This is a genomic window from Flavobacterium flevense (assembly GCF_900142775.1).
Classification (GTDB): domain Bacteria; phylum Bacteroidota; class Bacteroidia; order Flavobacteriales; family Flavobacteriaceae; genus Flavobacterium; species Flavobacterium flevense.
Window position 1 is genome coordinate 403,700 of the sequence record NZ_FRCC01000002.1, and the last position, 57,671, is coordinate 461,370.

At 34.4% G+C, this 57,671-nt stretch carries 53 protein-coding genes (2 of these 53 running past the window's edge); 28 read left to right on the forward strand and 25 right to left on the reverse strand.

The window, feature by feature from the left end:
* A protein-coding gene (locus BUB89_RS04960) for an SPFH domain-containing protein (protein ID WP_073242555.1) crosses the window boundary here: on the reverse strand, positions 1–327 show its 5' end (the start). Its footprint begins 663 nt before the window's first position; only the first 327 of its 990 coding nucleotides appear in the window; the start codon lies at positions 325–327; its stop codon lies off the left edge, out of view.
* A gap of 76 nt (positions 328–403) precedes the next feature.
* On the opposite strand from BUB89_RS04960, the gene BUB89_RS04965 reads away from it, so the two are divergent.
* A complete protein-coding gene (locus BUB89_RS04965) occupies positions 404–1,045 on the forward strand; it encodes an outer membrane beta-barrel protein (protein ID WP_073242557.1) in 642 nt (213 codons plus the stop codon).
* Between the two features lie 87 nt (positions 1,046–1,132).
* On the opposite strand, the gene gltX is transcribed toward BUB89_RS04965, so the two are convergent.
* On the reverse strand, positions 1,133–2,638 hold the full coding sequence (gene gltX, locus BUB89_RS04970; RefSeq protein WP_073242559.1) for a glutamate--tRNA ligase: 1,506 nt from the start codon (positions 2,636–2,638) through the stop codon (positions 1,133–1,135).
* 165 nt (positions 2,639–2,803) lie between these two features.
* Here gltX and BUB89_RS04975 point away from each other — a divergent pair, with 165 nt between their 5' ends.
* From BUB89_RS04975 to BUB89_RS05040, 14 genes are all read left to right on the forward strand, one after another.
* Positions 2,804–6,097: a DUF4175 family protein gene (locus BUB89_RS04975; protein WP_073242561.1), complete on the forward strand. Its 3,294-nt coding sequence runs from the start codon at positions 2,804–2,806 to the stop codon at positions 6,095–6,097.
* Positions 6,094–6,513 (forward strand): rRNA maturation RNase YbeY, encoded by a 420-nt coding sequence (ybeY, locus tag BUB89_RS04980; protein WP_073242563.1) that lies wholly within the window; start codon positions 6,094–6,096, stop codon positions 6,511–6,513. Before BUB89_RS04975 ends, ybeY begins: the two co-directional genes overlap by 4 nt.
* Before the next feature lie 177 nt (positions 6,514–6,690).
* Positions 6,691–8,562, forward strand: a complete 1,872-nt coding sequence (gene mnmG, locus BUB89_RS04985) for a tRNA uridine-5-carboxymethylaminomethyl(34) synthesis enzyme MnmG (protein ID WP_073242565.1) — start codon at positions 6,691–6,693, stop codon at positions 8,560–8,562.
* Positions 8,563–8,800: 238 nt separating this feature from the next.
* Positions 8,801–9,649, forward strand: a complete 849-nt coding sequence (locus BUB89_RS04990) for a class I SAM-dependent methyltransferase (RefSeq protein WP_073243017.1) — start codon at positions 8,801–8,803, stop codon at positions 9,647–9,649.
* A 260-nt stretch (positions 9,650–9,909) separates the two neighbouring features.
* Positions 9,910–10,527 carry an OmpH/Skp family outer membrane protein gene (locus tag BUB89_RS04995; protein ID WP_073243019.1) on the forward strand — a complete coding sequence of 206 codons (618 nt, stop codon included), beginning with the start codon at positions 9,910–9,912 and terminating at the stop codon, positions 10,525–10,527.
* A gap of 111 nt (positions 10,528–10,638) precedes the next feature.
* On the forward strand, positions 10,639–12,909 hold the full coding sequence (locus BUB89_RS05000; protein WP_073242567.1) for a helix-turn-helix domain-containing protein: 2,271 nt from the start codon (positions 10,639–10,641) through the stop codon (positions 12,907–12,909).
* A gap of 155 nt (positions 12,910–13,064) precedes the next feature.
* Positions 13,065–14,423, forward strand: a complete 1,359-nt coding sequence (gene trhO, locus BUB89_RS05005) for an oxygen-dependent tRNA uridine(34) hydroxylase TrhO (RefSeq protein ID WP_073242569.1) — start codon at positions 13,065–13,067, stop codon at positions 14,421–14,423.
* Positions 14,424–14,527: 104 nt separating this feature from the next.
* Positions 14,528–15,514, forward strand: a complete 987-nt coding sequence (locus tag BUB89_RS05010) for a virulence RhuM family protein (RefSeq protein WP_073242571.1) — start codon at positions 14,528–14,530, stop codon at positions 15,512–15,514.
* A gap of 140 nt (positions 15,515–15,654) precedes the next feature.
* The gene (locus BUB89_RS05015; RefSeq protein WP_073242573.1) at positions 15,655–16,956 is read left to right on the forward strand and encodes a PSP1 domain-containing protein; all 1,302 of its coding nucleotides are present in this window, start codon (positions 15,655–15,657) and stop codon (positions 16,954–16,956) included.
* Positions 16,940–17,419, forward strand: coding sequence for a gliding motility lipoprotein GldH (locus tag BUB89_RS05020; RefSeq protein WP_073242575.1), 480 nt, complete (start codon positions 16,940–16,942; stop codon positions 17,417–17,419). The genes BUB89_RS05015 and BUB89_RS05020 overlap by 17 nt, the downstream gene beginning before the upstream one ends.
* Positions 17,420–17,426: 7 nt before the next feature.
* Positions 17,427–19,730, forward strand: a complete 2,304-nt coding sequence (locus tag BUB89_RS05025) for a penicillin-binding protein 1A (RefSeq protein ID WP_073243021.1) — start codon at positions 17,427–17,429, stop codon at positions 19,728–19,730.
* 118 nt (positions 19,731–19,848) lie between these two features.
* Positions 19,849–20,550 (forward strand): CoA transferase subunit A, encoded by a 702-nt coding sequence (locus tag BUB89_RS05030; RefSeq protein ID WP_073242577.1) that lies wholly within the window; start codon positions 19,849–19,851, stop codon positions 20,548–20,550.
* Between the two features lie 62 nt (positions 20,551–20,612).
* The gene (locus tag BUB89_RS05035; RefSeq protein ID WP_073242579.1) at positions 20,613–21,071 is read left to right on the forward strand and encodes a DUF4265 domain-containing protein; all 459 of its coding nucleotides are present in this window, start codon (positions 20,613–20,615) and stop codon (positions 21,069–21,071) included.
* A 68-nt stretch (positions 21,072–21,139) separates the two neighbouring features.
* A complete protein-coding gene (locus tag BUB89_RS05040) occupies positions 21,140–21,799 on the forward strand; it encodes a CoA transferase subunit B (RefSeq protein ID WP_073242581.1) in 660 nt (219 codons plus the stop codon).
* 120 nt (positions 21,800–21,919) lie between these two features.
* Here the strand turns inward: BUB89_RS05040 and BUB89_RS05045 are convergent, their stop codons facing one another.
* The 9 genes from BUB89_RS05045 to BUB89_RS05085 form a co-directional block, all read right to left on the reverse strand.
* Positions 21,920–23,521 (reverse strand): fumarate hydratase, encoded by a 1,602-nt coding sequence (locus tag BUB89_RS05045; protein ID WP_073242583.1) that lies wholly within the window; start codon positions 23,519–23,521, stop codon positions 21,920–21,922.
* Positions 23,522–23,777: 256 nt separating this feature from the next.
* Entirely contained in the window at positions 23,778–24,248 is a 471-nt protein-coding gene (locus BUB89_RS05050) for an FKBP-type peptidyl-prolyl cis-trans isomerase (RefSeq protein WP_073242585.1), read from the reverse strand.
* 838 nt (positions 24,249–25,086) lie between these two features.
* Positions 25,087–25,548, reverse strand: coding sequence for an IS200/IS605 family transposase (gene tnpA, locus BUB89_RS05055; protein WP_073242587.1), 462 nt, complete (start codon positions 25,546–25,548; stop codon positions 25,087–25,089).
* Positions 25,549–25,749: 201 nt separating this feature from the next.
* Positions 25,750–27,189 carry a nucleoside recognition domain-containing protein gene (locus BUB89_RS05060; protein ID WP_073242588.1) on the reverse strand — a complete coding sequence of 480 codons (1,440 nt, stop codon included), beginning with the start codon at positions 27,187–27,189 and terminating at the stop codon, positions 25,750–25,752.
* A gap of 104 nt (positions 27,190–27,293) precedes the next feature.
* Positions 27,294–28,007, reverse strand: a complete 714-nt coding sequence (locus BUB89_RS05065; protein WP_073242589.1) for a 3'-5' exonuclease — start codon at positions 28,005–28,007, stop codon at positions 27,294–27,296.
* A gap of 3 nt (positions 28,008–28,010) precedes the next feature.
* A complete protein-coding gene (locus BUB89_RS05070) occupies positions 28,011–29,171 on the reverse strand; it encodes a serine hydrolase domain-containing protein (RefSeq protein ID WP_073242590.1) in 1,161 nt (386 codons plus the stop codon).
* A gap of 70 nt (positions 29,172–29,241) precedes the next feature.
* Entirely contained in the window at positions 29,242–29,712 is a 471-nt protein-coding gene (locus BUB89_RS05075; RefSeq protein ID WP_073242591.1) for a methylated-DNA--[protein]-cysteine S-methyltransferase, read from the reverse strand.
* A gap of 61 nt (positions 29,713–29,773) precedes the next feature.
* Complete coding sequence (locus BUB89_RS05080) at positions 29,774–30,496, reverse strand: DUF4184 family protein (protein WP_073242592.1); 723 nt, start codon at positions 30,494–30,496, stop codon at positions 29,774–29,776.
* 4 nt (positions 30,497–30,500) lie between these two features.
* On the reverse strand, positions 30,501–31,388 hold the full coding sequence (locus BUB89_RS05085; RefSeq protein ID WP_073242593.1) for a LysR family transcriptional regulator: 888 nt from the start codon (positions 31,386–31,388) through the stop codon (positions 30,501–30,503).
* Between the two features lie 278 nt (positions 31,389–31,666).
* Here BUB89_RS05085 and BUB89_RS05090 point away from each other — a divergent pair, with 278 nt between their 5' ends.
* Positions 31,667–32,374 (forward strand): class I SAM-dependent methyltransferase, encoded by a 708-nt coding sequence (locus BUB89_RS05090; RefSeq protein ID WP_073243024.1) that lies wholly within the window; start codon positions 31,667–31,669, stop codon positions 32,372–32,374.
* 108 nt (positions 32,375–32,482) lie between these two features.
* Here BUB89_RS05090 and BUB89_RS05095 read toward each other — a convergent pair whose 3' ends face one another.
* Positions 32,483–32,878, reverse strand: a complete 396-nt coding sequence (locus BUB89_RS05095; RefSeq protein WP_073242595.1) for a c-type cytochrome — start codon at positions 32,876–32,878, stop codon at positions 32,483–32,485.
* A 61-nt stretch (positions 32,879–32,939) separates the two neighbouring features.
* Positions 32,940–33,935 (reverse strand): porphobilinogen synthase, encoded by a 996-nt coding sequence (gene hemB, locus BUB89_RS05100; protein WP_073242597.1) that lies wholly within the window; start codon positions 33,933–33,935, stop codon positions 32,940–32,942.
* Between the two features lie 174 nt (positions 33,936–34,109).
* Here hemB and BUB89_RS05105 point away from each other — a divergent pair, with 174 nt between their 5' ends.
* Complete coding sequence (locus BUB89_RS05105) at positions 34,110–34,739, forward strand: hypothetical protein (protein WP_073242599.1); 630 nt, start codon at positions 34,110–34,112, stop codon at positions 34,737–34,739.
* Between the two features lie 4 nt (positions 34,740–34,743).
* Positions 34,744–36,525, forward strand: a complete 1,782-nt coding sequence (locus BUB89_RS05110) for a hypothetical protein (protein WP_073242601.1) — start codon at positions 34,744–34,746, stop codon at positions 36,523–36,525.
* A 55-nt stretch (positions 36,526–36,580) separates the two neighbouring features.
* On the opposite strand, the gene hemF is transcribed toward BUB89_RS05110, so the two are convergent.
* The 10 genes from hemF to BUB89_RS05160 all read right to left on the reverse strand — a co-directional run bounded on the left by hemF (position 36,581) and on the right by BUB89_RS05160 (position 44,988).
* Positions 36,581–37,483 carry an oxygen-dependent coproporphyrinogen oxidase gene (hemF, locus tag BUB89_RS05115; protein WP_073242603.1) on the reverse strand — a complete coding sequence of 301 codons (903 nt, stop codon included), beginning with the start codon at positions 37,481–37,483 and terminating at the stop codon, positions 36,581–36,583.
* A 56-nt stretch (positions 37,484–37,539) separates the two neighbouring features.
* Complete coding sequence (locus tag BUB89_RS05120; protein ID WP_073242605.1) at positions 37,540–37,914, reverse strand: hypothetical protein; 375 nt, start codon at positions 37,912–37,914, stop codon at positions 37,540–37,542.
* Between the two features lie 213 nt (positions 37,915–38,127).
* Positions 38,128–39,153, reverse strand: coding sequence for a uroporphyrinogen decarboxylase (hemE, locus tag BUB89_RS05125; protein ID WP_073242607.1), 1,026 nt, complete (start codon positions 39,151–39,153; stop codon positions 38,128–38,130).
* A gap of 44 nt (positions 39,154–39,197) precedes the next feature.
* Positions 39,198–39,869, reverse strand: coding sequence for a uroporphyrinogen-III synthase (locus tag BUB89_RS05130; RefSeq protein ID WP_073242609.1), 672 nt, complete (start codon positions 39,867–39,869; stop codon positions 39,198–39,200).
* Positions 39,869–40,795 (reverse strand): hydroxymethylbilane synthase, encoded by a 927-nt coding sequence (gene hemC / locus BUB89_RS05135; RefSeq protein ID WP_073242611.1) that lies wholly within the window; start codon positions 40,793–40,795, stop codon positions 39,869–39,871. Before hemC ends, BUB89_RS05130 begins: the two co-directional genes overlap by 1 nt.
* Positions 40,796–40,881: 86 nt before the next feature.
* Positions 40,882–42,138: a glutamyl-tRNA reductase gene (gene hemA / locus BUB89_RS05140; RefSeq protein WP_073242613.1), complete on the reverse strand. Its 1,257-nt coding sequence runs from the start codon at positions 42,136–42,138 to the stop codon at positions 40,882–40,884.
* Positions 42,139–42,547: 409 nt separating this feature from the next.
* Positions 42,548–43,138, reverse strand: coding sequence for a hypothetical protein (locus tag BUB89_RS05145; protein WP_073242615.1), 591 nt, complete (start codon positions 43,136–43,138; stop codon positions 42,548–42,550).
* An 18-nt stretch (positions 43,139–43,156) separates the two neighbouring features.
* Positions 43,157–43,585, reverse strand: a complete 429-nt coding sequence (locus BUB89_RS05150; RefSeq protein WP_073242617.1) for a hypothetical protein — start codon at positions 43,583–43,585, stop codon at positions 43,157–43,159.
* A gap of 138 nt (positions 43,586–43,723) precedes the next feature.
* Entirely contained in the window at positions 43,724–44,563 is an 840-nt protein-coding gene (locus BUB89_RS05155; protein WP_073242619.1) for a DUF5777 family beta-barrel protein, read from the reverse strand.
* Between the two features lie 35 nt (positions 44,564–44,598).
* Positions 44,599–44,988, reverse strand: a complete 390-nt coding sequence (locus BUB89_RS05160; protein ID WP_073242621.1) for a hypothetical protein — start codon at positions 44,986–44,988, stop codon at positions 44,599–44,601.
* 154 nt (positions 44,989–45,142) lie between these two features.
* Between BUB89_RS05160 and BUB89_RS05165 the strand changes: the two genes are divergently transcribed.
* From BUB89_RS05165 to BUB89_RS05210, 10 genes are all read left to right on the forward strand, one after another.
* Entirely contained in the window at positions 45,143–45,508 is a 366-nt protein-coding gene (locus tag BUB89_RS05165; RefSeq protein ID WP_073242623.1) for a hypothetical protein, read from the forward strand.
* 17 nt (positions 45,509–45,525) lie between these two features.
* Positions 45,526–46,065, forward strand: coding sequence for a YceI family protein (locus tag BUB89_RS05170; RefSeq protein ID WP_073242626.1), 540 nt, complete (start codon positions 45,526–45,528; stop codon positions 46,063–46,065).
* A gap of 136 nt (positions 46,066–46,201) precedes the next feature.
* Positions 46,202–47,056: a helix-turn-helix domain-containing protein gene (locus BUB89_RS05175; RefSeq protein WP_073242628.1), complete on the forward strand. Its 855-nt coding sequence runs from the start codon at positions 46,202–46,204 to the stop codon at positions 47,054–47,056.
* Positions 47,057–47,171: 115 nt separating this feature from the next.
* Positions 47,172–48,203, forward strand: a complete 1,032-nt coding sequence (hemH, locus tag BUB89_RS05180; protein ID WP_073242630.1) for a ferrochelatase — start codon at positions 47,172–47,174, stop codon at positions 48,201–48,203.
* The gene (locus BUB89_RS05185; protein WP_073242632.1) at positions 48,204–49,559 is read left to right on the forward strand and encodes an MATE family efflux transporter; all 1,356 of its coding nucleotides are present in this window, start codon (positions 48,204–48,206) and stop codon (positions 49,557–49,559) included.
* Positions 49,546–50,103, forward strand: a complete 558-nt coding sequence (locus tag BUB89_RS05190) for a CopD family protein (protein WP_073243026.1) — start codon at positions 49,546–49,548, stop codon at positions 50,101–50,103. Before BUB89_RS05185 ends, BUB89_RS05190 begins: the two co-directional genes overlap by 14 nt.
* A 57-nt stretch (positions 50,104–50,160) precedes the next feature.
* Complete coding sequence (locus tag BUB89_RS05195; RefSeq protein ID WP_073242634.1) at positions 50,161–51,633, forward strand: ATP-binding protein; 1,473 nt, start codon at positions 50,161–50,163, stop codon at positions 51,631–51,633.
* Positions 51,634–51,643: 10 nt separating this feature from the next.
* A complete protein-coding gene (locus tag BUB89_RS05200; protein WP_073242636.1) occupies positions 51,644–52,426 on the forward strand; it encodes an enoyl-CoA hydratase/isomerase family protein in 783 nt (260 codons plus the stop codon).
* Between the two features lie 180 nt (positions 52,427–52,606).
* Positions 52,607–53,725, forward strand: a complete 1,119-nt coding sequence (locus BUB89_RS05205) for an ATP-binding protein (RefSeq protein ID WP_073242638.1) — start codon at positions 52,607–52,609, stop codon at positions 53,723–53,725.
* Positions 53,726–53,777: 52 nt separating this feature from the next.
* Positions 53,778–54,176 carry a hypothetical protein gene (locus BUB89_RS05210; RefSeq protein WP_073242640.1) on the forward strand — a complete coding sequence of 133 codons (399 nt, stop codon included), beginning with the start codon at positions 53,778–53,780 and terminating at the stop codon, positions 54,174–54,176.
* 95 nt (positions 54,177–54,271) lie between these two features.
* Here BUB89_RS05210 and BUB89_RS05215 read toward each other — a convergent pair whose 3' ends face one another.
* Positions 54,272–55,732 carry a TolC family protein gene (locus BUB89_RS05215; protein WP_083552503.1) on the reverse strand — a complete coding sequence of 487 codons (1,461 nt, stop codon included), beginning with the start codon at positions 55,730–55,732 and terminating at the stop codon, positions 54,272–54,274.
* Positions 55,716–57,671, reverse strand: partial view of an efflux RND transporter permease subunit gene (locus tag BUB89_RS05220; RefSeq protein ID WP_073242642.1) — the 3' portion only. 1,293 nt of this gene lie beyond the right edge of the window; only the last 1,956 of its 3,249 coding nucleotides appear in the window; the start codon falls outside the window, past its right edge — the gene reads right to left on this strand; the stop codon is at positions 55,716–55,718. Before BUB89_RS05220 ends, BUB89_RS05215 begins: the two co-directional genes overlap by 17 nt.

Here is a 57,671-nt window from a genome sequence, read left to right on the forward strand (position 1 = left end):
AATTTGATCATGTGGATATTCTAATTTATAAAAAGCATCATAAACCGTTTCTTTAACTACCATAAACTGAACAGAAACTTTTAGTTTAACAAAAACATTGTCTTTAGTTTTCGTTTCAATAATAACATCCAGTTGTTGGATTTTAAGATTAACGCGTCCGGCAATTCTATCAATCAAAGGAATTTTAAGTTGAAGTCCCGATTGTCTAATACTTAAAAATTTTCCAAAACGTTCCACAATTACAGCCGTTTGTTGTTTGACTGTGAAGAAAGAGGAAAGGAAAATAAAGAGCGCAATAAATACCAAAAAAATAAGAGGAATGTTCATAGTTTATAAATTAGTTAAAAAATATCTGTTAAATTACAAAAAAACTTTAGGTTTGTGGCTGTTTAAAATCCTTATTATGAAAAAGCTAACATTAACTTTTTATTTCCTTTTAGTTTCAGCATTTAGTTTTGCTCAGTATGGTTATCGCGATTCTAACAGAATCGGGATTAGCGCGGGAGTAAATCAGTTTACATTAAATACCGATAATTTTGAAACTAAACCCCAAACAGGATGGAATGCAGGTTTGTCGGTAAGAGGAAATTTTTATGATAATTGGGATATGGTGTATGCCATTCAATTTTCAGAAAATAACTTTTCGGTTGCAACAGACCAATTGGTTTTTGGGAAAGAAGATGTGAATTATAAATTACCATCCGCACAAATTTCGTTACAATTGAGTTATATTTTGATCGAAAATCATTTATCGTTTGAGTTTGGTCCTTTAGTTCAGGTTAATGGAAAATTTAAAGTAGAATCTGGGAAAGAAAACAATGTGATTTCCGGAACTACTTTACTAGCCAAAGACATTGTGGATATTTCTAAATTTAATTTTTATCCCACCGTTGGAATTACAGCAGGAGTGAAGCATTTTAGATTGAATGTTTCGTATCAATACGGAATTTCGAATATGTTGGGTAGTTTGAATTCTAAAAATCCGGGTTATAATTTTAAAGGAAATCCCGGGATTCTTAATGGAAATGTTATTCTTTATTTATAAAAGCACATCATAGATCTATAATAAAGAAGGCACAAAGTTTACCATTAACAGTAAACTTTGTGCCTTCTTTGTGAACTTTGTGTTTATTTACAAAGTAGCTATTGCTTTTTGAATTCTTGAAATTGTTTCTTGTTTTCCAATGAGTTCCACAATGTCAAACAGGTGAGGACCTTTCAATGCACCAACCAGACTCAAACGGAAAGGCTGCATTATTTTACCCATTCCTATTTCGTTTTTAGTCATCCAGTCTTTTACAATACTTTCAATATTTACTGAAGTAAAATCGGTGATTTCTTCAAGAACAGAAATTAATTCCTGCATTAAAGCTGGTGTTTCCGGTTTCCAGTTTTTCTTTGCTTTTTCATCATAAGCTGTTGGAGCAACAAAAAAGAAATCACTTAAATCCCAAAATTCAGTCACAAAATGGGCTCTTTCTTTAATTAGTGAAACAATTTTTGTTATTGTTTCAATTGAAGTAGTAAATCCTTTTTCTTTAACAATAGGAGCAAAGGCTTCTGCTAATTCCGCATCGTTTTTATTAATTAAATATTGGTGATTGAACCATTTGTTTTTTTCCGGATCAAATTTGGCTCCAGCCTTGTGAACTCTGTTTAAATCAAAAGCTTCTACTAATTCTTCTAGCGAAAATAATTCTTTATCGGTTCCGTCATTCCAGCCTAATAAAGCTAAGAAGTTCACCACAGTTTCCGGAAAAAATCCATTTTCTCTGTATCCGGATGAAATTCCTTCTTCTGTTTTCCATTCTAATGGAAATACCGGAAATCCTAATTTATCTCCATCACGTTTTGATAATTTTCCGTTTCCCACAGGTTTTAAAATCAAAGGTAAATGTGCAAATTCAGGAGCTGGCCAGCCAAAAGCATGATATAATAAAACGTGTAATGGCATGGATGGTAACCATTCTTCACCACGAATGACATGTGTAGTTTCCATTAAATGATCATCTACAATATTAGCCAAATGATAAGTTGGCATTCCGTCACTTTTAAACAAAACTTTGTCATCTAAAAGACTGGTTTCAAATTTTACATGACCACGAATGATATCTTTTAAATGTAAAATTTCATCAACCGGAGTTTTAAATCGAATCACATAATGTTCTCCGTTAGCAATTCTCTGTGCTGTTTCATCTGCTGAAATAACTAAAGAAGTATCTAGTTTTTCTCTGTTAGTATGATTGTAAATAAATGTTTTCCCTTGTTCTTCTTCAGCTTTTCTGTAAGCATCTAATGAGTCCGGAGTATCAAATGCATAATATGCCCAACCGGAATTGATCAATTGATCTGCATATTGTTTGTATAATTCTTTTCTTTCGCTTTGACGGTAAGGACCAAATTTTTCATTTTTTCCAATAGTTTCATCAGGAGCGATTCCTAACCATTCCAGCGCTTCCATAATATATTGTTCGGCTCCGGGAACAAAACGGCTCTGGTCAGTATCTTCAATTCTTAAAAAGAAAGTTCCGCCATTTTTTTTGGCAAATAAATAATTAAACAGGGCAGTACGAACTCCGCCTATATGTAAAGGTCCCGTTGGACTAGGTGCAAAACGCACACGAATTGGGTTTGACATTTTTTATAAATTTTACCACAAAGATAAATAGAAGTTAGAAGTCAGAAGTTAGAAGTTAGAATTTTTTCAATAATAAGCTGTTGATTTTATTGATATAGTTATTCTCATTGAATTTGATAATGTTATAATTACTACTTTTATGGGTTATTAAAAAGTAAAAATATTTTGAATAGTTCCAATTTTATTTATCAAAAACTAGAAGCTTTTATTAGAAAGTATTATTTAAACGAACTGATACGTGGCGTAGTTTTCTTTATTGGTTTAGGATTATTGTATTTTCTTTTTACCCTTTTTATTGAATATTTTCTTTGGTTAAAACCCATAGGAAGAACTATTTTATTTTGGACATTCGTTGGAGTAGAAGTCATTTTGCTTTTTCGTTTTATTCTATTTCCTGTTTTTAAATTGTTGAAATTCAAAAAAGGAATTGATTACAACGAAGCATCTTCGATAATCGGGAATCATTTTTCTGATGTAAAGGATAAGTTGCTTAATTTTATTCAGCTTTCAAATCCTGAAAATAATTCGGATAGATCTGAATTATTATTGGCTTCTATTGAGCAAAAAGCAAATGCGTTGCAACCCATTCCTTTTACAAATGCAGTAAATTTTAATTCGAATAAAAAATATCTGCCATTAGCCATCATTCCGGTTTTCTTATTTGCTGCTTTTTATTTTTCAGGAAATAAAGGAATCATTACGCAAAGTTTAAATCGAATTGTTCATTTCAATGCTGTTTTTTTGCCTCCGGCACCTTTTGAATTTGTGCTTTTAAATGAAAATTTACAAACAGAACAAAACAAAGATTTCATTGTAAAAGTAAAAACCAATGGAAAAGTTGTTCCTGAAAATGCCATGATTTTTATAAATAATGAAAGTTATTTTATGGAAAATACTAATCCGGGTGAATTTCAATTTAAGATTGAAAAACTTAGTCAGGATGTTTCTTTTCATATAGAAGGAAATTCAGTTTCTTCCAATGAATATCAATTAAAAGTGATTGCTGTTCCGTCTATTTTAAATTTCGAAATGCAATTAAATTTTCCATCGCATTTAAACAGAAAACCTGAGATAGTCAAAGGAACCGGAAATGCAATTATTCCCGAAGGAACTAAAGTGACCTGGAAAATAAGTACGCAGGCTACCCAAAAAGTAGAATATGTTGATTCTAAAGCACAATTCTCGTTTGACAAATCAGAAAATAGCTTTTTATTAGCTAAAAACATCATGGAAAGTACAGATTATCAAATAATTACTTCTAATGAATCTGTTGCTAACTTTGAAAAACTCAATTATCAGCTCTCTATTGTTAAAGATCAGTTCCCAAACATTACAGTTAACCAGGCGCCAGACACTTTAAAGCTGGCTACTAACTATCTTTTAGGTAAAATAAGTGATGATTATGGCTTACGCCAATTGCAGGTTGTATACTATGAGGCGAATAAACCGGCTACTGCCAAACGTGGAACAATTGCGATTAAGCCTGGAATTTATGATCAGTTTGTTTTTTCTTTTCCCGCTAATCTTCCAGTGAAGGAAGGGGTGACGTATGATTATTATTTTGAAGTTTTTGATAATGACGTTTTGCATCATTTTAAAAGTTCAAAATCTGCTATTTTTTCTAATCGAATTGTAACAGCCGTCGAAAAACAGGATATGATTCTTCAGCAACAAACAGATAATATTCAGGGTTTGCAAAAATCTTTAAAAGAGCAGGACAAGCAGTTTTCTCAATTGGATAAACTTCAGAAATCAGGAAAAGAAAAAGAAAATTTTGAATTTAAGGATCAACAAAAAGTTTTAGATTTTATCCAGCAACAAAAAAAACAAGATGAAATGATGCGTAATTTCATGGATAAAATGAAAAATAATTTAGATGAATCTAAACCTAAAAGTGATGATGAATTTAAAAAAGAATTAGAAAAGCGCATTGATAACAGCAATGAAGAGATTGAAAAAAACAAAAAACTTTTAGAGGAATTAAAAACCCTTAATGATAAAATGAAGAACGAAGATTTACTTGATAAATTAGATCAGTTCAAACAAAAGAGTAAAAACCAAGTTAAAAATCTGCAACAGCTTGTTGAACTGACTAAGAAATATTATGTTCAGAAAAAGGCGGAACAACTGGCTGACAAATTAGAAAAATTAGCTGATAAGCAAGATAAACTTTCGGAGAATGAGAAAGAAAATCAGCTTTCAAATCAGCAGCAAATAAATAAGGATTTCGATAAGATCCAACAAGAATTAGATGATTTGAAAAAGGAAAATAAAGAATTAAAATCGCCTCTTGATATCCCTAATGAAGATGTTTCAGAAAAAAGTATTGATGAAGATTTAAAGAAAGCTTCGGATGAATTAAAAAACAATAATACTGCTAAAGCAAAACCAAATCAAAAGAATGCTTCTAAAAAAATGAAGGCTATGTCCAAAAAAATGGAACAGGGAATGGAAGGTGCTGAGATGGAACAAATGGAAGAAGATGTAAAAATGCTGCGTCAGATTTTAGATAATTTATTGGCTTATTCGCTTTCTCAGGAATCAGTAATGTTGCGTTTTAAATCTCTAAATCCTGCTTCTCCTGCTTTTAATAAGAACATTAAATTACAACAGGATTTACGAATTCAGTTCAAACATGTTGATGATAGTTTGTTTGCTATGTCTTTGCGTAATCCTAAAATGACAGAAGACATTACAAAAGAAGTAGGCAATGTACAATACAACATCGATAAAGCATTAGAAAACTTAACCGATTCTCAACTACGAAAGGGCACCTCTCATCAACAATATGCTGTTGCTTCAGCTAATAAATTGGGTGATTTTTTAAGTGAAATTTTAAATAATATGCAAATGTCTTTGTCGTCTATGGGTGAGGGAAATCCAAAACCCGGTCAGGGTGAGGGAATGCAATTGCCGGATATTATTTCTAAACAGCAATCCTTAGGTGATAAAATGAAACAAGGAATGAAGCCGGGAGACTCTAAGGATGGAAAAGAAGGTAAAGATGGCAAAGAAAACGGTCAACAAGGTGAGAACGGTCAAGATGGAGAAGGAGATGCTAAAGCTATTATGGAAATTTACAAACAGCAAAAGGAGTTGCGCGATGCTTTAGATAGCGAATTAAAAAAGCATGGTTTGGGTAATGCCGGACAAAGTGCTTTGGAACAAATTAAACAGTTAGAGAAGCAATTATTAAACAAAGGTTTTAAGAATGAAACGCTTCAAAAAGTGATGAATATAAAGCAGGAATTATTAAAATTGAACAATGCTATTAAGCAACAAGGAGAAGAAAATAAAAGACAATCTGAAACAAATAACAAGGAGTTTAATAATCAATCAAGAGCGCTTCCTCAAAGCTTATTAGAATATTTAAATAGCATAGAGATATTAAACAGACAATCATTACCTTTGCGCTCCAATTTTAACCGAAAGGTTCAAGAATATTTTAAAACAAAATGATAAATTTTAACTACGAAAGTGACTTTAATTTAGAGAATGAGGAAGCAATAGCTTCTTGGTTATCTGCTGTAATTGTTTCTGAAAAGAAGAAAGAAGGAGAGATTAATTATATATTTTGCGATGATGATTATTTGCATAAAATTAATCTTGAATACTTAAATCACGATACACTTACTGATATTATTAGTTTTGATTATACTATGGGGAATGAATTAAACGGAGATATTTTTATTTCTGTTGAACGTGTTCAGGATAATGCTGCTGATTTTAATGTTTCTTTCGAAGAGGAATTAAAACGTGTCTTAGTTCATGGTGTGCTTCACTATTGTGGATATAAAGATAAAGATGAAGAGAGCGAACGTTTAATGCGCTCTAAAGAAGATGAAAAAATCGCTATGTTCCACGTGGAACAGTAGTGGTTGTGAAAACATGATTTTGGATTAATTGTTTCACGTGGAACATTTTTTTGTTTTAAAAAAAACAATCTGAAATTATGCATTTTGAATTAAATGTTCCACGTGGAACAGATATATAAAAATAATGATTTTGAATTTGGCGTAAGCCAAAAGTTTAAATCTAAAATAAGAAATTAAATGTTTTTAGAAGAGTATGATGTAATTGTTGTGGGTGCTGGTCACGCAGGTTCTGAAGCTGCGGCAGCGGCTGCAAATTTGGGATCGAAAACATTATTGGTTACAATGAGCCTGCAAAACATTGCACAAATGTCCTGTAATCCTGCGATGGGCGGAATTGCAAAAGGACAGATTGTTCGTGAGATTGATGCGCTTGGTGGATATTCAGGAATTGTTTCTGACAGAACGGCAATCCAATTTAAAATGTTGAACAAGTCGAAAGGGCCTGCAATGTGGTCTCCGCGTGTTCAAAGCGACCGTATGCGTTTTGCTGAAGAGTGGAGAATGATGTTAGAAGGAACTCCAAATCTTGATTTTTATCAGGAGATGGTCAAAGGTTTGATAATTGAAAACGGAAAGATTAAAGGAATTACGACTTCGTTAGGGGTTGAAATTCGTTCAAAATCTGTTGTGTTGACTAATGGAACTTTCCTAAATGGATTGATTCATATTGGCGAAAAGCAATTTGGTGGTGGTAGAGCAGGAGAGAGTGCTGCTCACGGAATTACCGAAGATTTAATTAAAGTAGGTTTTGAAGCAGGAAGAATGAAAACGGGAACGCCTCCTCGTGTGGATGGTCGTTCGCTCGATTATTCAAAAATGAATGAGGAAAAAGGAGATGCAAAGCCATCTAAATTTTCCTATTCTGATTTGACTTCTCCGTTAACGCATCAGCGTTCTTGTCACATGACTTATACGTCTCTTGATGTTCATGATATTTTGCGAGAAGGTTTTGACCGTTCTCCAATGTTTAATGGAAGAATTAAAAGTCTCGGTCCAAGATATTGTCCTTCTATCGAAGATAAAATCAATCGTTTTGCTGATAAAGAGCGTCATCAATTATTTGTTGAACCGGAAGGATGGAATACCTGTGAGGTTTATGTAAATGGATTTTCAACTTCACTTCCTGAAGATATTCAGTTCAAAGCGTTGAGTTCGGTAGCAGGTTTTGAAAAGGTAAAATTCTTCAGACCAGGATATGCTATCGAATACGATTATTTTCCGCCTACACAATTGAAACATACTTTGGAAACAAAGTTGGTTGAAGGTTTGTATTTTGCCGGACAAATTAACGGAACTACAGGATATGAAGAAGCCGCGTCTCAGGGATTGATGGCAGGAATTAATGCGCATTTAAAAGTGCATGAAAAAGCTCCGTTGATTTTGAAAAGAGACGAAGCTTATATTGGTGTTTTAATCGATGACCTAATTACTAAAGGTACCGAAGAGCCTTACCGAATGTTTACTTCTCGTGCAGAATACAGAACGTTATTACGTCAGGATAATGCCGATTTTAGATTGACTCCAATGTCGTTCGAAATAGGTTTGGCTTCTGAAGCTCGTTTGCGCAGAATGGAACGCAAGCTAAATGAGTCGGAAAAGATGGTTGCTTTTTTTAGAGAAACTTCTGTTTCAGTTGCAGAAACAAATCCTATTTTAGAAGAAAAAGGAACGGCTGCGATTTCTCAAGGAGATAAAATGTTTAAAATATTTTCTCGTCCGCAAATTGATTTAGAGGATATGATTAAGTTTGAAAAAGTTCAAAATTATGTTGCCGAAAATGATTTGGATGAAGAAATTCTGGAACAAGCAGAAATTCAGGTTAAATATTCCGGTTATATCGAAAAGGAAAGAAATAATGCTGATAAGTTAACCCGATTAGAAGATGTAAAAATTCCTGCTGATTTTGATTATAATAAAATCAAATCGATGTCAATTGAAGCTAAACAAAAATTGAATAAAATTCGTCCGGTTACTATTTCACAGGCTTCAAGAATTAGCGGAGTTTCGCCCAGTGATATTTCGGTATTATTGATTTATATGGGAAGATAATTTGAAGTTAGAAGTGGGAAGTTAGAAGTTAGAGGTTTGTAGTTAACACTTCTAACCTCTAATTTCTAACCTCAAACTTTAATTGTTCCACGTGAAACTACTCTTGGAAGTATTGCTATTTCTGGAAAAAAGAGTTTTTAGAACTTTTTCAAAACTCAAAATTGAACCAAAAACTTTAAATATTTTTTTGTCAATTATTTTAACTGACAATTATAAACAGACCACTGACCACTATAAAATGGATATTTCAAATAAAAAGCATTTCCTTACGGTAAAAGATCATTCTGTTTCTAAGGAAATTTTCGAATTGTATCATGACGAAGAATTGGATATGTTAATAACGCATCCGCAACCTGATTTAGATGTTTTGGGTAAATATTACGAAAGCGAAGATTATATTTCCCACACCGATAATAAACGTTCTCTATTTGAAAAAGCCTATCATTTTGTAAAAGGTATTGCTTTAAAAAACAAATTAAATTTAATCAATTCAGAGCAAACTGCTAAAGGTCGCATTTTAGATATAGGAGCAGGTACCGGTGATTTTTTAACGGTGGCTAAAAATGACGGTTGGCAAACAGTAGGGATTGAACCCAGCGACAGAGCTAAAGGAATTGCAATTAACAAAGGAATTTCTTTTGTAGAAAACACAGCAGCTTTAGAAAACCATTCTTTTGATGTGATTACGATGTGGCATGTTTTAGAACATGTACCTGATTTGGATTTTCAAATAAAAGAATTAAAACGTTTATTGAAACCATCGGGAACTTTAATAGTTGCCGTTCCTAATTTTAAATCTTTTGATGCCAATTATTACAAAGAATTTTGGGCAGCTTATGATGTACCCATTCATTTTTGGCATTTTTCAAAAAAAGCCATTCAGACTCTTTTTCAAAAAGAAGTTATAAAATTAGAAAAAGTACTTCCGATGAAATTTGATTCTTTTTATGTGAGTTTGTTATCTGAAAAATATAAAAATGGAAAAATGAATTTCCTGAAAGCTTTTTTTGTTGGATTACAGTCAAATTGGAAAGCTAAGCGCAATTTCGAGTATTCCTCACATATCTATGTCTTAAAAAACAACTAAAACGCATTTTAAGCCATTTTAAAGCCTTTTTTACTAGTTTAGGGACATAGAACTTGAGTTTTTACAGTTTTTAACTTATTTGCAATTTATTTACTTCGTTTTTTATAAATTTAACTTATAGAATTATATTTAATCATAATAAAATTAAATAGTTTAAAATTTAGCCATTTTTTCAGTGTTTTTTAGGATGCTGTCTATTTTTTTATATTTTTGCTCATACACACATTTATTTAATTACAACTTAGTTCAAAATGAAACCAATGATTCACGAATACCAAAAAACAAATATTATTAAGACAAGTAAAAAAGTTCTATTAATAATCGCAATTTCTATTTCAGTTGTTGCTTGTAACAAAACTGCAGAAGTTAAAGAATTTAAAACCGCTTATGTAGATACTTCGGAATTGATGAAAGAGTACACAGAAGCAAAAGATCTTGAAGCGAAGTACAAAGCACAATCAGAAGAAAAAGGAAGACAATTAGAAGCTGAAATCAATCGCTTTAAACAAGATGCAGCTAATTTTCAATCCCAAGCACAGGCTAATGGTCAGGAATGGGCTCAAAAAAGAGGAGCTGAATTGCAAAAAAGAGAGCAACAATTAGGTTATGCTCAACAAGCACTAGCACAACAATTGCAACAAGAAAGCGGTGCAGAAATGGATACATTAATCAACGGTGTTAAAAAATTCATCAAAGATTACGGAAAAGAAAAAGGATATGCTTATATCTATGGAACTGGTGACGCAGCATCTATTTTATATGCTGAAGAAAAATATGATATTACTAAGGAAATTATCAAAGCTTTGAATGACAAATACAAGTCTTCGGCTAAAGCTGATGATGCTAAAGAAGAACCAAAAACAGAAGAAAAGAAATAATCTTCTCTATAAAAATAAAAAGCCTTCAATTCTAATTTGTATTGAAGGCTTTTTTATTTAATTTAGTTTTCTAAAACAAATTTAAAGAAAAATCTTATCCTAAATTAACTGATGCAGACCTTATCCGAAGCCGCTCAATATACCTTACAGTTCATCAATCAAACCCAACGGTCGGTTTTTTTGACGGGAAAAGCAGGTACAGGAAAGACTACTTTGCTTCGGGAAATTATTGAGACTACTCATAAAAATACTGTGGTGGTGGCGCCTACAGGAATTGCCGCTTTAAATGCCGGCGGAGTAACAATTCATTCTATGTTCCAATTGCCGTTTAGCGGTTTTATTCCTTCGCATACTGCCGAATCGCAATTTTCGGAAACGGTGAAGTTTGAAAATAAGGAAAGTTTACGCAGGCATTTTAAAATGAATGGCTTGAAAAAAGCAGTGATTCGAAATATGGAATTGCTGGTTATTGACGAAGTGAGTATGCTTCGTGCCGATTTGCTGGATGCGATGGATTATATGATGCAAACCGTGAGGAAAAAATCCGCTCCTTTTGGTGGTGTTCAAGTACTTTTTATTGGCGATTTATTGCAGTTGCCGCCCGTAATTCGGGATGAGGAATGGCGCACTTTGCGCAACTATTACAAAGGGAAATTCTTTTTTCATTCGCATGTTATTCAGCAAAGTCCACCTTTGTATATTGAATTATCTAAAATTTTCCGCCAGACGGATAGTAATTTTATTTCGGTTTTAAATAATTTGAGGAATAACCAAATTACTCCCGAAGATGTTCAGGTTTTGAATCAATATGTAAAACCTGATTTTGATTTGAAAGCCAATAAAGGTTACATCACTTTAACGACTCATAATGCCAAAGCTGATGCGATGAATGCACAAGCTCTGGAAGATTTAAAAGGAGAATTGATTACTTATAAACCAGAAATTACAGGCGATTTTCCAGAGAAAATTTATCCTGTGGAACATAATTTGCAATTGAAAGTGGGAGCCCAAATTATGTTTGTGAAAAACGATTTGGCTTTCGAAAAAAACTATTTCAATGGTAAAATGGGAATTATCAAATCACTATCGAGTCAGGAAATCCTGGTTCATTTTCCGGAAGAACACAAAACCATAGAAGTGGAACGCTACGAATGGCAAAACATTCGTTACAAAGTCGATCCTTTGACTAAGGAAGTAGAAGAGGAAGTTTTAGGAACTTTTGTGCATTATCCCATTAAACTAGCCTGGGCAATTACCGTGCATAAAAGCCAGGGATTGACTTTTGATAAAGCAGCAATTGATGTTTCGCAGGTTTTTATGCCGGGACAAGCTTATGTGGCTTTGTCGCGTTTGCGTTCGTTAGAAGGCTTGGTTTTGCTTTCTCCGTTGCGAATGAATGGAATTTCAAATGATCAGGATGTGATGGATTATGCACAAAATAAAGCTTCGGAAGAAGTTTTGAAGAATTCGCTGCATTTTGAAACCAAGAATTTTATCCATAATTATTTGATTAACAGCTTTGATTGGTATGATTTGGCTCAGGAATGGCGCAATCATAAATTCAGTTATTCGGATAAAACAGAAAATTCGGCCAAATCTAAAAATGCACTCTGGGCAGCAAAACAATTGGAAAATATCGAATCGCTTTTGGAGCCATCCAAAAAATTCATTCTGCAACTGAACAAAATATTTGCCAATGAAACAGTCGATTTAATACATGTTTCAGCACGAATTCAGGCTGCTTTTGATTATTTTTTCAAACCTATGGATGATTTGGTTTTTGAGATTTTGTGGAAAATAGAAGAAATCATACGTCAGAAGAAGGCCAAAGCGTATTTTGAAGAATTGTCGGAATTGGAAGAGTTGCAATCAAAAGCTGTTTTGCGATTGATGAAAGCCAAATTGTTAATAGAAACCGTTATTGCAAACGAGGCCATTTCGAAAGAAAAACTCACTTCAGACGAGATAAAAAAATACCTTTCGAGAAAAAAAGAAGCCATTCAAAATCAATTTAAAGAAGTCAATGTGACTTTGATTGAAGATGAAGCAGATGTGAATCGCTACAATTCGAAGAAAAAAGACCAAAAGGAACCGAAAAAATCTACTGTTGAAGAAACTTTTGACTTGTGGATAGCCAAAAATTCAATAGAGGATATTGCCGATATTCGAAAATTAACCGTAACAACCATTCAAAGCCATTTGGTTAAATTAATTCAGGCCAAAAGAATTTCGATTAGCGAAGTCTTACCGCAGGATAAAATGGATGAATTAGCAGAAGCTTTTAAACATTATAAAGAAGAATCGCTTACTCCAATGAAAGAACAATTGGGAGAAAAATACAGTTGGGAGGAATTGCGAATGTTTAAGGCGAGTTTGAATTGAAAAGTCATTGCGAGGAACGAAGCAATCTCACTAACCGTTATAGTGCTTGACTTTGCAAATGAGATTCCTTCGTTCCTCGGAATGACAATTTTGGCTTTTTTTGAGTTATTTTTTATACTTTTGCAAAAAATATTCTCACTTAAACCGTTTATAGCATGCAACTGTACAACACCTTAAGCGCAGAAGAAAGAGCTGAATTGATTGATCAAGCAGGTAAACAACGTCTTACGTTGTCTTTTTATGCGTATGCCAAAATTGAAGATCCTAAAAAATTTCGCGATGATTTATTTCTAGCCTGGAACGCACTGGATGCACTGGGTCGAATTTACGTTGCTCACGAAGGTATTAACGCTCAGATGAACGTTCCTGCCGAAAATTTTGAAGCTTTTAGAGAAACTCTGGAAGTCTATGATTTCATGAAAGGCATTCGTTTGAATGTTGCCGTAGAACAAGACGATCACGCTTTTTTAAAATTAACAATCAAAGTACGTCACAAGATTGTGGCTGACGGACTGAACGATGACACTTTTGATGTAACCAATAAAGGCGTACACTTAAAAGCTAAGGAATTCAATGAAATTCTGGATGATCCTAACACGATTGTAGTGGATTTTAGAAATCATTACGAAAGTGAAGTGGGGCATTTTAAAGGCGCTATTACTCCTGATGTAGAAACTTTTAGAGAAAGTTTACCCATAATTAACGAGCAACTTCAAGGTCACAAAGACGATAAAAATCTGGTAATGTATTGTACCGGAGGAATTCGTTGTGAGAAAGCCAGTGCTTATTTTAAACACCAGGGATTCAAAAATGTGTTCCAGTTAGAAGGCGGAATCATCAATTATGCCAAGCAAATCGAAGAAGAAGGTTTAGAAAGTAAATTCATTGGAAAAAACTTTGTTTTTGATAATCGTCTGGGCGAAAGAATCACCGATGATATTGTTTCGCAATGCCATCAGTGTGGAAAACCTTGTGATAATCATACTAATTGTGCGAATGATGGTTGTCATTTATTGTTTATCCAATGTGATGATTGCAAGGCTGCTATGGAAAATTGTTGTTCTACAGAATGTCAGGAAATCACACATTTGCCCTGGGAAGAACAATTGAAATTACGAAAAGGAAAACAAGTAGGTAACAAAGTTTTCAGAAAAGGAAAATCAGAAAGTTTGAAATTCAAACATTCGGGAGAACTCTCTGATACAGCTTTGGCAACAGCCGTAAAAACAAATGATATTCGTCAAAAAATAAAAGTAAAAAAGACCTTAGTTGGTAAAGCGGAGCATTATTATGTGAAAGCACAGGTAGGACTTTTTACTATTGAAAATCAAGAATTGAATTTGGGAGACAAAATCCTAATCTCAGGACCTACAACCGGAAATCAGGAATTGGTTTTAGACAAAATGTTTGTCAATGGTTATGAAGGAACTCAGGCAAAACCGGGTGATAAATTAACTTTTTCAGTTCCGTTCAGAGTTAGATTATCTGATAAATTATATAAGATTTTAGACTAATTAATTTCTAAAAAACAGTTTTAAAAAACCTATTTTGTGTGCAACAGAATAGGTTTTTTTAGTCTACAATAGTTACATTTGTTAGAACACATTACCAAAAGATTATGGAGGATGATTTAAAAAAGTTTATACTTTATACAGCACCAAGTGGCGAAATACGTGTTGATGTTTTGTTGCAAGATGAATCGGTGTGGCTAACTCAAAAAAGTATAGCAGAATTATTTGGGGTGCAAAGACCAGCTATAACCAAACATTTAGGTAATATTTTTCATTCTGGTGAACTACAAGAAAATTCAGTTAGTTCCATTTTGGAACATACTGCCGATGATGGTAAAATTTATCCAACCAAATTTTATAATCTCGACGCCATAATTTCTGTTGGATACAGAGTCAATTCTGCAAAGGCTACACAATTCAGGATTTGGGCCACTCAAACTTTAAGAGAATATATTATAAAAGGTTTTGTTTTAGATGACAATCGTTTAAAACAAGGTCAGGCTATTTTTGGTAAAGATTATTTTAAAGAATTACTGCAAAGAGTTCGTTCCATTCGAGCGAGCGAAAGAAGGATTTATCAGCAAGTAACGGATGTTTTTGCCGAATGTTGTATTGATTACGACAGCAATTCTGAAATCACTAAAAATTTTTACGCCACAGTTCAAAATAAATTCCATTTTGCTATAACAGCTAAAACGGCTGCTGAAATAATCTACGAAACTGCCGATGCTAAAAAAGAGAATATGGGATTAACCACCTGGAAAAATAGTCCCAATGGCAGAGTTTTAAAATCAGATGTTATTGTTGCCAAAAATTATTTAGAAGAAAAAGAAATTAAACAATTAGAGCGAACAGTAACGGGTTATTTTGATTACATAGAAGGATTAATAGAACGAGAACAAACTTTTACAATGAGTCAATTGGCTGAAAGTGTGAATAAATTTTTAAACTTTAATGATTATAAAATTCTGAATGGAAAAGGAAAAATTTCTAAAATACAAGCAGATAAAAAAGCAATAGCGGCTTATGAAATTTTTAATAAAACGCAAGTAATAATTTCTGATTTTGATAAAGAAATAAAAAAATTAAAGTGACCAAAACCATTTCTTTATTAAAATTTTATGATGTTTTAGCATTTTCAGTCCTTGTAACTTAAGATTAAAAAATACTATCTTTACAGATTAAACGTTTTAAGAACTTAAGTTGTGCCAGTCACAACACTACATATAAAATTATGGCATGTGCAAGTTGTTCAACTTCTGATGGTGGCGCACCTAAGGGTTGTAAAAATAATGGGACTTGCGGCACCGATAGCTGCAACAAATTAACGGTTTTCGATTGGCTTTCTAATATGAGTTTACCGGGTGGTGAAGCTCCTTTTGATTGTGTTGAAGTTCGTTTTAAGAACGGACGAAAAGAGTTTTATCGCAATACCGAAAAATTAACTTTAAGTATGGGAGACATTGTAGCAACAGTGGCTTCTCCCGGACATGATATAGGAATTGTTACTTTAACTGGCGAATTAGTTCGTATCCAGATGAAGAAAAAAGGAGTAGATCCTAACAGCAATGAAGTTCCAAAAGTGTATCGTAAAGCTTCTCAAAAAGATATTGATATCTGGTCAGCAGCCAGAAACAGAGAAGAACCAATGAAAGTGCGCGCCAGAGAATTGGCAATTCAGCATAAATTAGAAATGAAAATTTCAGATATTGAATTTCAGGGTGACGGATCGAAAGCTACATTCTATTACACCGCTAATGATCGTGTTGATTTCCGATTATTAATAAAAGATTTTGCTAAAGAATTCAGTACCAGAGTCGAGATGAAACAAGTAGGTTTCCGTCAGGAAGCAGCCCGCTTGGGAGGTATTGGTTCATGTGGAAGAGAATTATGTTGTTCTACCTGGTTAACTGATTTTAGAAGTGTGAATACATCGGCGGCACGTTACCAGCAATTGTCTTTAAATCCTCAAAAATTAGCCGGACAATGTGGTAAATTAAAGTGTTGTCTGAACTATGAATTAGACACTTACATGGATGCTTTAAAAGGCTTTCCGGAATTTGAAACTAAATTAGTTACCGAAAAAGGAGATGCTATTTGTCAAAAACAAGACATTTTTAAAGGCCTAATGTGGTTTGCTTATACGAACAATTTTGCTAACTGGCATGTTTTAAAAATTGATAAGGTTAAAGAAATTATTGCCGAAAATAAGTTAAAAAAGAAGGTTTCTGCATTAGAAGATTTTGCTATTGAAGTGACTCAAGAAGTTGAAAAAGACTTTAATAACGCCATGGGTCAGGAGAGTTTAACCCGTTTTGATCAGCCTAAAAAGAGCAAAAGAAACAATAAAAAGCCTAAAAAAGCAGTTGAAAATAACGCAGCTGCACCCAATAATCCTAAACGATCAGGAAATAAACAAGGCAATAATACTAACAATGCGGCAGCAACTCCACAGGCACAAAAACAACCTTCGGAGAAGAAACCAAAAGGGCCAAGAAAACCTATAATTATTAAAAAAAATGAAACTAAAAAATAGCGTTTTACTACTTTTAGTTAGCCTGCTTTTTCTTTCATGTGATGAAAAAAGAGTTTTTGATGAATACAAATCCGTGGGAAGCGCCTGGCACAAAGACAGCATCGTTTCTTTTAATTTACCCGAATTAGATTCCACAAAACAATATGATCTTTTTATAAATATCAGAGACAATAATAATTATCCGTTTAACAATCTTTTCCTGATTGTAACGTTAGAAAAACCCAATGGTTATACTAAAGTTGATACCTTAGAATATCAAATGGCTGCTCCGGATGGTACGCTGTTAGGCAATGGATTTACGGATATAAAAGAAAGTAAACTGTATTTTAAAGAAAATGTAAAGTTCAGAGGAAAATACAAACTTAATATTAAACAAGCGGTAAGAGAAGGGGGAAAAGTACCCGGAGTTACCCAATTAGAAGGAATTACTGAAGTAGGTTTACGAATTGAAAAAAAAGAATAAAATAGTTATGGCAACTAAAAAAACAAATACTACAACTCACGACTTTAAGTATTACAATAAAAAATTCTGGAAGCTTTTTATGTATGGAATGGGAGCCATTGTTCTTTTTTTCCTGTTTGCTTCCTGGGGACTTTTTGGTTCTATGCCTTCATTTGAAGATTTAGAAAATCCGGATTCTAATCTGGCTACCGAAATTATCTCATCGGATGGAGTGGTCATTGGAAAATATTTCCAAACCAATCGTTCGCAATTAAAATATTCTGATTTGCCTAAAAATCTTGTAGACGCATTAGTAGCAACAGAAGACGAGCGTTTTTATGAGCATTCAGGGATTGATGGACGTGGTACTTTGAGAGCTATTTTTACGTTAGGGACTAATGGTGGAGCGAGTACATTAACCCAGCAATTAGCCAAGCAGTTGTTCCACGGCGAAGGTTCTAAATTTTTACCTTTTCGTATTGTTCAAAAAGCAAAAGAGTGGATTATTGCTATCCGTTTAGAGAGACAATATACTAAGAATGAGATTCTTGCCATGTATTGCAATGTATATGATTTTGGGAATTATGCTGTGGGAGTAAGTTCAGCAGCACATACTTATTTTTCAAAAACCCCAAAGGAATTAACGGTAGATGAATCGGCAATTTTAGTGGGAATGTTCAAGAATTCAGGATTATATAATCCGGTAAGAAATCCTGTAGGTGTAAAAAACAGAAGAAATGTGGTGCTTGCGCAAATGGAAAAAGCGAATATGATTTCTGAATCTGAAAAGCAAAGATTACAGGCTTTGCCTATTACACTGCATTTTAAATTAGAAAGCCACAGAGAAGGTACCGCAACCTATTTTAGAGAATATTTGCGTGATTATATGAAAAAATGGGCCGAAACTAATAAAAAAGCAGATGGTTCGGATTATGATATCTATAAAGACGGATTAAAAATATATACCACCATTGATTCCAGAATGCAAGCCCATGCAGAAGAAGCTGTAAAAGCACACATGGCTAATTTGCAGGAACAATTTTTTATTGATCAGAAAAACAATAAAAATGCGCCTTTTGTTAATATTTCCGACAAAGAAACTAACCGTATATTAAATCAGGCAATGAAGGCATCTAACCGTTGGTATGTTATGAAATCAATGGATAAAACAGAAGATGAAATTATTGAGTCTTTCAGTAAGAAAACAAAAATGACTGTTTTTACGTGGAAAGGAGAGAGAGATACGATTATGACTCCGTTAGATTCTATTCGTTATTACAAACACTTTTTACAGGCGGGATTGATGGCAATGGAGCCCCAAACGGGTAACATAAAAGCCTGGGTAGGCGGAATTGATTATAAATATTTCCAATATGATCACGTAGCACAAGGAGCAAGACAGGTAGGTTCTACTTTTAAACCATTTGTATATGCGACTGCTATAGAACAGTTGAATATGTCACCTTGTGATTCTATTATTGATGCACCCTTTACAATACCTGTAGGACGTCATCACGTTACAGCAACCTGGACTCCTAGAAACTCTAACAATTCTTACATGGGAATGGTAACTTTGAAAAAAGCACTGGCCAATTCGATTAATACTGTTTCAGCTAAATTGATTGACAAAGTAGGACCAGAAGCCGTTATTAAACTAACCCATAAATTAGGTGTTAAAACCAGTATTCCGGCACAACCCTCTATTGCACTTGGTGCTGTAGATATTACAGTTGAAGAAATGGTAGCCGCTTACAGTACATTTGCTAATCAGGGAGTTTATAACAAACCACAATTTTTATCCAGAATCGAAGATAAAAGCGGAGTTGTTATTTATGAACCTATTCCGGAATCTCATGATGTTTTAAATAAAGACATTGCTTTTGCAGTTGTTAAATTGCTGGAAGGAGTAGTAGAAGGAGGTTCGGGTAATAGATTAAGATCTACCTACGGAGGAAATGGAGATAACAGATGGACAGGTTATCCTTATGCTTTTACCAATCCTATTGCCGGTAAAACAGGTACTACACAAAACCAGTCTGATGGATGGTTTATGGGGATGGTTCCTAACTTAGTTACTGGTGTATGGGTAGGTTGCGAAGATCGTTCGGCACGTTTTAAAAGTATTACTTACGGTCAGGGTGCTACAGCGGCATTACCGGTTTGGGGATATTTTATGAAATTATGTTATCAGGATCCGGATCTTAAAGTTTCTAAAAATCCATTTGACCGCCCGGCAAATCTTTCTATAAAAGTAGATTGTTATCAGCCTCGAAAAGTAAATGATTCTATTGCTAAAGATTCGATTCAGTCTACAGATGAGTTCGAATTTTAATAAAACTAACAAGAGCCTCCCAATTGGGAGGTTTTTTTGTTTTTCATCGAATTGTAATATTGTTTTTTCTTTCGAAAATAAAGCCTTATTTTTAAAGGTCTAAAGAAATCTATTTGTTATGATTAATAAAAAAGTAAATTCCGTTCAGGAAGCATTACAGGATATTCAGGATGATGCTACCATTATGTTGGGCGGTTTTGGATTATGCGGTATTCCTGAAAATTCGATTGCCGAATTGGTACAAAAAGAAATCAAAAACCTCACTTGTATTTCTAACAATGCCGGAGTAGATGATTTTGGTTTAGGATTGCTTTTGCAAAAAAAACAAATCAAAAAAATGATTTCTTCTTATGTAGGTGAAAATGCCGAATTTGAACGTCAGATGCTTACAGGCGAATTAGAAGTCGAACTTATTCCACAAGGGACGCTGGCGGAACGTTGCCGGGCAGCTCAGGCAGGAATACCTGCTTTTTTTACACCGGCAGGTTATGGAACCGAAGTTGCCATAGGTAAAGAAACCCGCGAATTTAACGGTAAAATGCACGTGATGGAATTGGCTTTCCAGGCTGATTTTGCCATTGTTAAAGCATGGAAAGGCGACACAGCAGGTAATCTCATTTTCAAAGGAACAGCCCGAAACTTTAATCCAGCCATGGCGGGAGCTGCTAAAATTACCATTGCTGAAGTCGAAGAACTGGTCGAAGCCGGAACTTTAGATCCAAACCAAATACATATCCCCGGAATAATGGTACAACGTATTTTTCAAGGGAAAAATTATGAGAAACGAATTGAGAAGAGAACAGTTCGAGAGAGAAAATAGTATTCAGTGGTCAGTTTTTTAGTGTTCAGTTCGAGAAAGAAAATAAATGTTTAGAAAACAAAATGGATAACCAAGATGTAAAAATACTGTTTAAATTCTTTAGTAATGTATTAGATGAATGGACAGTAGAAACAATGTGGGCTGAAACAATTAATGCAGAAAAAGGACTGTACAAATTATCCAACATTCCCTTTTATGCTTCTGTATCTTGTGACGATATAGTGTTTGCAGAATATGACCAAGACGAAGAAAGATTGGTTTATAGAAAAACTATTGAACATTCGGGAAATTCAACAATACAAGTTGTTGTTGTAAACAAAGAAATTCCAGCAAATGATTTACGGGAAGTTTTCAATGATTTTGGTTGTGAATCTGAAAAATTTAATGAAGGATATTTTGTAATTGAAATTCCAGCAAAAGTTGATTACACGCCAATAAGACAAAAACTTATCGAACTTGAAGAGCAAGAGATAATTTATTATAGCGAACCTAATTTATCGAATAATCATTTTTACGAATAAGTATAATATAAAAACTTAATGATTCTTAATTCTCTTAATGGTTCAAAAAACTTAAAGGATAAAAAATTATGGCTTTAACAAAAGAAGATATCGCAAAACGAATTGCTCAGGAACTTAAAGACGGTTTTTACGTCAATTTAGGGATAGGAATTCCTACGCTTGTGGCAAATTATATACCTGAAGGGATAAACGTCGAAATTCAAAGCGAAAATGGCGTTTTAGGCATGGGTCCATTTCCTTTTGAAGGAGAAGAAGACGCTGATTTAATTAATGCCGGTAAACAAACTATAACAACACTTCCCGGAGCGAGCTTCTTTGATTCGGCTATGAGTTTCGGAATGATTCGGGGACAGCATGTTGATTTAACTATTTTAGGGGCAATGGAAGTTGCCGAAAATGGTGATATCGCCAACTGGAAAATTCCCGGTAAAATGGTCAAAGGAATGGGCGGTGCAATGGATTTAGTCGCTTCAGCCGAAAATATAATTGTAGCGATGATGCACGTCAATAAAGCAGGAGAAAGCAAAATTCTCAAAAAATGTACTTTGCCATTAACAGGAGTGGGTTGCGTTAAAAAAATAGTAACTGAGTTAGCCGTTATGGAAATCACTCCCAAAGGAATTAAATTGCTCGAAAGAGCTCCGGGAGTTTCTGTAGCCTACATTGTCGCTGCTACCGAAGCAAATTTAATTATCGAAGGCGAAATTCCAGAAATGATAATCGATTAAAAAAAATTAACCGCAAATTCGCAAATTTTAAATCTCAAAAACTTTGAAATAATTTGCGAATTTGCGGTAAAATATTCTTTGTGAGCTTAGCGAAAAACTTTGCGTCTTTGCGGTTAATTTCTACAAATTCTCAAAGAAATCGTTTCCTTTATCATCAGTAATAATAAATGCAGGAAAATCTTTTACAGTGATTTTACGAACTGCTTCCATACCTAATTCTTCAAAATCAACTACTTCTACTTTCAAAATATTATCCTGAGCCAAAATCGCCGCTGGTCCTCCGATAGAACCTAAATAGAATCCACCGTAGGTTTTACAAGAATTCATCACGTCTTTAGTTCTGTTTCCTTTGGCAAGCATTACCATACTTCCGCCGTTTTTCTGAAATTCTTCTACATACACGTCCATACGTCCGGCAGTTGTTGGTCCAAAACTTCCCGATGGCATTCCGTCCGGAGTTTTAGCCGGTCCAGCGTAATATACCGGGTGATTCTTAAAATATTCCGGCATTGGTTTACCGACATCTAATAATTCTTTGATTTTAGCATGTGCAATATCACGGGCTACAATTAAGGTTCCGTTTAATTTCAAACGTGTTTTGATAGGGTATTGCGATAATTTTTTAAGAATATCAGCCATCGGTTGGTTCAAATCAATCTCCACTGCTGGTTCCAAATGTGGTGGCGTTGCAGGTAACAAACGTTTTGGGTTTACTTCCAATTGCTCAACGAAAATTCCGTCTTTGGTAATTTTACCTTTGATGTTTCTGTCCGCAGAACAGGAAACGCCTAATCCTACCGGGCAAGAAGCGGCGTGACGCGGCAAACGGATGACACGAACATCATGCGTGAAATATTTTCCTCCAAATTGTGCTCCAATGGCACTTTCCTGGCAAATTTGCTGTACTCTTTTTTCCCATTCTAAATCACGGAAAGCCTGACCAGACATATTTCCGGTTGTAGGTAAATGGTCAAAATATCCTGCAGATGCTTTTTTAACGGCTGCTAAATTGGCTTCGGCAGAAGTTCCTCCGATAACAAAAGCCAGGTGATACGGTGGACAAGCCGAAGTTCCTAAATCCATGATTTTTGCACGAATAAAGGCATCCATTGATTTCTCATTCAACAAGGATTTTGTTTGTTGGTACAAATACGTTTTGTTTGCTGAACCGCCACCTTTTGCTAAAAACAAGAACTCATAAGAAGCTCCTTTTTTCGAATAAATATCAATCTGTGCCGGAAGATTAGAACCTGAATTCTTTTCTTCAAACATGCTGATAGGTACAATCTGTGAATAACGAAGGTTTCTTTCCTGATAGGTGTTAAAAATCCCTTTAGAAAGCCATTCAGCATCATCGACACCTGTATATACATTTTCCCCTTTTTTAGCCATTACAATCGCTGTTCCGGTATCCTGGCAGGAAGGTAATTCACCTTCAACAGCTACGGCGGCATTTTGTAATAAATTATAAGCAACAAAACGATCGTTATCCGTTGCTTCAGGATCGTCCAGAATAGCTCTTAATTTTTCAAGATGCGATGTTCGCAACATAAAAGAAACGTCTTTCATCGCTTCTTGAGAAAGCAATTCCAAACCTTTTGGGTCAACGGTCAGGATTTCTCTATCGCCTAGTTTTTCAATTTTTACGTAATCAGAAGTGATTTTGCGGTATTGGGTATCGTCTTTTAAAATTGGATAAGGATCCTGATATATAAAGTCCATGGGTATTTTATTTTTTGGCAAAGATAAAAAATATTTGCCGCAGCAATTGTTTTTGCCGGATTGGATTATTACTAAAAAACACTTTTTTTGTTAAAATCAACCCTCAAAAAAAATCTGATTTGCTGATTAATAACTCAAAAAAGTGTTTCTCTAAAAAGGGAAGCTGATTTTTAGCTCAGTAAACTGGTAACTAAAAATAGAATCACTAACCCTATGGCGATGTATTTGGTATATTTTGACATTTTTTTATGTGTTTTTAATTAACTGAAATGAGTTTAACATCAAAGATTAAAACAGAACCACCAGGAATTCCCCTGTAATTGAAACTGCCGTAACCTAAATGAGAAGGTACTAATAAAATACCGCTTCCACCTTCTTTAAAAAGCGGAATTCCTTCTTTCCATCCTCTTATTACGTTTTGTAAGCTAAATGAAACACCTGATTCTGAACTTTGGTCAAAAACCTTTTTGTTGCTGTAAAAACCTTTGTAGGCTACAGTAACATTTGAATTTGCCGTAGGCTGTTTACCCGTTCCTTGTTCCTCAATAACATAATACAAACCGGATTCAGTTTTTATAGCGGTAAGATCATTTTCTTCAATATAGGCTTTAATTTCATTATCGTTTTGAATGGTATAATCTATTGGTTCTGTGGGCTGTTGTTCAGGATCATCAATACTGCAAGATGTAAAAAGAACGGTTAGAATAACTAAAAAAGAGTATTTCATAATGGAATTAATTTTTTAAGATAACAAGCTGGTAACTAAAAATAAAATCAGTAATCCTATGGCGATGTACTTTGTGTATTTTGACATTTTTTAATTGGTTTAATGGTTAATAATTTGTCGTTTTTTCAATAATTCAAAAGAATGAAAAATAGATTAAAAAACCTAGAATTATTATAACATTGAGAAAACAATTCATTTATATTACAACGGATAAATTTCGTTGCTAGAATTTTTCCATTTATTGGTCAACGGATTAAAATTTATTGTAACGATTTTGTCGTTCCTCCGTCAACGGATAAATTTCGTTGCTATAATTTTTCCTTTCTTCGTCAACGGATTAAAATTTATTGTAACAATTTTGTCGTTCTTCCGTCAACGGATAAATTTCGGTGCTATAATTTTTCGTTTTTTCGTCAACGGATTAAAATCCGTTGCTACAATATTTGTCGTTCCTACGGAACTTTTAAATTTCATAGAGCCATTGGCTCGGTATATTTTGTAAGGCTGTAATTTAGTCCGGTTAGTTGTTACAATATTAGTCGTTCCTACGGAACTTTTAATTTCATAGAGCCATTGGCTCGGTATATTTTGTAAGGCTGTAATTTAGTCCGGTTAGTTGTTACAATATTTGTCGTTCCTACGGAACTTTTAATTTCATAGAGCCATCGGCTCGGTATATTTTGTAAGGCTGTAATTTAGACCGGTTAGTTGCTACAATATTTGTCGTTCCTACGGAACTTTTAAATTTCATAGAGCCATTGGCTCGGAACATATTGTAAGGCTGGACTTCAGTCCAGTTTTAAAATCTATCAACTGAATAAAGAGCCATAGGCTCGGTTCATATTAATGACTCAAATACATATCTTTCATCAAATGGTATTTCGAATTTATCTAAAAATGCTAAATATTCTTCTTTGAAAGTTTGCTTTTTATGATGCTCTTCTTGATTAAGAATATATTTATAGACCACATTAATTTGCGAATGTCCATAAGAAAAAACACCATAACCTTCTTGCCATTCAAATCTTGATTTAGTCAAATGATGGTCATTAATATATTTTGATGATTTTGCTTTTACAGTTTTCATTAATTCCGAAATTGAAATGCTAGGTTTAAGACCTATAAAACAGTGAACATGATCTTCAACACCATTTACAATAATAGTTTTACAACCCGTTTCGTTTATTAAATTACCAATTACACCAAATAATATAGATTTCCATTCATTAGCAATAACAGCATCGCGGTATTTTACCGCAAAAACAACCTGGATGTGTACTTGATGATAGGTATTTGCCATTTGATTTTAACGTTTTGAATCTGTAGCTAAAAATGTTCCGTTCCTACGGAACTCCATTTCATAATTTTATATCTCATCAACGGATTAAAATCCGTTGCTACAATAGTATTCGTTCCTACGGAACTCTCACATTTGATACATTCACAAAACCATCGTCTCGGTAAATTTTGTAGCAACGGTTGTAAACAAAAACAATTCGATTTAAAAAAACCAGCTCGCCACAAAAATCGCTGTAATCACACAAATTAAATCAACTAATAGCATGATAGGTAAGGCATATCGGGTGTTTTTTATGTTTACAGAACCAAAGTACACCGCAATAACGTAGAACGTACTTTCGGCACTACATTGAAAAATACTACTCAGTCTTCCGGTGAGAGAATCGGCGCCAAAGGTATTCATGGAATCAATCAAAAATCCTCTCGATCCTGCTGAACTAAACGGTCTTAACATCGCTACAGGTAAAGCATCTGTAATTTGTTTATTGACACCCATATTCGAAAAAATAAATGCTATCCAATTGCTGATGATTTCAAACAAACCACTATTTCGGAATAACGAAATAGCCACTAACATCCCTAAAACATATGGAAAAATAACAACGCCCGTTTTCACACCGTTATTCGCTCCCACAACAAAAGCATCAAAAACAGTCGTATTGGCTTCGGCAAATTTTTTCTCCTTGAAAAAGGAAAAGATTAAAGTAAAGACAATAATTGCTACTAAGATTAATGCTGAAAGATTGGACGTAAAATAGTTTTTACCTATTAAATCCAAATGATTCACATACATCAGAAGTCCGATAATGGCTGCAATCAATGTGATTAAGGCCAATACCAAAGAAGCACTTTTGAAATTGATTTTTTGTTTGATTCCAACAATTAAAAAAGCGGCAATTGTACCAATAAAAGAAGTAATGATACAAGGTAACATCACATCAGCAGGATTTGCCGCACCAGCTGCCGCGCGATATCCAATAATCGAAGTCGCAATTAAGGTCAGTCCCGAAGCATGCAAACACATGAACATGATTTGGGCATCACTGGCTCTGTCTTTTTCGGGATTGAGTTCTTGTAAACTCTCCATGGCTTTAAGTCCAAAAGGTGTTGCAGCCGAATCCAGTCCCAGGAAATTTGCAGCAAAATTTAAGGTCATGTACGATATCGACGGATGATTTTTAGGAATAGTTGGAAACACTTTTACAAATACGGGACTCAAAACAACAGCCAGTTTTCCGGATGCTCCCGAGATGATTAAAAGCTCCATCAAGCCACAGAAAAAAGCCAGATAAGCAATAAGAGGCAGTATTAAATCAACTAAAGTGCTTTTACAAGTAGGCAATAATCCATCCGATTTTTGTACTCCGCTGTAAACTTTAACCGTTTTAGCAGAATAAACATAAGTAGTATCCGGATTCGAGGGATTATTGTTGATTACCATCGTTTTATCAGGAGCTTTTTCGATGCTGTCTTTTATAAAAACAGGCAATTGATCGATGTATTTTTCAGAAATTAAAATAGGTTCATCTTTCGTGCCATTTAGCACATGATCAATGGTGTAGCTGTTTCCAGTAAATAAACTCACCACAATAAAAACAATTGATGAAATAAAGATCACCAACCAAAATCTACTTAATACCATAATTTATTAATTTTTGTAAATGTAAATATTTAACCGCAAAGTTCACAAAGGGTTTTCGCAAAGAGCACTAAATATTGATAACCGCAGATTCGCAGATTATTTTATTACACATGAATAATCTCCTCCTCAATCAACAAATCTTCTCTTCTCAGGCGAAGGAAAATCTGTGCTACGGCAATAGTGTCTTTTTCGCAATAGGTTATAATTCGATCGATATCTTTGTCTACATAAAAAACGTGTCCTACCTGACTGCCGTCGATATCACCTTTAGAAGAAGGGATTCCCAGTACTTTGCACATCAGTTTTAAAGAAGTATAATGTTTGTAATCGCCAAATTTCCATAATTCTAACGTATCCAAATGTGGAATTTCCCAAGGTTTTTTTCCAAATAAATTCAGCTTGTCCGGAATAGGAACCTGATTAATAATCATACGTCTTGCCATAAACGGAATGTCAAATTCCTTAGCATTATGTCCGCACAAGACATGTTGCGGTCCGTTGAAATGATTGTTTAATAAATCGCTGAAGTCTTTCAGAATTTTTTTTTCTTCTCCAAAAAAAGAAGTCACCCTAAAGTTCCGAATGTCATTTTTATTGGCAAAAAAACCAACAGAGATACAGACAATTTTACCAAACTCAGCCCAAATTCCGGCACGATCATAAAATTCTTCAGCAGAATAATCATCTTTACGCTGGTATTGCGTTTTTTGCTCATAGAGGGATTTCATTTCATCATCTAATGAATTGAAATCTTCCGCTTCAGGAACCGTTTCAATATCTAAGAAAAGGATGTTGTTGAGGTTTATTTTTTCTATCATGTCTTATTTGTTGGTTTGTTGAAGCATTTTATAGCTTTCTTCTAAGTAAATATTGAAATCCTCTCTGTGTGGCGAACCGTTTGTACTGGGTTTACCGTGATGTCCCAGCCTTACAATAATCAAATCATCTTCAGGAACTACAATTACATATTGCCCTAAATGACCGCGCATAGAAAATACTTTTTTGTTCTGAAAATTGCTTAACCACCAGCCGTAACCATATTGGGGAGAAATCTCAAATCGAGGATTTACTGATTTGGAAACAAAAGCGCTATCCAGAATTTGTTTTCCGTTCCATTTCCCATGTTGCAAATACAGTTTGCCAAAACGGGCAAAATCTCTGGCATTACTGGCAATGCAGCAATATGCTTTTACCATTCCGTTTTCACTATCTGTTTGCCAGAGCGCGTCACTTTCGGCTCCCATAGGTTTCCAAAAAGATTGGGAAACATAATCAGCAAGGCTTTTCGCTGTCGCTTTTTCAATACACATGGCTAAAAGTTGGGTATTTCCACTCAGGTATTGGAATGATTTTCCCGGTTCTTCGATGCCTTTTAAACCCAGAATAACTCCTTTTAGATTATCATCAAAATACGCGCGGGTGGTTATTGAAAACGGACTGTAGTAAGACTCATCCCAGTCTAATCCCGAAGCCATGGAAGCTAAATCACCTACGGTCATAGTTGCGGTTTTTCCGTTTTTAAATTCAGGAAAGAAATCAGAAACTTGCTGGTCTAAACTTTTAATTTTTCCTTCCATAATGGCTTTTCCCAATGCAGCCGAAACAATACTTTTGGCCATCGAAAAAGAATTGGATTTAGAATCTTTGGAGTAATTATCATAATAACTTTCGTGACGGATGCTATCGTTTTTTATGATTAAAAAAGCAACTGTACCAATCTCTTTATGTAAATTTTCAAGTTTTTCGGTGGCTTTAATTTGGTTGTAATTTTGGGCAATTTTCCAGGGTTGTGCAACGGTACTTTTGGCAATTGTTCTGTTATCAAAGTATTTATAATCGTCTAAAAATGCTGTTTTATGTCCGTTTAAATAAGTTACCCGTACGGCTTTTAATAAATAATCAATGTTGAAAACATAGAAAACAATTTCTATAATAAGTATCAAAGTAATCAATCCGATTAAGAGTCTTTTTAGCCATTTCATGTTGTAATGCTTTAGGATTCAGTACGAATTTACGTAAATTTAGTTTTGCTTTTAAGACGTTTGTTGTTTTCTAGAACAAACTTTGTTGGTTGGTAGGATTTTCATGTTCCAATAACCATTTTTTTCGCCACAATCCTCCGGCATAACCCGTTAAGGAACCATCAGTACCAATAACCCGATGACAAGGAACCACAATCCAAAGCGGATTTTTCCCATTGGCGGAAGCCACAGCACGAATAGCTTTGACATCGCCTAATTTTTTGGATAAATCCATATAACTACAGGTTTTTCCAAACGGAATTTCGAGTAATGCCTGCCAGACTTTTTGCTGAAATTCAGTGCCCTGCGGATTCATTTTAAAAGTGAAATCAGTTCTTTTTGCTTCGAAATAGTCTCTTAATTGCGCAACAGCTTCTTGTAAAACGGCAGGAATTTCGGAACTAATTTCGCCTTCATCAGTAATCGAAATTATTGAAATTCCATTTTCATCACCTTTAATTTCAGCAATTCCTAAAGGGGTTTTGAAGTATGAAGTTTCCATTCTGTATGTGTTGAGTTTAACGCAAAATACATAAAGTTTTTGCAAGGATCACAAAGAAATATTATAACTTATTTGTTAAAACGGGAGTAACTATTAATCCAATTATTGTGGCTGAAATAATTGTGACAATAATTGTTCCATATTCATGGAATTTTAAGCCTGTTAAAAACCTAAATGTGATTATTATTAGAGTAATTATTGAAAATATCAACCAATATTTAAAATTAATTGGATGGTTTTCAATTGGGTTTATTGGTAATTTGCTAAAACTAATGAGTAATATAATTGCGCCAATCAAGCTACTTGAATGTTGCAAGATTTTAAAAACGGGAACTTGTAAATTAAATAAATCGATCGTTTTGTTTAACAACGGTATGATTTCTACAAAATATCCATGATTGTGGGTGAAACTATCCCAAAGTAAATGAGAGGTAATTCCAATTATAAAAGATATTATTACTACTATCCAATTATGTTTAAAATGATTGATCCAATCAAAATTTTTATAAGGAAGTAATCGGGTTTTAATTTGTTTTGGTAGATTAAAAAATAAAGAATGGCGAACTATTGTATGGAATAGTATTGAAATTATAATAGCTAATGGTAAATCAAACCAAAATATGCCAGAAAGAGTATGGCTATAGATACTTTGAACTTTCATTCTTAAAAAATATTCGAAATCAGGAGTTATACTTCCAACAATAAGTGCTGTTAATGAAATCCATTTTTTAGGTAAATAAGAAAGCGGCAAAATTATGGCAGGATGTGAAAATGTAAATGGCATTTTTTTATTTTTTACTAATTTTTTCCGTTAAAAATTCTATTGCAGCTTGTGAAATTTGGGACTGATTTCCTTTTGGAGTGGCCAATAAAATATCAGTAAACAAAGCTGTTTTTTTTAATTCAATAAATTCTAATTCAGGATAGTTATGGCTTTTCATAATGGCGGTAGGCACAATTGAAATTCCCAAACCATTTTTGACTAACTGAATAATAGACGAAATATTATTCGATTCGTGAACCACTTTTGGTTTAAAACCATATTGCGCACAAATTTGTAATAAAGCATCATAAAAATAAGGTGCATATTGCTTATTAAAAAATACAAAGGTGGCTGTTTTTAGGGATTCAAAATCGTTTTCGGAAGAAATGCTGTAATTATTTCGATTAAAGACCAATGAAAAGCTGTCCTGATACCACAATCTGGAATCAATTTTTGAAGAATGCAATGGCGAACGGATGATTCCAAAATCGATTTTTCCTTCTTCCAGAGCCGCAATTTGTTTGACGGTTGGCACTTCATACAATCGAAAATTGACATAGGGATATTGTGCTGATAAAAATTGTATCAGTTTAGAAATATCTCCCGAAAAAGTCGAACTCACATAAGCAATCCGAAATTCTCCACTTTGATTTTCGCTTATTTTTTTAGTTGTTGCATTAACTCTTTTCAGATTCTGAAGCAATTCCTGGATTTCTTTTTGGTAATATTTCCCTGCATCGGTAAGGATTACCCGTTTGTTATTACGCTCAAAAAGTGTCGCTCCCAGTTCGTTTTCTAATTCTTTAATCTGCCGGCTCAAGGGCGGTTGCGAAATAAACAATTTATCGGCTGCACGAACAAAGCTGAGTTCTTCGGCTAATTTCAGGAAATATTTTAAGTGACGTAATTCCATGAATACTTTTTAAGTATTAATAATTGACAAATTAAGTATTTTTAAGTCATATATAAAAATTATAGGTTTGTGAAATAAATAAGCCTTTTTTAGCCACGAATTCACGAATTTAAATTAAAAATAGGAATGTCTCATTTCACTAATTAAAGTTAGTGTATTCGAAGCTAATGAATGAGTAAGCGAGTGTCAAAGTAAAGAATTAGTGGAATAATTGAGTTTAGTAAAAACTCTTATTCGTGCATTCGTGGCAAATAATGAATGAAATAAAATTTATAACTATGAAAAAATCAACAGTAACAGAAATCAGAGAACGTTTTGATAATGAAGTAGAACGTTTTTCGAATTTAGAAACCGGACAGGTGGCTACAATGGATGCTAAAATTGTATTAGAATTGATCACCTGCACCACAAGAGCTATAAAACCGGAAGCAAAAACCATCTTAGATTTAGGTTGTGGAGCGGGAAATTATACGTTGAAAATGTTGTCTAAAGTACCCGATTTAGAGTGTACTTTGGTCGATTTGAGTGGGAATATGTTAGACAAAGCTTTCGAACGTGTTACTGAAGCAACAACTGCCAAAGTGGAGACGATACAAGGAGATATTCGTGATATCGAATTGCCTAAAAATCATTTTGATATTATTTTGGCAGGTGCCGTTTTGCATCATTTACGAGAAGATTCCGATTGGGAATTGGTATTTCAAAAATTGTATGACAGCTTAACACCGGGAGGTTGTTTCTTTATTTCAGACTTGGTGACTCAGGATCATCAAGCTGTAAATCAATTGACCTGGAAAATGTATGGGGATTATTTAAAGCAACACGGAGGTTCAGAATACCAACAAAAAGTATTTGATTATATCGAAAAAGAAGATACACCAAGATCGATGACCTATCAATTGGATTTAATGAAAAAAACAGGTTTTTCAAGCACTGAAATTTTGCATAAAAATGCTTGTTTTGGAGCTTTTGGAGGGATTAAATAATTAGAAATAGCCCACAGATAATACTGATGTTACAGATAAAAACGGATTTCATTTTTAGTTAAATCGGTGAAAATCGGTGTAATCCATTAAGATCTGTGGGCTAATTTATTATTTTAAAGAGGAATTGATATAAGCTTCCAGACTTTGCAATTCTTTAACGGTAAATGTTTTTGTTAAAGCCAGATTGGCCTGCATTAAGGCAAACTGCGAAGGATCAACAATAGCTTCGCTTTCGCCTTTTAAGAAAGTTACGATATTCCCGTTTTTTTCTTTGTAGATTTTGGCAATTTCCTGTGTGCTTGGACCAATGGTTTTGCTGTCAATTTGATGGCAGGAAGTACAGTTTCCTTTCCCTTCAAAAATAACTTTACCAATTTCTTCAGGCGTTAATTCTTTTTCCTGGGTTGCAACGGTGGTTTGTTCCTCATTTCCAAAAGATTCCTGACTTTCTTTTTTACATGAAAAGGCAATAAGTGCAAAACTTAGAAGTATTAATTTTTTCATTTTTTAGTTATTTAATCTTAAATTCAGGTCATTTCCATCCGAAGAGAAATGATATATCAGTTTATTTATTCAAAAGGATAGCCGCTTCTTTAGCAAAATAAGTCGAAATCAAACTCGCTCCGGCACGTTTAATACACATTAATTGCTCCATCATGATTTTGTCGTTGTCTAACCAGCCTCTTTCGGCAGCTGCTTTAATCATCGCATATTCGCCCGAAACATGATAAACAGTTACTGGGACATTTACTGCATTTTTAACCTCTCTCACGATGTCTAAATAAGCAATTCCGGGTTTTACCATTACCATATCGGCACCTTCTTCAACATCCCACAAGGCTTCTTTGATCGCTTCAATGCGATTGGCATAATCCATTTGGTATGTTTTTTTATCTTTTGGCACCACAACATCAGCTTCTTTAGGTGCAGAGTCTAAGGCATCGCGAAAAGGACCGTAAAACGCTGAAGCATATTTAGCCGAATAACTCATGATTCCCACATTGTGAAAACCAGCTGCATCAAGTCCCTGACGTAGTCTTAAAACTCTTCCGTCCATCATATCAGATGGCGCTACAAAATCGGCACCAGCTTCAGCATGAGAAACCGCCATTTTTACTAAGGCATCATTAGTAGCATCGTTTTCCACATCGCCATTAGTAATAATTCCGTCATGACCATAAATAGAGTAGGGATCTAAAGCCACATCGGGCATTACAATCATTTCAGGACAAGCCGTTTTGATGGCTCGAATAGCATTTTGCATCAATCCGTTTGGATTCCAGGCTTCGGTTCCGGCATTATCTTTTAGTTTTTCGTCTACTTTTACATAGATGTTTACCGCACGAATGCCTAAAGCGAATAATTCCTGAACTTCTTTTACCGTTAAATCTACCGAACGACGGAAGATTCCCGGCATCGATGGAATTTCTACCTGTACATTTTCGCCTTCGGCAATAAACATGGGAAACATAAAATCGGACGGACTTAAACTGGTTTCGCGAACTAAAGATCGAATGGATTCGTTAGTGCGTAATCTTCTACCTCTTTGTAATGGGAACATAATGATTTGCGATTGATAACAAACGAATGTTGTTAATTATAATGCTCCAAAGTTAAGGAACTTTCACCTAAATTATACTGACAAAAATCATAACAAATGTTTAATTTTAAGTGAAACAACTTAGAATTAAAGCTTAAAAGTTCAGGTTCTAAAAAATAATATTATTTTTGTGAAATGAAGAAAATTCTTATTATGGCAATTTGTTTTTTATTGACAAGTTGTTTTGAAATTACGGAACGTATTAAGCATCATGAGGATCAAAGTGGTGAATATTCCTTAATGATTGATTTTTCTAAATCATGGTTGAAAACAAAATCTGCTATTTTTTTAGGAGAAGTAGATGGCGAAAAAATTCCTGATGAAGCAGAAATCAATAAAAAATTAGATGATTTTAAAAAAATGGCTTCTGCAATCGAAGGCATTTCTAATGTCAGGACTAAAACTAATTTTGATGATTTTATTTTTACAATTGATCTTGATTATAAAAATCTAAAAGCGCTCAATTTAGTAATGAATTCAATCAACAAACAGAAAGATAAAATCCATTTTTTACCCACTGAATCGGGTGGTTTTTCCAGAAAGACCAATTATCCCATACCAGAGAAATTAGCGAATGATCCCAAAAAAAAATCCGATTTACAAGCAGCAAGTGTCATTGCTATTTACACTTTTGATAAAAATATTAAATCGGTGGGAAATTATAAAACCAAATTGTCCAAAAATCAAAAAACGATTTTCTTGAAACAAAGTGTTTATGATGTGCTCCAAAGTCCCAATTTAATGAATAATACAATTAATCTTTAATACTATGAAACACTCTTTCTACTGGCTTTTTTTACTTTTTAGTACTTTTTCTTTTGCACAAATAAAAACAGATAATTACGATTTTTTTGTGCAATATAATGGGAGTCAGTTGTCTAAAAAAGTTAGTATTGCCGCTATTTTAAATCATTCTGTATTTAAAGATTTTGATAAAAAATCAAAAACATTTGCTGTCAATGAGCTAGATGCTATTTTGAATTTGAATGAAAATATAACTTTTTTTGGAAATTTTACTGATAGTCTTTCATACACTCACATTACAATTCCTTTAAAAAACAGTCAATTATTAAAAGAAGTTCTGCTTCGAAAAAAAGAATTTAATGATTCGATTACTAAGAATAAAGAATCGGAAATTATCGAATTTGAAAATTTTTCTATGATTAAATCGGATACACTGGGTAAAAAACAAACTGTTGCCTGGAACAAAGATTATATGGTGGTTTTTGAATTCACGAATAAATTAAATTATACCGATTACATTTCGAATTCAAAAACTCCAACTTTTCCAACAACGACAGAAGAGGAAAATCCCGTTATTGTTGAAGATACAGCGGAAGATGTTGCTTTTGAAGAAAAAGATAAATCGCATGACTCTTATTTGGCCGAAAAAGCAAGCTTTGAGAAACAACAAACAGAAAATCAGGAAGTATATGTCAAATCACTGTTTGATAAAGGATTTGTAGCTCCTTATTCTGATAAAATAAACCCTAAAGCGGATATTGCTACCTGGATAAATTATAGTTCCCTTTTAGACAGTACTACGAAATTGTATGGTGCTTTGAACACTTTATCTTATTTAAATGGTTATTTCCCTAAAGCAAATACATTTGGCGATTTTATAAAAGGAATCAATTTCAATGTTTATTTTGATAATGATAATGTTCGATTAGAAGAAACGATTGAATACAATGCAGAAATGGCGGAAACAGTGCAAAAAATAACCAACAGAAAAATCAATAAAAGGATTTATTCCTATTTTCCAGCACAAAAACCTTTAGCTTATTTGTCTTCTCATTTAAATACTAAAGAATTATTAACTAGTATTCCGTCATTTACGAATCAAATTTTTGGAGGAAAATCAGAATTTAAAGAAGATTTGACTTTGATAATGGATTTAATCACCACGATTGTTGATGAAGAAGCTACTGCTACTTTATTTGATGGCGATTTTAGCCTGTTTTTGCATGATATAGCAAAGAAACAAGTTACTACGAAGAGTTTTGAGTATGATGAGAATTATGAGCGTAAAGAGGTAGAAAAAACAATAAACAAATCGATTCCTCTTTTTTCAATGGTTTTCACTTCAACGCATCCTACTTTTAGCGATAAGCTAATTAATCTGGGAATTCGAAAAGGATTTTTAAGAGCTGAAGGAGATTTGTATTATTTTAAAAATACTTCAGAATTTGGAGAAATTTTTATTCTAAAAGATAAAGATGTAATTGTTATTGGGAATGTTTCAGATAATTTTAAAGCTAAATCGAATGCTGATTTTGTAAAAGGGCTTCAACGCAATTTGAATAAAAATTCCTTAACCGCAGCTGTCAATTTTGAAGAATTAGCGAGGGTTTATCAAGAGGAATCTAAAAACCAGTCTGTAACAGATGCTAAATACCTACAATTAAGCCAGCGTTTTAATAGTATGGAAATGCAATCACCTAAAAAACTTAAGAAGAATGTATTTCGTTTTGATATGAAATTAAACTCAGTTCAAAAAGATAAAAACATCATTTTACAATTTCTAGATGCTTTTGAAGAAATGAAATAAAACACTATAAAAACAACAAATCCCTAGATTTCTCTAGGGATTTGTTGTTTTTATATTAAATCCAATCAACAGGATTTTCTAACACTTTAACTAACTTTTCTTCTTCACTTCCTGCTTCGGGATGATGGTCATACACCCACTGAACATGGGGTGGCAAAGACATCAAAATGGATTCTATTCTTCCGTTAGTTTTTAATCCAAATAAAGTGCCTTTATCATGAACTAAATTGAATTCTACATAACGGCCACGACGAATTTCCTGCCAGTTTTTTTGTTCTGTTGTATAAGGCAAATCTTTTCTTCTTTCAACTATTGGAACATAGGCTTGTAAAAATGAATTTCCTACTTCAGAAACAAAGTTAAACCAGTTTTCCATTGTCATTTCCGGTGTTTCTTTGCAATAATCAAAGAATAATCCGCCAATTCCGCGCGCTTCGTTGCGATGTGCATTCCAGAAATAGGCATCACATTGTTTTTTATATTTTGGATAAAACTCCCGGGAGTGTTTGTCGCAAGCGGTTTTACAGGTTTGATGAAAATGAATAGCGTCTTCTTCAAACAAATAATAAGGTGTTAAGTCTTGTCCGCCACCAAACCATTGCTGAATCACGTTTCCGTTGTCATCGTACATTTCGAAATAGCGCCAGTTGGCATGAACCGTTGGCACCATTGGGCTTTTAGGATGAATGACCAAACTGAGTCCGCAGGCAAAAAAATCAGCTTCGCCTACGTTGAATAATTTTTGCATAGAATCGGGTAATTTTCCATGAACGGCAGAGATATTTACTCCACCTTTCTCGAAAACAGCTCCGTTTTCTATCACGCGTGTTCTTCCACCACCACCTTCGGGGCGTTTCCAAAGGTCTTCTTTAAATTTGGCTTGACCATCAACCGCTTCAAGTCCTGCTACGATTTGGTTTTGCAAGTTTTGTATGTAGGCGTAAAATTTGTCTTTCATATTCCTCACCCCCAACCCCTCTCCGAAGGAGAGGGGAGCAGAGGACTTATTTTATGTTAATGATTGTTTTTTGCAGCAGCTATTTTATTAAAAATCCCAAATGAAAAAGTCTTGCTTTCTTGTTGAATATAATTATAAATCGCAATGGCTTTTTCTTTAAAATCAAACGGATTTTGTTTCGAAAAGGCAACTAAAAAATCAGCAAATTGTTCTTTTTGATTCCAGTCCAGATGCAATCTTTCCAAAAGTACAATTAAGTCATTTTGCGCTATTGCATTCAAATTTTCTATGTTCAGCCCAAAACCTTTTAAAGCTTCTTCAATTTGATGGGTATCAAATACACTTTCAGGCACAAAAACCAAAGAATGCAACGTTTTTAGCACATTGTCTATTCGGATGCTTTCCTGATCTCTTAAGCCTTTGTTGAGCATTTTTGTTTTTTGTAGCTATCCTACAAGGTTTTTTTCAAACCTTGTAGGTGTTTATTTTGGACGATTTCTTTATTAAAACCAACGGATTGAAATTCCATATTTCATTACCAACGGATTAAAATCCGTTGCTACAAATATGTCGTTCCTACGGAACTTTTACATACTTAAGAGCCATCGGCTCGATATATTTTGTAAGGCTGGACTTTAATCCAGTTATTGTCCGTACTCCTTCACCGCATCAATAAACGCTTTGGCGTGATCTACCGGAATGTTTGGTAAAATTCCGTGACCCAGGTTTACTATGTATTTGTCTTTTCCGAATTCGTCGATCATTTCGTGAACCATTTTCTTAATCGTTGGAATTGGCGAAAGCAATCTTGAAGGGTCGAAATTACCTTGTAAAGTAATATTTCCACCAGATAAATAACGCGCATTTCTGGCCGAACAAGTCCAGTCTACACCAAGAGCTGAAGCTTTACTTTTCCCCATATCGTTTAAAGCAAACCAACATCCTTTTCCAAAAACAATTACAGGAGTTACTTCTGCCAGCGCTTCGATGATTTGGTTGATGTATTTCCATGAGAATTCCTGATAATCCACTGGAGAAAGCATTCCACCCCAGGAATCAAATATTTGAACCGCATTTACTCCTGATTTTACTTTTTCTTTTAAGTATAAAATCGTGGTATCGGTGATTTTTTGCAATAAAGTATGAGCAGCAACCGGATTAGAAAAACAAAATCCTTTAGCCGTATCAAAGCTTTTCGAACCTTTTCCTTCCACAGCATAACAGAAAATTGTCCATGGAGAACCAGCGAAACCAATTAATGGCACTTCGTCGTTCAGCATTTCCTTAGTTAATTTCACCGCATCAAAAACATAACCTAAAGTCTCATTTACATCCGGAACGTAAACCTGATTTACCTGTTCCATCGTACGAATAGGATTCGGGATAATCGGACCTAAATTGTCTTTTAATTCCACGTGAATTCCCATTGCTCTTGGAACAACCAAAATATCTGAAAACAGAATCGCAGCATCAGGAGCAATTCTGCGAATAGGTTGCACAGTGATTTCGGCAGCTAATTCAGGAGTTTCACAACGGGTGAAAAAATCATATTTATCGCGTAATGCTCTGAATTCCGGTAAATATCTTCCCGCTTGACGCATCATCCAAACCGGTGGACGTTGTACAGTTTCTCCTTTTAGTGCTTTTAAAAATAGGTCGTTCTTTATCATTTTTATTCGTTTTTCTAATTCCCCCTTTAGGGGATTAGGGGGGATTATTTATAATATTCAATAACTCCTTCAATCACGTCCTCAATGGTTGGGATTTCTGGAGTTATTATTTGTTTAATTTTCTTTGCTTCTAATGCTGATGCAGTGGTTGTGCCAATGCAAAAACAAACTTCATTCTTGATTTTATTATTAGTCAAATAACTTTCAACGGCAGATGGACTAAAAAACAGAATCCCGTCAAATTTTTCTTCTGCAGATATTTTAAAAGGAGCTAGAGAAGTTTGATACACTTCTATTTCATTAAATGTTATCCCGGCATTTTTTAATGCACTTGGTAAGGTTTCCCTGCGTAAATTTCCACTTAAAAAAGTATAGCTCTCTTTGTTATAAATTAAGGTGATAATTTCGGCTAATTCAGATGCATAATCCATATAAACATCCACTTTAAAACCATTTAATTCCAGTAAATCCTTCGTTTTTATACCTACACAAAAAACAGGTTTAGACTTTAATATTTCCCAGCCTGATTGTTCCATTAAACTCAAAACTGCATTTTGACTGCTAAAAATCAAGTTAGTGTTGATTGAGTTGAGTTCAAAAACGTTGTTTTTAACTTCGATAAAATCTTGTTCTAAAAGATCAAAATTAGAGTCAAGAAATATTTGCCTTTGTTCTGCCGACAATGTTTTGGTCGATAAAATACTTATTTGGCTCATTATTTCTTCAAATTATTTTTGATTTGCTTCATCAATTCAGTTCCGCCATTTTCCAGAATTTCTTGTGCCGAATAAAATCCTAATTTCTTCCATTCGGATATATCCACGATTTTATGGACTTCGATTTTTTCTTTTCCGTCTAATGAAAATAAAACGCCATCAAAATGAATGGTGTCTTCGTCTTCATTGTATGTTGCCAAAGCACCAATAGGAGCGGTACATCCGCCTTCTAAGGTTCTTAAAAACTGGCGTTCTATATGGGTGCAAATTTGAGTTTCAACATGATTTAAATTAGAAAGAGCATCCAGCGTAAAATTGTCATTTCCCATGGCAACCACTAACATGGCACCTTGAGCAGGAGCGGGAATCATCCAGTCTAAATCGATATAATCGGTTGGTTTTAAGTTGATTCTTTCCAGTCCGGCAGCGGCAAAAACAGCTCCGTTCCAGTCGCTTTCCTGTAATTTTCGCATTCTGCTATTTACGTTTCCTCGCAAATCAACTACGGTATGATTGGGGTATTTGTTGAGCCATTGTGCCTGACGACGCAAACTTCCGGTAGCGATAGTACCATTGGTTTCCAGAAAATGAAGATTGCCTTTATGAACTAAAATGTCAAGGGTATTGGCTCTTTCTAAAACAGCAGCCTGAACAATTCCTGTTGGCAGAGCAGTAGGCACATCTTTCATCGAATGTACTGCAATATCCACATCGCCGTTAATCATGGCGATATCTAAGGTTTTTGTAAAAATACCAGTAATTCCTAATTCGTAAAGGGGTTTGTCAAGAATAATGTCGCCTTGGGATTTTACGGCTACAATTTCGGTTTTATAACCTAAATCGTTTAATTTATTTTGAACGGTGTGTGCCTGCCATAAAGCGAGTTCGCTGTCTCTTGTACCTATACGTATTTTTTTTTCTGCCATTTTTGTTTTTTTAGCCGTAGATTTTAAATAAACTATGGCCTATATGTTTTTGTGAAAATTTGTGTAATTTGTGGTGAGAAACTATTTTATTTAACCAATGCCTCAATTTTAAACACTTTTTCAATCCATTCGATACTTTCATCTACCATCGTGTTTTCATCTTTGAGGTGATTGGCAAAATGGGTAGTTATTTTTTGAATGATTCTGTTGCTTATTAGTTCAGCTTGTTCTTCGTTAAAATTGGCGATTTTTCTACTTTGAAAATCTAATTCTGAGTTTTTAATGTCGTTCAGTTTGGCTTTTAAAGCGTTGATAGTGGGTGCAAATTTTCGCCCTTTGGTCCAAATGTTGAATTCGTCTTTTATTTCTTCGATAATTGCTTCAGCAGCAGGAATGTGTCTTTTTCTGTTTTCTAAGGTTTCATCGGTCATTTGAGCCAGATGATCCATGTGAATCAGTGTAACACATTCTAATTCCATTACGTTTTCATTCACGTTTTTAGGAATCGACAAATCTAAAATCAATAATGGTTTTTTAAGATTTAAAATGGCTTTGTCCACTGTAGGATTTTGAGCTCCTGTTGCCACTACTAAAACATCGGCTTTTTGTAATTCTAATTGCAAATCAGAATAATCTTTAACTACTACATCCAGTTTTTCGGCTAGTCTTTCGGCTTTGTCCTTGGTTCTGTTAATTAAAGTAATTTGTTCGTGTTTAGTATGTTTTACCAGGTTTTCGCAGGTATTTCGGCCAATTTTTCCTGTTCCAAAAAGCAAAATATTTTTATTGCCAATATCTGCTACGTTTTTGATTATATATTGAACTGATGCAAAGGATACTGAGGTTGCACCAGAAGAAATTTCGGTATCTGTTTTGATTTTTTTACTTGCTTGAATCACTGAGTTCACTAAACGCTCCATGAAAGTGTTTACTAAACCATAAGATTTACTTTGATTAAAAGCATTTTTGATCTGGCTGATGATTTCAAAATCACCTAAAATTTGGCTGTCTAATCCTGTTCCTACACGAAACATGTGATTAATAGCGTCTTGATTTTTATAAATATAAGCGACTTCCTGAAATTCCTGAACGGAACCTTTACTGTTTTCGCAAAGTAATTTGATTAATTCATAAGGATGATTGGCAAAACCGTAAATTTCAGTTCTGTTGCAAGTTGAGGTAACTATCAACGACTCGATTCCTTCTGCTTCAGCTTGCATTAATAAAATAGATTGAGCCTTGGCGTCTAAGCTAAATTTTCCTCTAATGGTGGCATCTGCTTTTTTGTAACTTAGACCTAAAGCGTAAAAAGTGCTGTTTCTGGACATGTTAAAATTTTCCATAATTATACTTTCCTTAAAAAGTTCAACAAAATTATTATTAACTATTTTATAAAAACAACGCTGTAAGTTCTTTTTGTATCGCTGCGTGGCAATTTGATTCAAAATAGCAATTACAAAATCGATTATATTTAAAAATATAGTAAAATCAGGTGTTTTTTAGCGTTTTATGTAGACTTATTCTAAATAAGATCATTGATTGATTTTTTATTTTCTACAAAAAAATATCGCTTAGAGTGCTATAAAAAGTGATTTTAATTCCTTTTTACAATTTTTAAAAAGGAGCTAACAATCCTTTTTAATTGGAATTATTCTACTGTTATTTTTTTATTTTTTAACAGTAAAAATGCTGGAATTGAGATGTTTAATAAAAACGCTACCTAAAAAGGCAGCGTTTTTAATCTCAAAAAAATTATTTTTGAACAATTGGAGCTCTTAATGATTGTAAAACAGCAACAATGTCAGTATATAATTCAGTATTAGAAGCAACACCATTAGCATTTGCTGCAGCACCTACATAACCCACAAATTTTGTGTAATCGGCATCCGAAGATTTTGTTCCCATACGAGGATTTTTAGCAGGATCATGCGCATCAACCATGTTTAAACCTGAATAGGTATTTACTGCATTTGTTCCTCCGGTATTGAAAGAAAAGAAATCAGTAAGGTTGTCTACTAAAACTGCTAATTTAGTAGTATTTCCAGCAGTAACTTCTGTCAAAACAGGAGTAAAATGAGCGCCAAGGTTTCCGGAAGCATTTGCTTGAACATCAGCCACAATAAGACCTACGGTAGAATTTACCACTTTACGGAAAGATAATCTTCCGGCTTCAATCATTTGTCCTGAATTATCAGGATCAGCTACCATTTTTGTTCCACCTAAACGAGTGTAAATGGATGCTTCTACTGGTTCTGGTTTTGGATCATCATCGTCACTGCAAGAGGTAAATGCTGCCGATGCAACTAGTAATACACTTAGTGTAATTTTAGAAAAATTTCTCATAATAATTGAATTTAAGGATTAATTAAAAAATTGATTTATTGTTTTTAATGCTTTGTAACTAAAACTGTTTTGATCGATAGGGCAAACTTCTTTGTTTTTCATATTGGCAGGTAATAAAAAGCGTTCTGCATCATAAGGTCTTTTTGTCATCAATTCATTGAAAACAATTTCTGAATTGGTGATTTTATTGTTATGGAAATACACCACGACATTTCTTTTTACAATAATAGAATCAGATGTTAAACCTTTGATGGTTCTCAAATCGGCACAAATTTGTTTGGCTTGAGCCGAATCAATATTGGATTTAAAATCAATACGGCTTACTTGTAAATTCGGATTCTCATATTCGGCTGGTTTTGCTGTTATAATGTGAAAAAGCAAAATGGCGATGAATAGCACCACAATTCCGGAGATTACGTAGAGTAATTTTTTGACTGTTTTATTCATTTTAACTAATTTTTTAGGTTTTCAAATTTATTTACGAACCTTTCTTAACTATGGTTTTATAAATTATGAGAAAAAGACTAATTTAGAATTGGTTTAAATACAAATACTGTTTTAGGTAGATTTTGTAAGCGCCAATTTTTAGAAAACTCTTAGCAAATTGAATCCAAAAAACACATCGCCTTTTGTCCAGTCTCCAGTTGTCTGACCTAAATATCCGGCTTCATGAATGCCTTGTGAACTGGTAAAATGCATTTGGAAAACATGTCCGCCTGTTTCTAAATCAAAACCTATAGAAAGTGGATTTTTGTAAACAGAATTAGATGCTCTGTTGAGATGTGCTGCGTAATCAATGTTCAAAGACCAGCGTTTAGACAATTTATAACGACCACCAAAACCAATCGCATACTGCGTATTGTCCTGTTGTACATTGTCTACAAAGTTTTCATGAAAAATAGTGGGTGCTAATTGCAGCGACAGTTTTTCAGAATATTTTCTGGAAATCAATACTTGCTGTACATACGTAAACCGATCATCGAATTGCAGTTTAGGATACAGGCTTTCTTTGAGGGTATTGTTAATAGCTAAACTGGAAAAACCGGCAATAGTGACCGGAAAACCATCTGTGGTCTGGCTTAGCAAGGTATATTTTGCAGAAAAATCATAAGCTAGTTCGCTTCGGGCGCCACTAATTGTCAACCAATCGGTTAATCCGTAAACAAATTTCAGTTGTGTGTTAGCATTATCCAATCCAAAAAAACCTTCAAAACCATCTTTTACGGAGCCAAATCGGTGGGCAACAATAAAATACAAATCGCCTTTTGCAGCCAGTTTAGTCGATTCCAGATTGACAATTTTTAAGCCTTTGAATGCTGAGGATACTTTTTCTTTTCCGGAAATAGTATCGATTCCTTTTAATAAATCTTCTTGCGAAAAAGAGATTAAGGGGAATAATAATAAGAATAGGAGGAACTTTTTCATAAAATATAATTTTGGATTGTTAGTTAATTGGTTTTTTATCGAATAATAGAACTCTGATCGAGTTTGAATTCTTCTAATAAGTCGTCATAGCCCAGAAAACGCCCTTTAATTGTGGCCATTTTTCCCGAAATAATGTTTTCAGGCAAACTCTCCTCGAACGTAGCAAATACTTTATTGTCCAGAATAATGGCCTTGTTTTCAATATCTACTGCTGTTATTTGCGCAGTCAGTTCAATAGTCTGATCCTGATATTTAACCAATGCCAGACTATCATTAGCCGTGAATTCTTTTTCTAATTCGGGAATACTTATGCTATAAGTTGCCGCTTCAGTACTAATGTCGCGGTGGCTTTGGTAGATGTAGCCGTAAAAAACAATGGCAATGACAACTGAGATAAGAATTCCGATGAGGATTTTTTTCTTCATGGTGGTGGTTTTTAATGTGTAATTTCATCTACGTTAAAACAGAAAGATTGGTTTTTTTTTAAAATAAAATTGGCAAGGCAAAACTGGATAAGCATTTTCAACGTACATGAGTTATCTAAGAGAAACAATCATTTTTAATCTAAAACCAATTGTTATGAAACCAAAGAATCTTTTCCCGCTACTGCTGTCTGCCAGTTTTTTATTGTCTTGTTCGAATGATAATCCGGATACTCTGATGGAGGATGTGCCTAATGATAATGTAGTAACGTATCAGCAAAATGTAAAATCTATTATCGATAATAATTGCATTTCCTGTCATGCAGCAACGCCCAGAAATGGCGCTCCAATGGCATTAGTGACGTATGATCAGGTAAAAAATGCCGTTCAAAATCGAGGATTGTTGAATCGAATTTCCTTAAATAATGGCAATAGTTTATTAATGCCGCAAAGTGGAAGATTGCCTCAGGCCACTATTGATATTGTAGCTAAATGGCAACAAGACGGACTGTTGCAACAATAATTTTTTAAAAAGATAAAATGAAAAACTATTTTATAATAGCAATGTTACTGGTTTCGGGCTGGTCAATTGCTCAGGAAAAAATGATTTGTAAAACGGGGAATATTACTTTTGAAGCTTCGGTACCCGCATTTGAAGAGGTAAAAGCGACCAATACGAATGTAACGGTAGTTTTAAATCCAAAAACCGGTGAGATAGCCAGTTTAGCTTTGATGAAAGGTTTCCGGTTTAAAGTAGCTTTAATGGAAGAGCATTTCAATGAAAATTACATCGAAAGTGACAAATACCCAAAAGCGATTTTTAAAGGGAAAATAGAAAATTTTAATGCCGGTAGTTTAACTGCAAGCCCGAAGAATTTTACCATCAACGGGAAATTAGAACTTCATGGAAAAACGGTTGCAGTAAAAACCATTGCAAAGATGAGTCAGTCCGGTTCCGGAATTACTTTAGTGGCCGATTTTTCAGTAAATGCCAGTGATTTTGATATTTCCATTCCGGCTGTGGTGAAGAATAAGGTTTCCAATAAAATCAATATTCAGGTCGATGCGCTGTTGAAATAAGTTATACAAACAATAAAGATTTTATAAATTTAGAAGGAAGTAAACAATAAATCCTCAAAAAGATTTAATTTTGAAAGAGCAAAAGGGTCGTTTGACTAAAAACGACTAGTAAGTTGTATTAAAGTAAATCAAAAAAATGGAGGAAGAAATAAAAATTGACGATGATTTTATTTTAATTCGTTTTCAAAACAATACTGATGAGGTTTTAACTTTTCAACGTCCGGTGCAATTGGGACTGATACAATTTCATTTTGGTTTGAAAGGAAGTGCTAACTACATTTTTAATCAGGGCAATTATGTACTGAATTTAAAAGAAGAAAAAGCCTTATTGTTTTATAATACGGAGAAAGAATTGCCGCTTAATGTTGAAATTGCTCCAAAAACCTGGTTGATTTCCATATTTGTTTCCATTAAAAAATTCCATGGATTGTTTACCAGTGATGCCGAGCATATTCCGTTTTTAAGCAAAGAAAATCAGGAGAAAAAGTATTATAACGAAAGCGAAATTAGTCCGTCGATGGCTATTGTTTTGAACCAGATGTTTCATTATAACCTTAATCCATCTATAAAAAACCTGTATTACAAAGGAAAGGGATACGAGTTATTAAGTCTTTTTTTTAATCGAAATGAGGATCCAAATGCGGAACAATGTCCGTTTCTGGTTGATGAGGAAAACGTATTGAAAATCAAGAAAGCCAAAGAAATTATTATCGCTAACATGTCTGAACCACCGGGATTACAGGAATTAGCAGATCAGGTAGGATTGAATTTGAAAAAACTAAAAATGGGTTTTAAGCAAATTTATGGTGACACTGTTTATGGTTTTCTGTTTGATTACAAAATGGATTTTGCGCGAAAACTGCTCGACAGCGGATCGTATAATGTAAACGAAGTAGGTTTAAAAATTGGTTACAGTACCGGGAGTCATTTTATAGCGGCTTTCAAAAAGAAATTTGGTACCACTCCTAAAAAATATTTAATGTCAATGTAACAGCAATTCAGTCACAGTATTGATTTTGTATATTAAAATATAAATAAAAAATAACATTTATCATATTTCTAAAAAACAGCTTGCTGTACTTTTGAAAAAAATTAAAAACCCACCTATGAAAGGCGTATTACTAGTAAATTTAGGATCTCCGGAGAGTCCGACTCCCAAAGATGTAAAACCGTATTTAGACGAATTTTTGATGGACAAATACGTTATTGATGTTCCGTTTTTGTTACGTGCTTTATTGGTTCGTGGAATTATTTTAAGAAAACGTCCGGAAGAATCCGCCCATGCTTATGAGAAAATCTGGTGGGAAGAAGGTTCGCCGTTAATCGTTCTTTCGGAAAGAATGCATAAAAAAGTTCAGAAATTAGTCGAAACACCTGTTGCATTAGCCATGCGATATGGTACGATGACTATTGAAAAAGGACTTCAGGAATTGCACGATCAGGGTGTTACTGAGGTGATGCTTTTTCCGTTGTATCCACAGTATGCTATGGCTTCAACATTAACCATTTTAGTAAAAGCCGAGGAAATCCGCAAAAAGAAATTTCCAAATATGACTTTTACTGATGTTCCGGCATTTTATAACAAACCGGATTATATTCAGAATCTGGCTAATGTGATGAAAAAACACCTGGAAGGATTTGATTATGACCAGTTGGTGTTTTCATATCATGGAATTCCGGAGCGTCACATTCGAAAAACTGATGTCACTAAATCACATTGTAAAATTGATGGTTCTTGTTGCAACACACCATCGCCGGCACATGATTTTTGCTACCGCCATCAATGTTATGAAACCACCCGACAAATTGTAAAATTACTTGGGATTCCTGAGGATAAATATTGCCTTACTTTTCAATCCAGACTGGCAGGTGATAAATGGTTAGAACCTTATACAGATGTAGAAATTAATAAAATGCCAGCCAGAGGAATTAAGAAAATTGCAGTGGTTACCCCAGCATTTGTTACAGATTGTTTAGAAACATTAGAAGAAATTGCGATGCGTGCCAAAGAAGAATTTGAAGAAAATGGCGGGCAGGAATTTTTAGCAATTCCGTGTCTGAATGATGATGATGCATGGTGCGAAACGGTAAGTAACTGGATTAAGGAATGGGCTGTTGCTGCGCAAAAAATTGCATAAATGGCAGTATCTGCGCAAGAATTAGGCTCTCAAAGTATTAAAAAACTTCTTGTGAAACAGGCGGTTCCTGCTTCAGTTGGGATTTTATTTCTTTCGTTAAATATTTTAATAGACACCATATTTGTTGGGCAATGGATTGGTTCACTGGCAATTGCTGCTGTGACCGTTGTATTGCCCATCACTTTTTTAATTTCTTCTCTGGGAATGGCAATTGGAGTAGGAGGCGGCTCAGTTCTTTCCAGAGCTTTAGGTGCTAAAAATAAAGAAAAAGCCGAACATGTTTTTGGAAATCAAATCATGATGACATTGGTTTTGTCATTGTTTTTTATGTTTGCCTGTATGTTTTTCAGTACGGATATTTTATTTCTTTTTGGTGCTAAAGGCTCCATAATGGAACTGGCAAAAGCATTTTTTGCTCCGCTTATTTTTTCGGTTCCTTTTCTGGCTTTGTGCATGATGGGTAATAACATCATCAGGGCCGAAGGCAAGGCGAAGTTTGCGATGGTGGCTATGATTATTCCCGCATTTTTTAACATTGCTCTGGATATACTTTTTATAAAAATATTGGGATTAGGAATGTTTGGTGCTGCAATGGCAACTACTATTTCTTATGTGATGTGTTTTTTATTTGTGCTTTGGTTTTTTGTTTTTAAAAGTGAATTGACCCTGAAAGCACCGCATTTTAAATGGAATCTCCCTATTGTAAAAGAAATTACGGGATTAAGTTTTGTTACTTTTGCCCGTCAGAGCGTTATTAGCATTCTTGCTATTATTGTTAATCATACCTTATATTCTTACGGAGGTGAAAGTGCTATTACCGTATACGGAATTGTCAGCAGGATGCTGATGTTTGCTTTATTTCCCATTTTAGGCATCACTCAGGGATTTATTCCTATTGCCGGATATAATTATGGCGCTGATAATTTTAAAAGAGTCAATGAAAGTATTCTGGTTTCTATTAAATATGCAGCCTTATTAGCTACGGTTATTTATCTTTTTATTTTGTTTTTTGCCTCTGAAATAGTTAGTGTTTTTACTCACGATCTTCAGGTGAATGATGATACTACTGTTGCTCTAAGATGGGTTTTTGCAGCTTCTCCGGTTATTGCCATTCAGTTAATTGGTGCTGCTTATTTTCAGGCGGCAGGAAAAGCCAGAAAAGCATTGTTGCTAACCTTAAGCAAACAGGGTTTTTTCCTGATACCATTAGTTATTATTCTACCAAATTTTTTCGGTATTTTTGGAGTCTGGGTTGCTTTTCCAATAGCAGATGTTTGTTCGACTTTATTGACAGCCTATTTTCTAAAAAAAGAAATGAATACTAAATTGATTCAGACTCATGATGGAATACTATAATTATTTAAAATCACTGCATTTAATTTTTGTGATTACCTGGTTTGCAGGCTTGTTTTATATTGTACGTTTGTTTGTATACCAGATTGAAGCTGCTGATAAACCTTCGCCGGAAAAAGAAATTTTGCAAAAACAATTCAAAATCATGAGTTACAGGCTGTGGTATATTATCACCTGGCCATCGGCAGTTTTAGCCAGTTTTTTTGCTTTTTGGATGTTGTTTTTTACAGATCTGGGGAACTCCTGGTTGCAAATGTCCTGGATGCATGTCAAACTTGGCTTTGTTTTTGCATTGTATTTGTACCATTTAAAATGCCATCAGATATTTAAACAATTACAAAATAACGAAGTAAAATATACCACTAACTTTATGCGTTTGTGGAATGAAGGAGCTACAATTATTCTTTTTGCGGTTGTTTTTTTAGTAGTTTTAAAAAATGCTGTAAACTGGATTTATGGTGTAATCGGAATTGTTTTGTTTTCGGTTTTAATCATGCTGGGTTTTAAATTTTATAAAAGAATCAGGGAGAAAAACAGTGGTCAGTAAACAGTATTCAGTTGGGGACTGAACACTAGAAAATTGAACTCTGAACACTAAAAAATTATGCCAAAAAGCTTTAAATTATCGATGCTTTCGCTGCGAATCCGAATTTTTCTTTCGATGATCGTAGTGATAATCGTGGCTTCTATTTTATTAGCTTCTATTTCGATTATTCAATTTAAAAATGAAGCTAAAGAATATCATAAAGAACGTTTAGAACGCAAAGAAAATGCTGTTAGGGAACATATAAATTATGTACTTTCTACCACCACTTATCCGCTGACTACTGAAAATTTAGAACTGATTTTTAAAGATCGAATTCACGAAATAGCACATATTCACAATAGTGAAATTAATATTTACGACTTAAACGGTAAATTATTAAAATCCTCTAAAGAATCGTTTTCAGTAGATAAAGTAGCGCCACCCATTCCCAAATATATTTTAAAACTGGTACGTTCTTCGATTGAAAAGCGCTATGTAGATATAAAAACCATCAACGGAATTAAAAACCGTTCGTCTTTTACCCAAATTAAAGATGATAAATTCAAACCGCTGGGGGTTTTAAATTTACCTTATCAGGAAGACGATGGTTTTTATCAAAAAGAGCTGAATAATTTTCTTATTCGTCTGGGTCAGGTTTATTCTTTTATGCTGATTGTGGCTTTTGCTTTGGCCTATTTTCTTTCTTCTTACATTACGAAATCCTTAAAAACCATTTCTGATAAGTTGAATGAAACCCGACTGAATCAAAAAAATGAAAAAATTCTTCTTTCGGCCAGTAGTAAAGAAATCAATTTGCTAATTCGGGGTTATAACCAAATGGTTGATGAATTAGAAAAAAGTGCCATTAAACTGGCGCAAAGCGAAAGGGAAGAAGCCTGGCGGGAAATGGCAAAACAGGTGGCACATGAGATTAAAAATCCGTTAACACCGATGCGATTAACGGTGCAAAGTTTTCAAAGAAGATTTAATCCGGATGATCCGGATATCAAACAAAAAATGAATGATTATTCAGAAACACTGATTCAGCAAATTGATACGATGAACTCAGTAGCTTCGGCATTTTCTAATTTTGCTTCCATGCCGGCACAGCAAAATGAAACGTTGAATGTGGTAGAAGTAGTCGAATTAGCCTTAGATATCTTTAATGAAAATCATATTGTTTTTGAAAGTGATGCTCCGGAAATTATTTCGAAGATAGACAGGACACAATTAATACGAATTATTACTAACTTAGTCAAAAATGCTATACAGTCCATTCCTGAGCAACAAGAGTATAAAATGGTATCTGTTTTAGTGAAAAAAGAGGAAGAAAATGTCCTGATTATTGTTCAGGATAATGGGATAGGAATTAAAACAGAAGATATCAATCGCATATTTGAACCTAAATTCACCACTAAAAGCAGTGGAATGGGACTGGGATTAGGGATTATAAAGAACATTATCGAAAATTATAAAGGCAGCATCAGCTTTGATACTGAATATGGAAACGGAACCCGTTTTACTGTTTCACTTCCCATTATTAACTCTTAAAAGCAATACAATGAGCTACAAAAATATTTTGATTACAAAAGAGCAGACTATTGCAACGATTACCATTAATCGTCCACAAAAATTAAATGCATTAAATAAAAGTACCATTCAGGAACTGCATCAGGCTTTTTCAGCTTTAGAACAAAATCCGGATATAAAGGCTATTATTTTAACAGGTAGTGGCGAAAAAGCTTTTGTTGCCGGAGCAGATATTGCTGAATTTGCTGATTTTTCCATCGAAGAAGGCATACAATTATCGGCTCAGGGTCAGGATATCTTATTTAATTTTGTCGAAAATTTAAAAGTTCCGGTTATTGCCGCCCTTAATGGATTTGCCCTTGGTGGCGGATTAGAACTGGCTATGGCCTGCCATATTCGTGTAGCTGCTGATACTGCTAAAATGGGACTTCCGGAAGTTTCACTGGGTGTTATTCCCGGTTATGGAGGTACACAGCGTTTGCCCCAATTAATAGGCAAAGGACGCGCGATGGAAATGATTCTCACAGCAGCTATGATTACCGCCGATGAAGCCTATAGAATGGGTTTAGTGAATCATGTAGTTGCTCCTGAGGAATTGTTAGCGTATTGCAATGAGATTGCTCAAAAAATTATTAAAAACTCACCATCGGCAATTAGTATGGCGATGACTGCCATAAATGCCAATTATAAAGAAGGAGAAAATGGTTTTGAAACCGAAATAAAATCCTTTGGAAGATGTTTTGGAACCGTAGATTTTAAAGAAGGTACCCAGGCTTTTATCGAAAAAAGAAAAGCGGTTTTTACCGGAGAATAAAAAAATTTTCAGTATTCAGTCCCAAAGTTTTCGGTCTTAGGTTGTAATTGTCTGCTAACTTTATTTATATTAAAATATCAAATTATTATATTTTTTTGATATTGTAATATCAAAATATTATGTTTTTTTGATATTGTAATATCAAAATATTATATTTGTATTCTGATATGAATGCAAAAGATGATAAACAGAAGCCCACAAACTGAAATTGACAGTTATCTTTTCAAAGGAAAAGCGATATTGGTATTTGGCGCAAGACAAGTAGGTAAGACCTCTTTGATAAAAAAGACAATCAAAGGACAATCGTTTTTGTGGTTTAATGGAGACGAACCCGACACCCAGATTTTGTTAGAGAACATTACTACCGACAGATTGAAAGCCTTAATTGGCGAAAAAAAAATCATAGTAATTGACGAAGCCCAAATGATTCACAATATTGGTTTACTTATCAAGCGAATGGTAGATAATTATCCCGAAATACAAGTCATTGCCTCAGGAAGCAGTGCTTTTGAATTGGCTGACAGAACTAAGGAATCGATGGTGGGAAGAAAAGAAGAATTACAACTTTTCCCTTTGAGTTATGGCGAAATGGTTAAGCATTCTAATTTTGTTGAGGAAACCCGCTTAGTTCCGCACCGTTTAGTCTTTGGTTATTATCCCGAAGTGGTTACCAGTGTTGGTAAAGAAGAAAAAATTCTGAATGATTTAGTTGAAGGTTTTCTTTACAAAGATATTCTGAACCTGGAGGGTGTAAAAAAATCGGCAACTTTGCAAAGATTAGTTCAGATGTTAGCCTACCGCATTGGTAGCGAAGTCAATTCTAATGCACTTTCTAATGATTTGGGGGTGAATCGGTTAACTATTGAAAAGTACATTGATATTCTGGAGAAAAATTTTATAGTTTTCAGTTTAACTGCTTTTAGTAGAAACCAGGATAATGAACTTAAAAAAGGCAGAAAAGTATATTTTTGGGATAACGGTTTGCGTAATCGAATTATCAAAAATTTTAATCCTATAGAACTTCGTGATGATGTTGGTGCGTTATGGGAAAACTTTGTTATTAGCGAGAGGAAGAAAAAATTGGCCTATGAAAATCAATTCAAAGACACTTATTTCTGGAGAAATACACAACAGGCAGAAATTGATTATTTAGAAGTAAAGAATACTGAAATTGAAGCTTTTGAAATTAAATACAACCCCAATCAAAAAGTGCGATTTACAAAGTCATTTACAGAAAAGTACCATCCCAAAACTACTCAGGTAATTCATAAAGAAAATTTTTGGGATTTTTTATTGTAAACTAAAAAGCCTATTTAACTTAGAACTTTATTTTAAAACAAAAGATAAAAACATGTCATACGAGCCTATATTTGCCCTTTTTTGGGAAAGAGTGAAACAAAGTATTGAAGATAAAACTTTTGCTAAATTAACCCTTGCAAAAACCATTGGCGATACCGAATTAAAAAACATCTATGTTCGCCCTGTTTTACTGGAAAATGATGCATTTAGTCTTTCCGTTATTGCCCGTTATAAAACCGAAGAGATAGAAAGTTTCCACAGTTTAGACGAAGCTTACCCAATATTAGCGTCTTACATGAATAAGCCCTTTTTAAGTGCCTTATTATTCACCACCGAAAATGATGTGACTTTTAAACTCAATAAAAAAAGAGCAGGAAGCATTACAGAGCAGGCACCCACTTTTAAAAGTGCTTCGGATGTGATTCTGGAAATGAAAGAAAAAGGGATTTGAATTTAATTATACAATAACAAAGCCACTCAGAAAATGAGTGGCTTTGCTGCTTATCAGGGATGGTTAAAGACTATTAAACTTTATGGAATGGGCAATTAATTCCATCCACCGCCTAATGATTTATACATATTAACCTTAGCAGTTAATTGCTCTTTTTTAGTTTCAACTAATTGTAATTTGGATTCCAAAGCATCACGTTGCGTTAATAAAACTTCCATGTAATCGGCTCTTGCTGCGCTGAAAAGTTTATTGGTGATTTCGATAGAATTAGTCAAAGCTTCCACCTGATGCTCTTTTTGTTCGTAGCTTTTCTTTAAATTTTCAATTTTAGATAAACCATTTAGTACTTCGATATGTGCATTCAAAATGGTTTTTTCATAATCAAAAACAGCTTGTAATTGCCTGTCGTTGGCATTATAATAAGCTGCTTTAATAGCATTTCTGTTAATTAAAGGCGCTACCATATCTCCGGCTAAACCATACAACAAAGATTCAGGTGTGGCCGTAATATATTTGGTTTTGAAAGATTCTAAACCTACACCAGCTCTTAACGTAAAAGACGGATAAAAATTTGCTTTAGCAACCTGTGTATCCAGTTTGGCCGCTTGCAATTCATATTCCGCCTGTCTGATATCAGGACGATTAGTTAAGAGCTGTGAAGGTATACCTACATACATGGTATCTATTTTTTGATCAATAAAAGTATCCGAATCACGATTAATGTGCTGTGGTGAACGACCCACTAAGAAATTCAATTTATTCTCCGTTTCCACAATATCTTGTTTAACATTGTACAATTCGCTGGTGTTTTTATACACTTCAGCTTCCAGTCTTTGTACCCCAAGAGCAGTTGCTTTAGCCGCCTGCATTTGTAAACGAATGGTTTTTAAACCGTGATTTTGCAATTCTAAATTTTGCGTAAGAATGGCTAATTTATTGTCTAATGCCTGTAATTCATAATAAGAATCGGCAATTTCGGCAATTAAATTAGTGACCATGAAATTTCGGCCTTCTACAGTAGAAAGGTATTCCATTGCTGCTGCTTTTTTAGAATTGCGTAGTTTTTTCCACACATCCAGTTCCCAGGTGGCAAAGGCACCTACCTTATAATTTTGTAAAGGTTCCGGAAACTCTTCTCCGGGTTTAATATCCGTATTAGCATCGTTAGCACCCTGACTGGTATAACGTCCCACTTTTTCTACTTCTGCAGCTGCCTGAATACCTAAAAAGGGTAAATACTCTCCTTTTCTGGCCTGGATTTCATTCTTTGCCATATCTATTTGTTGCAACATGATATTTAACTCCTGATTGTTTACCAGTGCTGTGTCAATAAGTGCTGTTAGCTTAGGATCGTTAAAGAATTCTTTCCATTTCATTTGGGCCGAATTAGTTGTATCATTCGAAACTATATTTTGAAATTGCTCCGGCAAATCCTTTTTTTCGTCACGAACAGTTTTTACAGGCACACAGCTTTGAAAAATCAGGGTGAATAAGGTCAGTGTTAGTACTGACCTTATATTTATATATTTGAAAACTTGTTTATTCATTTTCTTCATCTCTTTTCATTAGTTTTTTCAATTGTTTGTTCATTGCTTTAAGCTTCAATTTAAGACTGCTTTCGTTTTCACTGGTTCTCATGAACTCTTCAGATACTGGTTCAAAAGTTTCGTCTTGTATCAAACTACGACCGTCGCTCATTTTTGCAAATGTGTAATACAATCCGGGAATAATGAAGACGCCAAAGAGCGTTCCGATGATCATTCCTCCCATGGCAGATCCACCTATAGTACGGTTTCCAATAGCTCCGGCACCAGTAGCAATAACTAATGGAATTAGTCCGGCAATAAAGGCAAATGATGTCATCAGGATAGGCCGGAAACGTAGTTTAGCTCCTTCCATAGCGGCATCTACAACACTCATGCCTTGTGCCCGCTTTTGGACGGCGACTTCCACGATTAACACGGCATTTTTACCCAGAAGTCCAATAAGCATGATGACCCCAATTTGAGCATAAACATCATTAGATAATCCCATTAACTGCAACAAAGCAAAAGATCCAAAGAACCCAACAGGTAACGAGAGTAATACGGCCAAAGGCAATACAAAACTTTCGTATTGAGCGGCTAAAACCAGGTAAACGAATATTAATACAATTCCGAATACGTACAGCGCATCATTTCCTCTGTTAGCTTCGTCATAAGACAATCCTTCCCAGGCAATATCATAACCGCGTGGAAGCTTGTATTGTGCCACTTCTTTAATCGCATTAATCGCATCAGCACTGGTGTAACCTTTAGCAGGTAATCCACGAATTGCCGCCGAATTGTACAAATTGTAGCGCGTGATTTCATTAGGACCTAAATGTTTTTCGACTTTCATAAAAGCAGAATAGGGAACCATTTCGCCCGCTTCATTTTTTACATATAATTTCTCCAGATCAGAAGGGATTTTTCGATATTCCGGAGCCGCTTGCGTATATACTTTAAAGAACTGACCAAATTTGATAAATCCTTGTTCGTAAGTACTTCCGATAAGAATATTCAGGTTGTCCATAGCTTTTCCTATAGAAACGCCTTTTTGCATTGCTGCTTTATTATCAATATTTAATTTAAGCTGTGGATAATTGGCAGAATAAAAAGTAAATACTCCTGTTAGTTCTTTTCGTTTTTCTAATTCGGCAAGGAAATCGTTGTTTACTCTTTGGAATTCCTGATAATCGGTTCCGTTTGTTTTGTCCAGTAAACGCAAAGAGAAACCTCCTGAAGAACCAAATCCCGGTACTGCCGGCGGCTCAAAATATTCGATAACTGCACCTAAATTTTTGGATTTTTCTTCTAATTCTTCCATGATTTCGTGTACGGAATGTTCTCTTTCCTCCCAGGGTTTCAGGTTGATTAAACAAGTTCCTGCATTGGATCCGCGACCTTCGGTCATAATTTCATAACCCGCTAAAGAAGATACAGAAGATACACCGTCAATTTCTTCACAAATGCTTTGTAGTTTTTTCGCAACATCATTAGTACGCTCTAATGTTGTTCCCGGTGGTGTTTGAATGATTGCATAGATCATCCCCTGATCTTCACTAGGTATAAAACCGGCAGGAAGTGCCTGATTAGTAAAGTAGGTTGCAAAGCAAAAACCAATCAAAATTCCGAAAGTAATGACTCTTCGGTTAACAATGTGTTTTAAAATACCCACATAATGGCCTGTCAATTTTTCAAATCCTTTGTTGAACCAATCGATAAAGCGATCGATAGGAGATTTTTTCTTAGCATGACCGTGGTTGGGTTTAAGTAACATGGCACAAAGTACAGGTGTCAATGTCAAAGCAACAACTGCCGAAATAATAATAGATCCCGCCATAGTAATAGAGAACTGACGATAGAACACACCTACCGGCCCCGTCATGAATGAGATAGGAATAAATACAGAAACCATTACTAACGTGATTGCAATAATAGCTCCTCCAATTTCGCCTAATACAGCCTTCGAAGC

Coding starts and splice junctions, on each gene's coding strand:
- BUB89_RS05065 (WP_073242589.1), bottom strand. CDS start 28,007: ATGATAGAAAAAATAAACCTCAACAACATCCTTTTCTTAGATATTGAA.
- BUB89_RS04990 (WP_073243017.1), top strand. CDS start 8,801: ATGGATATTTCAAATAAAAAGCATTTCCTTACGGTAAAAGATCATTCT.
- BUB89_RS05020 (WP_073242575.1), top strand. CDS start 16,940: ATGAAACTAAAAAATAGCGTTTTACTACTTTTAGTTAGCCTGCTTTTT.
- BUB89_RS05000 (WP_073242567.1), top strand. CDS start 10,639: ATGCAGACCTTATCCGAAGCCGCTCAATATACCTTACAGTTCATCAAT.
- BUB89_RS05085 (WP_073242593.1), bottom strand. CDS start 31,388: ATGGAATTACGTCACTTAAAATATTTCCTGAAATTAGCCGAAGAACTC.
- BUB89_RS05175 (WP_073242628.1), top strand. CDS start 46,202: ATGGAGGAAGAAATAAAAATTGACGATGATTTTATTTTAATTCGTTTT.
- BUB89_RS04965 (WP_073242557.1), top strand. CDS start 404: ATGAAAAAGCTAACATTAACTTTTTATTTCCTTTTAGTTTCAGCATTT.
- BUB89_RS05165 (WP_073242623.1), top strand. CDS start 45,143: ATGAAACCAAAGAATCTTTTCCCGCTACTGCTGTCTGCCAGTTTTTTA.
- BUB89_RS05010 (WP_073242571.1), top strand. CDS start 14,528: ATGGAGGATGATTTAAAAAAGTTTATACTTTATACAGCACCAAGTGGC.
- BUB89_RS05025 (WP_073243021.1), top strand. CDS start 17,427: ATGGCAACTAAAAAAACAAATACTACAACTCACGACTTTAAGTATTAC.
- BUB89_RS05090 (WP_073243024.1), top strand. CDS start 31,667: ATGAAAAAATCAACAGTAACAGAAATCAGAGAACGTTTTGATAATGAA.
- hemH (WP_073242630.1), top strand. CDS start 47,172: ATGAAAGGCGTATTACTAGTAAATTTAGGATCTCCGGAGAGTCCGACT.
- BUB89_RS05155 (WP_073242619.1), bottom strand. CDS start 44,563: ATGAAAAAGTTCCTCCTATTCTTATTATTATTCCCCTTAATCTCTTTT.
- mnmG (WP_073242565.1), top strand. CDS start 6,691: ATGTTTTTAGAAGAGTATGATGTAATTGTTGTGGGTGCTGGTCACGCA.
- BUB89_RS05210 (WP_073242640.1), top strand. CDS start 53,778: ATGTCATACGAGCCTATATTTGCCCTTTTTTGGGAAAGAGTGAAACAA.
- BUB89_RS05045 (WP_073242583.1), bottom strand. CDS start 23,521: ATGGACTTTATATATCAGGATCCTTATCCAATTTTAAAAGACGATACC.
- BUB89_RS05200 (WP_073242636.1), top strand. CDS start 51,644: ATGAGCTACAAAAATATTTTGATTACAAAAGAGCAGACTATTGCAACG.
- BUB89_RS05060 (WP_073242588.1), bottom strand. CDS start 27,189: ATGGTATTAAGTAGATTTTGGTTGGTGATCTTTATTTCATCAATTGTT.
- hemC (WP_073242611.1), bottom strand. CDS start 40,795: ATGGCAGAAAAAAAAATACGTATAGGTACAAGAGACAGCGAACTCGCT.
- BUB89_RS05215 (WP_083552503.1), bottom strand. CDS start 55,732: ATGAAGAAAATGAATAAACAAGTTTTCAAATATATAAATATAAGGTCA.
- BUB89_RS05095 (WP_073242595.1), bottom strand. CDS start 32,878: ATGAAAAAATTAATACTTCTAAGTTTTGCACTTATTGCCTTTTCATGT.
- BUB89_RS05170 (WP_073242626.1), top strand. CDS start 45,526: ATGAAAAACTATTTTATAATAGCAATGTTACTGGTTTCGGGCTGGTCA.
- BUB89_RS05105 (WP_073242599.1), top strand. CDS start 34,110: ATGAAGAAAATTCTTATTATGGCAATTTGTTTTTTATTGACAAGTTGT.
- BUB89_RS05015 (WP_073242573.1), top strand. CDS start 15,655: ATGGCATGTGCAAGTTGTTCAACTTCTGATGGTGGCGCACCTAAGGGT.
- BUB89_RS05075 (WP_073242591.1), bottom strand. CDS start 29,712: ATGGAAACTTCATACTTCAAAACCCCTTTAGGAATTGCTGAAATTAAA.
- BUB89_RS05030 (WP_073242577.1), top strand. CDS start 19,849: ATGATTAATAAAAAAGTAAATTCCGTTCAGGAAGCATTACAGGATATT.
- BUB89_RS05040 (WP_073242581.1), top strand. CDS start 21,140: ATGGCTTTAACAAAAGAAGATATCGCAAAACGAATTGCTCAGGAACTT.
- gltX (WP_073242559.1), bottom strand. CDS start 2,638: ATGTCAAACCCAATTCGTGTGCGTTTTGCACCTAGTCCAACGGGACCT.
- tnpA (WP_073242587.1), bottom strand. CDS start 25,548: ATGGCAAATACCTATCATCAAGTACACATCCAGGTTGTTTTTGCGGTA.
- BUB89_RS05120 (WP_073242605.1), bottom strand. CDS start 37,914: ATGCTCAACAAAGGCTTAAGAGATCAGGAAAGCATCCGAATAGACAAT.
- BUB89_RS05070 (WP_073242590.1), bottom strand. CDS start 29,171: ATGAAATGGCTAAAAAGACTCTTAATCGGATTGATTACTTTGATACTT.
- BUB89_RS05145 (WP_073242615.1), bottom strand. CDS start 43,138: ATGAGAAATTTTTCTAAAATTACACTAAGTGTATTACTAGTTGCATCG.
- trhO (WP_073242569.1), top strand. CDS start 13,065: ATGCAACTGTACAACACCTTAAGCGCAGAAGAAAGAGCTGAATTGATT.
- BUB89_RS05195 (WP_073242634.1), top strand. CDS start 50,161: ATGCCAAAAAGCTTTAAATTATCGATGCTTTCGCTGCGAATCCGAATT.
- hemE (WP_073242607.1), bottom strand. CDS start 39,153: ATGATAAAGAACGACCTATTTTTAAAAGCACTAAAAGGAGAAACTGTA.
- BUB89_RS05050 (WP_073242585.1), bottom strand. CDS start 24,248: ATGAAATACTCTTTTTTAGTTATTCTAACCGTTCTTTTTACATCTTGC.
- BUB89_RS05130 (WP_073242609.1), bottom strand. CDS start 39,869: ATGAGCCAAATAAGTATTTTATCGACCAAAACATTGTCGGCAGAACAA.
- BUB89_RS05150 (WP_073242617.1), bottom strand. CDS start 43,585: ATGAATAAAACAGTCAAAAAATTACTCTACGTAATCTCCGGAATTGTG.
- hemF (WP_073242603.1), bottom strand. CDS start 37,483: ATGAAAGACAAATTTTACGCCTACATACAAAACTTGCAAAACCAAATC.
- hemB (WP_073242597.1), bottom strand. CDS start 33,935: ATGTTCCCATTACAAAGAGGTAGAAGATTACGCACTAACGAATCCATT.
- BUB89_RS05035 (WP_073242579.1), top strand. CDS start 20,613: ATGGATAACCAAGATGTAAAAATACTGTTTAAATTCTTTAGTAATGTA.
- BUB89_RS05160 (WP_073242621.1), bottom strand. CDS start 44,988: ATGAAGAAAAAAATCCTCATCGGAATTCTTATCTCAGTTGTCATTGCC.
- BUB89_RS05185 (WP_073242632.1), top strand. CDS start 48,204: ATGGCAGTATCTGCGCAAGAATTAGGCTCTCAAAGTATTAAAAAACTT.
- hemA (WP_073242613.1), bottom strand. CDS start 42,138: ATGGAAAATTTTAACATGTCCAGAAACAGCACTTTTTACGCTTTAGGT.
- BUB89_RS05205 (WP_073242638.1), top strand. CDS start 52,607: ATGATAAACAGAAGCCCACAAACTGAAATTGACAGTTATCTTTTCAAA.
- ybeY (WP_073242563.1), top strand. CDS start 6,094: ATGATAAATTTTAACTACGAAAGTGACTTTAATTTAGAGAATGAGGAA.
- BUB89_RS04995 (WP_073243019.1), top strand. CDS start 9,910: ATGATTCACGAATACCAAAAAACAAATATTATTAAGACAAGTAAAAAA.
- BUB89_RS05190 (WP_073243026.1), top strand. CDS start 49,546: ATGGAATACTATAATTATTTAAAATCACTGCATTTAATTTTTGTGATT.
- BUB89_RS05080 (WP_073242592.1), bottom strand. CDS start 30,496: ATGCCATTTACATTTTCACATCCTGCCATAATTTTGCCGCTTTCTTAT.
- BUB89_RS05110 (WP_073242601.1), top strand. CDS start 34,744: ATGAAACACTCTTTCTACTGGCTTTTTTTACTTTTTAGTACTTTTTCT.